This is a genomic window from Candidatus Pelagadaptatus aseana, assembly GCF_040362265.1.
GTDB classification, from domain to species: Bacteria; Pseudomonadota; Gammaproteobacteria; order Pseudomonadales; family Cellvibrionaceae; genus Pelagadaptatus; species Pelagadaptatus aseana.
The window spans coordinates 1-56495 of sequence record NZ_BAABNJ010000003.1; the positions used below are offsets into that span (position 1 = coordinate 1).

The 56495-nt window shown below is 51.6% G+C and carries 58 protein-coding genes and 2 tRNA genes (1 of these 60 running past the window's edge); 24 read left to right on the forward strand and 36 right to left on the reverse strand.

What is annotated here, in order from left to right:
- Positions 1-136: 136 nt before the first annotated feature.
- The 4 genes from ACPXV9_RS04725 to ACPXV9_RS04740 form a co-directional block, all read right to left on the reverse strand.
- Positions 137-213 (reverse strand) — tRNA-Asp (locus ACPXV9_RS04725).
- Between the two features lie 44 nt (positions 214-257).
- Positions 258-333: transfer RNA gene (locus ACPXV9_RS04730), tRNA-Val, on the reverse strand.
- 478 nt (positions 334-811) lie between these two features.
- The gene (locus tag ACPXV9_RS04735) at positions 812-940 is read right to left on the reverse strand and encodes a hypothetical protein (RefSeq protein ID WP_423895043.1); all 129 of its coding nucleotides are present in this window, start codon (positions 938-940) and stop codon (positions 812-814) included.
- 106 nt (positions 941-1046) lie between these two features.
- Complete coding sequence (locus ACPXV9_RS04740) at positions 1047-1670, reverse strand: TetR/AcrR family transcriptional regulator (RefSeq protein ID WP_423895044.1); 624 nt, start codon at positions 1668-1670, stop codon at positions 1047-1049.
- A gap of 118 nt (positions 1671-1788) precedes the next feature.
- On the opposite strand from ACPXV9_RS04740, the gene ACPXV9_RS04745 reads away from it, so the two are divergent.
- Genes ACPXV9_RS04745 through ACPXV9_RS04755 form a run of 3 tightly spaced genes read left to right on the forward strand, consistent with a single transcriptional unit; the run spans position 1789 to position 5133 of the window.
- The gene (locus ACPXV9_RS04745) at positions 1789-2655 is read left to right on the forward strand and encodes a crotonase/enoyl-CoA hydratase family protein (protein WP_423895046.1); all 867 of its coding nucleotides are present in this window, start codon (positions 1789-1791) and stop codon (positions 2653-2655) included.
- A complete protein-coding gene (locus ACPXV9_RS04750) occupies positions 2656-3057 on the forward strand; it encodes a nuclear transport factor 2 family protein (protein ID WP_423895048.1) in 402 nt (133 codons plus the stop codon).
- Positions 3058-3108: 51 nt separating this feature from the next.
- A complete protein-coding gene (locus ACPXV9_RS04755) occupies positions 3109-5133 on the forward strand; it encodes an FAD-dependent oxidoreductase (protein ID WP_423895050.1) in 2025 nt (674 codons plus the stop codon).
- 75 nt (positions 5134-5208) lie between these two features.
- On the opposite strand, the gene trxA is transcribed toward ACPXV9_RS04755, so the two are convergent.
- Positions 5209-6093 (reverse strand): thioredoxin, encoded by an 885-nt coding sequence (gene trxA / locus ACPXV9_RS04760; RefSeq protein WP_423895051.1) that lies wholly within the window; start codon positions 6091-6093, stop codon positions 5209-5211.
- Positions 6094-6204: 111 nt separating this feature from the next.
- On the opposite strand from trxA, the gene ACPXV9_RS04765 reads away from it, so the two are divergent.
- Positions 6205-7575, forward strand: a complete 1371-nt coding sequence (locus ACPXV9_RS04765; RefSeq protein WP_423895053.1) for a DEAD/DEAH box helicase — start codon at positions 6205-6207, stop codon at positions 7573-7575.
- A gap of 26 nt (positions 7576-7601) precedes the next feature.
- Here the strand turns inward: ACPXV9_RS04765 and ACPXV9_RS04770 are convergent, their stop codons facing one another.
- From ACPXV9_RS04770 to purL, 6 genes are all read right to left on the reverse strand, one after another.
- Positions 7602-7925 (reverse strand): hypothetical protein, encoded by a 324-nt coding sequence (locus tag ACPXV9_RS04770; RefSeq protein WP_423895055.1) that lies wholly within the window; start codon positions 7923-7925, stop codon positions 7602-7604.
- Positions 7926-7943: 18 nt separating this feature from the next.
- Entirely contained in the window at positions 7944-9023 is a 1080-nt protein-coding gene (locus ACPXV9_RS04775) for a GGDEF domain-containing protein (protein ID WP_423895056.1), read from the reverse strand.
- Between the two features lie 92 nt (positions 9024-9115).
- The gene (locus ACPXV9_RS04780) at positions 9116-9553 is read right to left on the reverse strand and encodes a gamma-glutamylcyclotransferase family protein (RefSeq protein ID WP_423895058.1); all 438 of its coding nucleotides are present in this window, start codon (positions 9551-9553) and stop codon (positions 9116-9118) included.
- An 8-nt stretch (positions 9554-9561) separates the two neighbouring features.
- Positions 9562-10101, reverse strand: coding sequence for an isochorismatase family protein (locus ACPXV9_RS04785; protein WP_423895060.1), 540 nt, complete (start codon positions 10099-10101; stop codon positions 9562-9564).
- A 28-nt stretch (positions 10102-10129) separates the two neighbouring features.
- Positions 10130-10744: an FKBP-type peptidyl-prolyl cis-trans isomerase gene (locus ACPXV9_RS04790; protein ID WP_423895061.1), complete on the reverse strand. Its 615-nt coding sequence runs from the start codon at positions 10742-10744 to the stop codon at positions 10130-10132.
- Between the two features lie 140 nt (positions 10745-10884).
- Positions 10885-14763: a phosphoribosylformylglycinamidine synthase gene (gene purL, locus ACPXV9_RS04795; RefSeq protein WP_423895063.1), complete on the reverse strand. Its 3879-nt coding sequence runs from the start codon at positions 14761-14763 to the stop codon at positions 10885-10887.
- 308 nt (positions 14764-15071) lie between these two features.
- Here purL and mltF point away from each other — a divergent pair, with 308 nt between their 5' ends.
- Entirely contained in the window at positions 15072-16553 is a 1482-nt protein-coding gene (gene mltF, locus ACPXV9_RS04800; RefSeq protein WP_423895065.1) for a membrane-bound lytic murein transglycosylase MltF, read from the forward strand.
- Here mltF and tadA read toward each other — a convergent pair.
- From tadA to ACPXV9_RS04815, 3 genes are read right to left on the reverse strand one after another with little or no spacing between them, the layout of a single operon-like run.
- Positions 16550-17059 carry a tRNA adenosine(34) deaminase TadA gene (gene tadA, locus ACPXV9_RS04805; RefSeq protein ID WP_423895067.1) on the reverse strand — a complete coding sequence of 170 codons (510 nt, stop codon included), beginning with the start codon at positions 17057-17059 and terminating at the stop codon, positions 16550-16552. The two genes, mltF and tadA, sit on opposite strands and share 4 nt — an antisense overlap.
- A complete protein-coding gene (locus ACPXV9_RS04810; RefSeq protein WP_423895069.1) occupies positions 17052-17873 on the reverse strand; it encodes a putative RNA methyltransferase in 822 nt (273 codons plus the stop codon). Before ACPXV9_RS04810 ends, tadA begins: the two co-directional genes overlap by 8 nt.
- 27 nt (positions 17874-17900) lie before the next feature.
- Positions 17901-18113, reverse strand: coding sequence for a DUF1653 domain-containing protein (locus ACPXV9_RS04815; RefSeq protein WP_423895071.1), 213 nt, complete (start codon positions 18111-18113; stop codon positions 17901-17903).
- 169 nt (positions 18114-18282) lie between these two features.
- On the opposite strand from ACPXV9_RS04815, the gene ACPXV9_RS04820 reads away from it, so the two are divergent.
- From ACPXV9_RS04820 to ACPXV9_RS04830, 3 genes are all read left to right on the forward strand, one after another.
- Positions 18283-19080: a class II aldolase/adducin family protein gene (locus tag ACPXV9_RS04820; RefSeq protein ID WP_423895072.1), complete on the forward strand. Its 798-nt coding sequence runs from the start codon at positions 18283-18285 to the stop codon at positions 19078-19080.
- A 215-nt stretch (positions 19081-19295) separates the two neighbouring features.
- The gene (locus ACPXV9_RS04825) at positions 19296-19616 is read left to right on the forward strand and encodes a 2Fe-2S iron-sulfur cluster-binding protein (protein ID WP_423895073.1); all 321 of its coding nucleotides are present in this window, start codon (positions 19296-19298) and stop codon (positions 19614-19616) included.
- A gap of 104 nt (positions 19617-19720) precedes the next feature.
- Positions 19721-20482: a substrate-binding periplasmic protein gene (locus ACPXV9_RS04830; protein ID WP_423895074.1), complete on the forward strand. Its 762-nt coding sequence runs from the start codon at positions 19721-19723 to the stop codon at positions 20480-20482.
- Between the two features lie 6 nt (positions 20483-20488).
- On the opposite strand, the gene ACPXV9_RS04835 is transcribed toward ACPXV9_RS04830, so the two are convergent.
- From ACPXV9_RS04835 to ACPXV9_RS04855, 5 genes are all read right to left on the reverse strand, one after another.
- Entirely contained in the window at positions 20489-21385 is an 897-nt protein-coding gene (locus ACPXV9_RS04835) for a lysophospholipid acyltransferase family protein (RefSeq protein WP_423895076.1), read from the reverse strand.
- Positions 21386-21498: 113 nt separating this feature from the next.
- Complete coding sequence (locus tag ACPXV9_RS04840) at positions 21499-22188, reverse strand: SIMPL domain-containing protein (RefSeq protein WP_423895078.1); 690 nt, start codon at positions 22186-22188, stop codon at positions 21499-21501.
- 55 nt (positions 22189-22243) lie between these two features.
- Positions 22244-22762, reverse strand: a complete 519-nt coding sequence (locus ACPXV9_RS04845; RefSeq protein WP_423895080.1) for a YbaN family protein — start codon at positions 22760-22762, stop codon at positions 22244-22246.
- Positions 22763-22867: 105 nt separating this feature from the next.
- Positions 22868-23350: an FKBP-type peptidyl-prolyl cis-trans isomerase gene (locus ACPXV9_RS04850; RefSeq protein WP_423895081.1), complete on the reverse strand. Its 483-nt coding sequence runs from the start codon at positions 23348-23350 to the stop codon at positions 22868-22870.
- 4 nt (positions 23351-23354) lie between these two features.
- Positions 23355-24059 (reverse strand): IMPACT family protein, encoded by a 705-nt coding sequence (locus ACPXV9_RS04855; RefSeq protein WP_423895698.1) that lies wholly within the window; start codon positions 24057-24059, stop codon positions 23355-23357.
- 121 nt (positions 24060-24180) lie between these two features.
- Between ACPXV9_RS04855 and ylqF the strand changes: the two genes are divergently transcribed.
- From ylqF to ACPXV9_RS04870, 3 genes are all read left to right on the forward strand, one after another.
- On the forward strand, positions 24181-25182 hold the full coding sequence (gene ylqF, locus ACPXV9_RS04860) for a ribosome biogenesis GTPase YlqF (protein ID WP_423895083.1): 1002 nt from the start codon (positions 24181-24183) through the stop codon (positions 25180-25182).
- Between the two features lie 2 nt (positions 25183-25184).
- Positions 25185-25889, forward strand: a complete 705-nt coding sequence (locus ACPXV9_RS04865) for a hypothetical protein (protein WP_423895085.1) — start codon at positions 25185-25187, stop codon at positions 25887-25889.
- A 77-nt stretch (positions 25890-25966) separates the two neighbouring features.
- Positions 25967-26212, forward strand: coding sequence for a YdcH family protein (locus ACPXV9_RS04870; RefSeq protein WP_423895086.1), 246 nt, complete (start codon positions 25967-25969; stop codon positions 26210-26212).
- 69 nt (positions 26213-26281) lie between these two features.
- Here ACPXV9_RS04870 and ACPXV9_RS04875 read toward each other — a convergent pair whose 3' ends face one another.
- On the reverse strand, positions 26282-27490 hold the full coding sequence (locus ACPXV9_RS04875; protein ID WP_423895088.1) for an iron-containing alcohol dehydrogenase: 1209 nt from the start codon (positions 27488-27490) through the stop codon (positions 26282-26284).
- Positions 27491-27603: 113 nt separating this feature from the next.
- Here ACPXV9_RS04875 and ACPXV9_RS04880 point away from each other — a divergent pair, with 113 nt between their 5' ends.
- Positions 27604-27993, forward strand: a complete 390-nt coding sequence (locus ACPXV9_RS04880; protein WP_423895090.1) for a sirohydrochlorin chelatase — start codon at positions 27604-27606, stop codon at positions 27991-27993.
- A gap of 36 nt (positions 27994-28029) precedes the next feature.
- Here the strand turns inward: ACPXV9_RS04880 and ACPXV9_RS04885 are convergent, their stop codons facing one another.
- The gene (locus ACPXV9_RS04885) at positions 28030-29034 is read right to left on the reverse strand and encodes an AraC family transcriptional regulator ligand-binding domain-containing protein (RefSeq protein ID WP_423895092.1); all 1005 of its coding nucleotides are present in this window, start codon (positions 29032-29034) and stop codon (positions 28030-28032) included.
- 89 nt (positions 29035-29123) lie between these two features.
- Complete coding sequence (locus tag ACPXV9_RS04890) at positions 29124-30569, reverse strand: coniferyl aldehyde dehydrogenase (RefSeq protein ID WP_423895094.1); 1446 nt, start codon at positions 30567-30569, stop codon at positions 29124-29126.
- Positions 30570-30966: 397 nt separating this feature from the next.
- Here ACPXV9_RS04890 and ACPXV9_RS04895 point away from each other — a divergent pair, with 397 nt between their 5' ends.
- Positions 30967-32847: an acyl-CoA synthetase gene (locus ACPXV9_RS04895; protein ID WP_423895096.1), complete on the forward strand. Its 1881-nt coding sequence runs from the start codon at positions 30967-30969 to the stop codon at positions 32845-32847.
- A gap of 166 nt (positions 32848-33013) precedes the next feature.
- Here the strand turns inward: ACPXV9_RS04895 and ACPXV9_RS04900 are convergent, their stop codons facing one another.
- From ACPXV9_RS04900 to ACPXV9_RS04925, 6 genes are all read right to left on the reverse strand, one after another.
- Positions 33014-33271 carry a DUF4404 family protein gene (locus ACPXV9_RS04900; protein ID WP_423895098.1) on the reverse strand — a complete coding sequence of 86 codons (258 nt, stop codon included), beginning with the start codon at positions 33269-33271 and terminating at the stop codon, positions 33014-33016.
- A gap of 221 nt (positions 33272-33492) precedes the next feature.
- Positions 33493-33933: a hotdog fold domain-containing protein gene (locus ACPXV9_RS04905; RefSeq protein WP_423895100.1), complete on the reverse strand. Its 441-nt coding sequence runs from the start codon at positions 33931-33933 to the stop codon at positions 33493-33495.
- Positions 33934-33971: 38 nt separating this feature from the next.
- Positions 33972-34385 carry a MarR family winged helix-turn-helix transcriptional regulator gene (locus tag ACPXV9_RS04910; protein ID WP_423895102.1) on the reverse strand — a complete coding sequence of 138 codons (414 nt, stop codon included), beginning with the start codon at positions 34383-34385 and terminating at the stop codon, positions 33972-33974.
- A 109-nt stretch (positions 34386-34494) separates the two neighbouring features.
- On the reverse strand, positions 34495-37083 hold the full coding sequence (locus tag ACPXV9_RS04915; protein WP_423895104.1) for a DNA polymerase II: 2589 nt from the start codon (positions 37081-37083) through the stop codon (positions 34495-34497).
- 17 nt (positions 37084-37100) lie between these two features.
- Entirely contained in the window at positions 37101-37415 is a 315-nt protein-coding gene (locus ACPXV9_RS04920; protein WP_423895105.1) for a DUF4156 domain-containing protein, read from the reverse strand.
- A gap of 16 nt (positions 37416-37431) precedes the next feature.
- Positions 37432-39219 (reverse strand): ABCB family ABC transporter ATP-binding protein/permease, encoded by a 1788-nt coding sequence (locus ACPXV9_RS04925; protein WP_423895107.1) that lies wholly within the window; start codon positions 39217-39219, stop codon positions 37432-37434.
- A gap of 219 nt (positions 39220-39438) precedes the next feature.
- On the opposite strand from ACPXV9_RS04925, the gene ACPXV9_RS04930 reads away from it, so the two are divergent.
- From ACPXV9_RS04930 to ACPXV9_RS04945, 4 genes are all read left to right on the forward strand, one after another.
- Positions 39439-39852 carry a globin family protein gene (locus ACPXV9_RS04930; protein WP_423895109.1) on the forward strand — a complete coding sequence of 138 codons (414 nt, stop codon included), beginning with the start codon at positions 39439-39441 and terminating at the stop codon, positions 39850-39852.
- Positions 39853-39894: 42 nt separating this feature from the next.
- Positions 39895-40314 carry a hypothetical protein gene (locus tag ACPXV9_RS04935; protein ID WP_423895110.1) on the forward strand — a complete coding sequence of 140 codons (420 nt, stop codon included), beginning with the start codon at positions 39895-39897 and terminating at the stop codon, positions 40312-40314.
- Between the two features lie 166 nt (positions 40315-40480).
- Positions 40481-41422: a DMT family transporter gene (locus ACPXV9_RS04940; RefSeq protein WP_423895112.1), complete on the forward strand. Its 942-nt coding sequence runs from the start codon at positions 40481-40483 to the stop codon at positions 41420-41422.
- Positions 41423-41494: 72 nt separating this feature from the next.
- Positions 41495-41977 (forward strand): hypothetical protein, encoded by a 483-nt coding sequence (locus ACPXV9_RS04945; RefSeq protein ID WP_423895114.1) that lies wholly within the window; start codon positions 41495-41497, stop codon positions 41975-41977.
- On the opposite strand, the gene ACPXV9_RS04950 is transcribed toward ACPXV9_RS04945, so the two are convergent.
- Genes ACPXV9_RS04950 through ACPXV9_RS04960 form a run of 3 tightly spaced genes read right to left on the reverse strand, consistent with a single transcriptional unit; the run spans position 41978 to position 43899 of the window.
- Complete coding sequence (locus ACPXV9_RS04950) at positions 41978-42253, reverse strand: GNAT family N-acetyltransferase (protein ID WP_423895116.1); 276 nt, start codon at positions 42251-42253, stop codon at positions 41978-41980.
- Between the two features lies 1 nt (position 42254).
- Positions 42255-43073 carry a VOC family protein gene (locus ACPXV9_RS04955; RefSeq protein WP_423895117.1) on the reverse strand — a complete coding sequence of 273 codons (819 nt, stop codon included), beginning with the start codon at positions 43071-43073 and terminating at the stop codon, positions 42255-42257.
- 31 nt (positions 43074-43104) lie between these two features.
- On the reverse strand, positions 43105-43899 hold the full coding sequence (locus ACPXV9_RS04960) for a methyltransferase domain-containing protein (protein ID WP_423895119.1): 795 nt from the start codon (positions 43897-43899) through the stop codon (positions 43105-43107).
- A gap of 89 nt (positions 43900-43988) precedes the next feature.
- Between ACPXV9_RS04960 and ACPXV9_RS04965 the strand changes: the two genes are divergently transcribed.
- On the forward strand, positions 43989-44252 hold the full coding sequence (locus tag ACPXV9_RS04965; protein WP_423895121.1) for a GIY-YIG nuclease family protein: 264 nt from the start codon (positions 43989-43991) through the stop codon (positions 44250-44252).
- On the forward strand, positions 44249-44848 hold the full coding sequence (gene thpR / locus ACPXV9_RS04970) for an RNA 2',3'-cyclic phosphodiesterase (RefSeq protein ID WP_423895123.1): 600 nt from the start codon (positions 44249-44251) through the stop codon (positions 44846-44848). Before ACPXV9_RS04965 ends, thpR begins: the two co-directional genes overlap by 4 nt.
- Positions 44849-45050: 202 nt before the next feature.
- Here the strand turns inward: thpR and rlmKL are convergent, their stop codons facing one another.
- The gene (gene rlmKL, locus ACPXV9_RS04975; RefSeq protein ID WP_423895699.1) at positions 45051-47213 is read right to left on the reverse strand and encodes a bifunctional 23S rRNA (guanine(2069)-N(7))-methyltransferase RlmK/23S rRNA (guanine(2445)-N(2))-methyltransferase RlmL; all 2163 of its coding nucleotides are present in this window, start codon (positions 47211-47213) and stop codon (positions 45051-45053) included.
- Positions 47214-47557: 344 nt separating this feature from the next.
- Here rlmKL and rmf point away from each other — a divergent pair, with 344 nt between their 5' ends.
- The gene (gene rmf, locus ACPXV9_RS04980; protein ID WP_423895125.1) at positions 47558-47761 is read left to right on the forward strand and encodes a ribosome modulation factor; all 204 of its coding nucleotides are present in this window, start codon (positions 47558-47560) and stop codon (positions 47759-47761) included.
- A 172-nt stretch (positions 47762-47933) separates the two neighbouring features.
- On the opposite strand, the gene ACPXV9_RS04985 is transcribed toward rmf, so the two are convergent.
- Complete coding sequence (locus tag ACPXV9_RS04985; protein ID WP_423895127.1) at positions 47934-48956, reverse strand: quinone-dependent dihydroorotate dehydrogenase; 1023 nt, start codon at positions 48954-48956, stop codon at positions 47934-47936.
- Positions 48957-49201: 245 nt separating this feature from the next.
- Between ACPXV9_RS04985 and arsB the strand changes: the two genes are divergently transcribed.
- Positions 49202-50230: an ACR3 family arsenite efflux transporter gene (gene arsB / locus ACPXV9_RS04990; RefSeq protein ID WP_423895128.1), complete on the forward strand. Its 1029-nt coding sequence runs from the start codon at positions 49202-49204 to the stop codon at positions 50228-50230.
- 103 nt (positions 50231-50333) lie between these two features.
- Here the strand turns inward: arsB and ACPXV9_RS04995 are convergent, their stop codons facing one another.
- The 3 genes from ACPXV9_RS04995 to ACPXV9_RS05005 form a co-directional block, all read right to left on the reverse strand.
- Positions 50334-51923, reverse strand: a complete 1590-nt coding sequence (locus tag ACPXV9_RS04995; RefSeq protein ID WP_423895130.1) for a wax ester/triacylglycerol synthase family O-acyltransferase — start codon at positions 51921-51923, stop codon at positions 50334-50336.
- A gap of 141 nt (positions 51924-52064) precedes the next feature.
- A complete protein-coding gene (locus tag ACPXV9_RS05000; RefSeq protein ID WP_423895132.1) occupies positions 52065-53207 on the reverse strand; it encodes a patatin-like phospholipase family protein in 1143 nt (380 codons plus the stop codon).
- A gap of 160 nt (positions 53208-53367) precedes the next feature.
- Entirely contained in the window at positions 53368-54276 is a 909-nt protein-coding gene (locus ACPXV9_RS05005) for a LysR family transcriptional regulator (RefSeq protein WP_423895133.1), read from the reverse strand.
- Positions 54277-54419: 143 nt separating this feature from the next.
- Here ACPXV9_RS05005 and ACPXV9_RS05010 point away from each other — a divergent pair, with 143 nt between their 5' ends.
- The 3 genes in view from ACPXV9_RS05010 to ACPXV9_RS05020 are tightly spaced (at most 57 nt apart) and all read left to right on the forward strand, a layout consistent with a single transcriptional unit that may run on beyond the window.
- A complete protein-coding gene (locus ACPXV9_RS05010) occupies positions 54420-55097 on the forward strand; it encodes a histidine phosphatase family protein (RefSeq protein ID WP_423895134.1) in 678 nt (225 codons plus the stop codon).
- Between the two features lie 57 nt (positions 55098-55154).
- The gene (locus ACPXV9_RS05015; RefSeq protein WP_423895135.1) at positions 55155-56366 is read left to right on the forward strand and encodes an acyl-CoA dehydrogenase family protein; all 1212 of its coding nucleotides are present in this window, start codon (positions 55155-55157) and stop codon (positions 56364-56366) included.
- A 20-nt stretch (positions 56367-56386) separates the two neighbouring features.
- A protein-coding gene (locus tag ACPXV9_RS05020; RefSeq protein ID WP_423895137.1) for a phosphotransferase family protein crosses the window boundary here: on the forward strand, positions 56387-56495 show its start. 932 nt of this gene lie beyond the right edge of the window; 109 of the gene's 1041 nt are visible here — the first part of the coding sequence; its start codon is at positions 56387-56389; its stop codon lies beyond the right edge, outside the window.

Genomic DNA, 56495 nt, shown 5'->3' on the forward strand with positions numbered 1-56495 from the left:
CCGCGACCCCCGGCGTGACAGGCCGGTATTCTAACCAACTGAACTACCGGTCCGTTTTTTTGCAATCGGAACACATTGTAATCAGGCCAGTGACCCGAATAAAAAAGGCCGCTCAACGAGCAGCCTTTTGAAATAGTGGCGGACCGGACGGGACTCGAACCCGCGACCCCCGGCGTGACAGGCCGGTATTCTAACCAACTGAACTACCGGTCCGCATTCTGACGCACAGCCAAATTTCTATATCACGCTTAGAAAATTGGTGGGTGGTGAGGGGATCGAACCCCCGACCCTCGCCTTGTAAGGGCGATGCTCTCCCAGCTGAGCTAACCACCCGCGCTGTCAGTGGATGCGTATATTAATGATAAATTTTTTAGCGTCAACACATTTCTTCATAAATCTGAAAAACTGTATTTAAGCGTGGCAATACGCTGAAAAACCGGCCTAACTGGTTGTTTAGTAACGTAAATTAAGAAGTATTAGCGTTAAATTGCAATGCATAAGAGGCCCTGCTCCGGACATCGATGGGAGCGTGACAAATTAGGAACTGAAACGATCAGGGTAAACTCTTATTCAGGTGCTATTCTGCAGGACGCCGATATCTACATGAATGTAGTGCATGCAGATTTTACAGGAGCAAAAATCTGCCCAGTATGTCTAGTGCCCCAAAATTTACTTAGTCTTAACCCCACCAATCCTGAAAATTGCTCCTGCATTTCCAGGATACAGCCCATCCCTGGGCATAAAAAAGGCCCTAGGTCTTTCGACTTAGGGCCAATGCGATGTGAAATCTTTAAAGGCAGAGAATAATAACTTACTCTCCTGGGTGCTCTTTCATATCCTGCTTGATGTGCTTCCAACCGTAATAGGCGATGGCTCCGGTTGCAGCACAGGTTGCAGCAATAATGATAAGACCGGAAATAACGTACTGATCGATATACATTTTTAATACCCCGTTTGCATAATTCTATATGGGGTTAGATTACCCTCAGCAATAAAAAGGGTATTGATCTCAATCAAGATAACGACTGCTCTCGATTTCTTAATATTTAATGAATGTAAGCCAGCATCATATCCACAGCGGTTTCACACATGGCGTCCACCGCCGAAGAGTCAATATAGATCCCGTCGATCATCAAGCGGCTCATCCCATGCATGGTACTCCAACGCACCTGAGCAAATCGCAACGGATCCAAATCACTGCGAATAGCCCCTCTGTCCTGTAACTCTTTAACCATAACCACCGAATCCCTGAAGGTCGCAAACGACACCTTCTTTAATGACTCGGTCAAACTGGCTGACTTCCAGATCTGTCCACCAAACATCAGATCGTAGTATTCAGGGTTCTCGGTGGCGAATTTCACATAGGCTCGATTGAACTCCATGGCCCCTTCGCGTGAAGCCAGATCCAACCCCCTGTCTACGGCATCGCGGTGCAACTTTTGAAAGCGCTCAAATCCCTCCGCGGCTATGGCGCTCAACAAATCATCCTTATCTTTGAAGTGATGATAGGCCGCCGTTCTGGACACCCCGGCATTGATCGCAAGCTTGCGCATTGATAATCCAGCCAGCCCCTCCTCGCGAATCAACAGAACCGCTTCATTCAGCAGTTGCTGGCGCAGGTCACCGTGATGATAGGAGCTTTTTTTGGTTTTGTTGTTTTCTATATTCATGATTGGCAATTTATCAGACCATCTTGACACCGTCAAAATACAAGGTTAGATTCGGATCCAACAAACTTGACACTGTCTAGTTAAACTCAAAATGGAAAGCAACGGGAGCTCGATCAACATGACGGATTACCAATCTCTGGAAGTCACCATAGAGAACAAAATCGCTCATATTCGCCTGAACCAGCCGGACACATACAACACCTTCACCCCGGCGCTATGGGTCGAACTCCCGAAGGCCGTGAAAACCATCAGTGACGAAGCACAGGCAAGGGTCATTGTCCTGTCCTCTACTGGTAAACATTTTTGCGCAGGGATGGATTTAGCGGTTTTCACCAGCGGTGTCATTGATGTGGATTTTGAACTGGCCCGCAAACATGAAAATCTGCGCCGTCTGGTTTTGCAGCTGCAACAATGTTTTAACGAACTGGAAGAATCCCGCGTACCGGTTCTGGTGGCCACTCAGGGCGGTTGCATTGGCGCCGGTCTGGATATGATTTGTGCCGCCGACAGCCGCTACTGCACCAAAGACGCCTTCTTCTCTATTGAAGAGAGCAAGCTGGGTATGACTGCCGACGTGGGCACCCTGCAACGCCTGCCGAAATTGATCCCACAGGGTATTGTGCGTGAACTGGCCTTCACCGGCCGCCGTTTTATGGCCGACGAAGCACTGGAAGCCGGTCTGGTTAACAAGGTATTCGATACTCAGGAAGCCATGCTGGATTACGTCATGGGCGTGGCCCAGCAGATTGCAACTAACTCGCCCATGGCGATTACCGGTTGCAAAGCTATGCTCAATTACAGTCGCGATCACAGTGTGGCTGACAGCCTCAGTTATATGGCCACCTGGCAGAGCGGTATGTACCAGCCCCAGAACGATATGTTTGAGAGTTTTGCCGCCAAGGCAGAAAAGCGTGCACCCAACTTCCAGGAGATTCCACCTGTGGTGGAACTGGAAACCCTGTTTACCTCCAGCAAGGAGAAATAAATGGACACTCCAACATTTCTGGAACAATGGCACAAAGTGGTTTTCGAGCGGGATATGGAAACCCTCTCTGAACTACTGGCCGATGACGTGGAATTCCACTCACCTACCCTATGGAAGCCCAAGCAGGGTAAAGAGATCGCCCATTACATTTTGCAAATGATCATTCAGATTTTTGAAGATTTTGAATACCACCGTGAATTCCAGGATGGCGATAGTGTGGCCCTTGAATTCTCGGCAAAAGTCGAAGGCAACAACCTTAAAGGTATCGACCTGATTCGTCTCAACGATGAAGGCAAGATCGTGCACTTTGAGGTATTGATTCGCCCCTTAAACACCCTGCAGCTAATCTTTGAAAAGATGACTGCCGAATTACAAAAAGCCGGCTTTTTACCCAAAAGCTAAGACCAATTAATAACTATTAAAGATACAAAAAAAGCTATCAGGAGACAGATCATGTCCAACGCCAATTTTCCTAAAATGATGGAGCCCCTGGATCTGGGCTTCACCACCCTGCGCAACCGCGTCCTTATGGGCTCCATGCACACCGGTCTTGAAGAAGCCCCCAATGGCGCCGAGCGTATGGCCGCCTTTTTTGGCGAACGCGCCCGCGGTGGTGTGGGCTTGATCGTGACCGGTGGCTTCGGCCCCAACGCCCGCGGTGGCACCCACGAGCACCTGACCAAGTTCAATACCGATGAACACGCTGAAGAACATAAGGTCATTACCGACGCCGTTCACAAAGAAGGCGGCAAGATCTGTATGCAGATTCTGCACACCGGCCGCTACGCGTTCAACGAAAACCCCATCGCCCCTTCTGCCGTGCAGGCCCCCATCAACCCGTTCAAGCCGTCAGCAGCCACCGAAGAAGAAATCGAGCAGCAGATTGTCGACTTTGTAAACATCTGTGTTCTGGCCCAGAAAGCCAACTATGATGGCGTAGAGATCATGGGTTCCGAAGGTTACTTCCTCAACCAGTTTCTGGCTCAACGTACCAACAAGCGAGACGATGACTGGGGTGGCACCTATGAAAACCGCATGCGCTTACCTGTAGAAGTGGTTCGTCGCGTCCGTGAAGCCGTCGGCGAAAACTTCATTATTATCTACCGCCTGTCCATGCTGGATCTGGTTGAAGGCGGCAGCACCTACGAAGAAATCGTACAACTGGGTAAAGCCATTGATAAAGCCGGCGCCACCATCATCAACACCGGCATTGGCTGGCACGAAGCTCGTATTCCGACCATCGCCACCAAAGTGCCACGCGCCGCCTTTACCTGGGTTACCGCGCGCTTCAAAGAAGAATTGAGCATCCCGCTGGTAACCTCCAACCGCATCAACACCCCCGAAGTGGCCGAAGAAGTTCTGCAGCGTGGCGACGCCGACATGGTATCCATGGCCCGCCCTTTCCTGGCTGATCCCGAGTTTGTTAATAAAGCTGCCGAAGGCAAGAGCGATGAGATCAATACCTGCATCGGCTGTAACCAGGCCTGTCTGGATCATGTATTCAGCGGCATCATGACCAGCTGCCTGGTGAACCCTCGCGCCTGTCACGAAACTGAGCTGAACCTGATCCCCACCAGCAACAGTAAAAAACTGGCGGTGATCGGTGCAGGTCCTGCAGGTCTGGCCTTTGCCACCTCGGCTGCCAAGCGTGGTCACGAGGTCACTTTGTTTGATGCCGCCAGTGAAATCGGTGGTCAGTTCAATATCGCCAAACAGGTGCCGGGCAAAGAAGAATTCTATGAGACCCTGCGCTACTTCGGTGGTGAAATCGATCGCACCGGCGTAAAGCTGGAGCTCAACAGCCCAATGACCGCAGAACAACTGAACGCCAGTGACTTTGATGAAATCGTCATTGCGACTGGTATCAGCCCTCGTACTCCGGACATTGAAGGCGTCGATCACGACAAGGTTCTGTCTTATCTGGATGTATTGAAAGATAAGAAACCCGTGGGTAAAAGTGTGGCCGTAATCGGTGCTGGCGGTATTGGTTTCGACGTATCCGAATACCTCGCCCACTCCGGTGAAGCCACCAGCCAGAATATCGAAGCCTTTATGAAGGAATGGGGTGTGGACATGAGCCTGCAAGCCCGTGGCGGTATCGAAGGCGTTGAAGCTCAGGTGAAAGCCCCTGCCCGTGAAATCTACCTGCTGCAGCGCAAGCAATCCAAAGTTGGTGGCGGCCTGGGTAAAACCACCGGTTGGATCCACCGCACCGGCCTGATCAACAAAGGCATCAAAATGATTCCAGGCTGCAGCTACGACAAGATCGATGACGAAGGCCTGCACATTACCGTTAACGGCGAGAGCACCACTCTTCATGTCGATAACGTCATTCTCTGCGCCGGTCAGGAGCCGCTGCGAGAACTGGTTGACGGCCTGAACAAGCCCCATCACCTGATTGGTGGAGCCGATGTTGCAGCCGAGCTGGACGCCAAGCGCGCCATTGATCAGGGTACCCGTCTGGCAGCCGAGATCTGATCCCGGCTAACAGATTTGCACAATAAAAAAGGGCTGCCATGGCAGCCCTTTTTTTATGCAGACAACACTCAGCGGTTAATACAACAACGTAAACAGCTTTCGCTGATAACGGATGGCCAGCGGATCGCCCTTACCCAGGGTTGCCAAAACCTCAGTGTAGGTCTTCTTCGCCCCACCCTCTTCAAAATTCAAATCCTTGCGCAGAATCGCCAACAACAATTCCAACGACTGCTCCATTTTATCGCACTGGCTGTATTGCACGGCCAATTGGTGAGCCACAGCCAGATCGTCTGGATTGGCGCGATGCTTTTCTTCCAGAGCCGTTAACTCGGGCGACTGGGAAGCCTCCCGCTTTAACTGCAATTGAGCCATGGCTTGCTCATAATCGCCATACTGATCGGCCATGGGGATCGTTTGCAGAATCGCCTCTGCTTCGTCGCAGCGATTCAAATGCAAGAACACCTGAGCCAGACCTATGCCAATGGACGGCTGCTCACCCGAATCATTGTAAGCCTGACGCAGCAAGGTCAAGGCATCCTTGAAATTGTCATCTTGCATCAATTGATTGGCCTGATCAATCAACCCCTGCCAAGGCGCGGGCAAATACTTTTGCAGCATTTCACGAATTTCGGTTTCAGGCTTGGCGCCGGCAAAACCATCCACCGGCTGACCGTCCTTCATCACCATAACGGTCGGCAGGCTGCGCACCCCGAACTGCCCGGCCAACCCCTGCAGCTCATCGGCATTAACCTTGGCCAGCAAAAACTGACCCGCGTACTCATTGGCCAGTTTTTCCAGCAGCGGCATCAGGGTTTTACAAGGTTCACACCAGTCCGCCCAGAAATCGATAACAACCGGTCGCTGCTGAGACTCCTCAATCAGCACCTGCTGGGCATTTTCCATTGTTACATCGACGACAGTCATCGTACTGGTGTTGGCATCCACGTTAATCCGCTCCATAGCAATAAATCAGCGGGCTATTCTAGCGACAAGCTACACTGCAACAAAGCATTTATCGGTAACTACTGGTAAACTTGCCGCCTTTTTAAATCAGCCCTGCGAGACACCACCGTGAGCGAAGCCACCTTTTCCCAATACCCACTGCACGAGCGACTGCTGAAAGCACTGGATCATAATGGTTTTAAAACGCCCACCGAGGTGCAAAAAGTAACGGTAGAACCCGCTCTGGCCGGTAAGGACCTGCTGGTCAGCGCCGAGACCGGCAGTGGCAAAACCGCTGCCTTCCTGATCCCGACGCTGCACAAACTGATGTCAACGGACGCCCCCAAGGCGGGTACCCGCGCCCTGATCCTTACCCCGACTAGAGAATTGGCACGGCAGATCGTCAAACACTGCAAACAACTGGTCAGTTTCAGCCGCCTGCAGGTGGACACCATCACCGGCGGTGCCGATTTCAAATACCAGCGCTCGGTGTTTCGCAAAAACCCGGAAATCATTGTCGCCACCCCCGGACGCCTGATCGAACACATCGAACGCGGCTCCCCTGACTTTGCCGATCTTGAAGTACTGGTACTGGACGAAGCCGATCGCATGCTGGATATGGGCTTTGCCGAAGACGTTGAAACCATTGCCAAAACCTGTAATCCAGAGCGCCAGACTCTGCTGTTTTCCGCCACACTGGACAACCGCAAAGCGGCACACGTGATCACCGATCTGCTGAAAGAACCACAGGCCATTACCCTGGCAAGGCCACGACAGCTGAATGAAAATATCCAGCAGCAAAAAATTCTGGCTGACGACGAAAAATTCAAACGCAAGCAGCTGCAAAAAATTCTGGAAGTGGAAGAATTCCACAAGGCCCTGATTTTCACCAACACCAAGGCTCAAACCAGCAAGCTGGCCGGCTGGTTGAAATACCTCGACCACAACGTAGGCGTGCTTCATGGCGACATGGATCAGGACGCCCGTAACGATGAAATGAACCGCCTGCGCCGCGGCCGCGTCAATATTCTTGTGGCCACGGACGTGGCGGCCCGGGGTCTCGATATCAAAGGCATTGAGCTGGTGGTTCACTTTGAACTGGCCCGCAACAGCGAAGACTACATTCATCGCTCCGGTCGAACTGGCCGCTCTGGCGAGCAGGGTAAATCCATTGCCCTGATCGCTCCCTGGGAGTGGAATCTGTTGACCATGATCGAAAAACAAGTGGGCGAAGAATTTGAGCTGAGAAAACTGCCGGGGCTTGAATCCAAATTTAAAAAGCCGGCCAAAGCCAAGCCCACGAAAAAGCCGGTTAAAAAGAAAGCCGCCCTCAAGAAAAAGTCTGCACCGGGCAATAAGCCCGCCGATAAAGCCAAGCCGCCCAAGCAGCGCCACAGGGATCAGAAGAATAAAGGTAAGCGCCGCAGTCCTGCATCGGAAAACAAGGGCAACTCCATTTGGGGAGACGGTTTTGCCCCGGCCCCCGTCAAAAAGAAATAGGCAAGTCAGCCAGCAGCAGAGGTGTATTAAAGACTGTCCAGTTTTTCGCTGGCATCCGGGTGTGACAGGAGCAGGTAATCATCCCAGCTCTTGTCCCCTTCACAGACGATGATTGAAACCTTTTTTACCCAGGCGCCGAGTTCGTCATCCTGCAACAACCCCTGTTGTAACTCTCGCCATAACACCGGCAACTCTTCTGTGAAAAAGTTGAGATTCACAAAGCGCTGATCCTCTTCAATCAGATCGACTTCCGGAAACCTCCCCAGTGTTTTAACGCGATCAATCACCTCCTGTTCAGAGTGACTGTCATCCAGATCAGGCTGCATTTGAATGCTTAAACATTTGAGCATAATCCTTCCCCATGGCCCCTAGAGTTTTTCAGCATCAAGTTTGGGATCATAGACTTCGACCCGGTTGCGACCACTGCGCTTGGCCTGATAAAGCGCCAGATCGGCCTGGTGATACAGGGCATCATCACTGTCACCATTGACGTATTGAGCAACACCAAAACTGGCAGTGACCTGACCGTCTATGGAAAATTTATTATTAGCCACCTGTCCGCACATTTTTTCGGCCAGGCCAATAGCGGCAATCAGGTCGGCGCCAGAACAGATAATGGCAAATTCTTCACCGCCTAGGCGATAAAAATGATCCGTCTTGCGTCGCGAAGACTGCATTAACTTGGTGAAATCGATCAACACCTGATCACCGGCTTTATGACCATATTGATCGTTGATCTGTTTGAAGTGATCCAGGTCAATCAGAATCAGAGACAGACTGGCATTGTAGCGGTTACACCGCACCAGCTCCTCTTCCATAACCGTGTCGTACATCCGGCGATTGTACGCACCGGTCAGATGATCTCTGATGGTTTCCTGCTCCAGTTTTCTGGTCACATAAAAAATCAGAATAACGATCACCAGCACCACGATGGTCGCTACAGCAAAAAACATCAGGTACAGGGTCAGGCGAATGCTTCTTACCTTATGCTCGGAATGCTTCTGTACCAAGTGGACCAATTCAACAGCCGTACTCCAGCACACTTCACTTTGCTGAAGGATCAATTGCTGCTTATCCATGGTTGGAGCCTGCTTGTAATCTTCCAGGCTTTCCTTCAGTAGCCGCCACTTTAATTTGAGTTCACCAACACCCCGGTAATCCAGCGCCCCTTCCTTGCGGTAAACATACTGATCTTCAACATCGAGAAAATAATTCAGTCGGTCATCGATATTATCCATTTCACTCTGACTGACCAGATCAGGATTGATCATGATGATTTTGGTAATGCGCTGAATGCCGCCGCGAATCAAACCGGCCTGATTAATAATGCGCGCATCGTCTTGTAAATAACCTTCTGCTTTGTGAATCAGAAATACCGCAAACACACCGATCACCAGCGTCATGGCCGACATCAGGATCAAATAGAAAGAGGGCTTCCTGTTTAACATTCAGGTATCCGGTGAAATTACGCAGAGAGAGAATCCAACATAGCAGAAATGGCTATAGAGAGATACGAACACTGCGGGTTTGGTCATTTAAATTAATACTTTGCGTACTTTGGAATTAATTCAGTCAACACATACTCCATGTGCTGCTGATTAAAGTGATCCTGACACCAGTAATCACCCAAGTTATCTGCTAACAATGACGGTCCTTTCAGGTAAACGTCACTGGCCAGTTGCTCACCACCCTGCAATTCAGCCACTACCGAAACCCGTTGATAAATCCCCTGAGGGACACATTCAAAAACATCCATCTCAGCTGTTGCCCGTGGGGTAACATCGTGCAGGACCACGCCGTCTATCCACTTACCTTCTTCTACAACAGCTACGGCACAGGGTTCAAAATCCGGATGCACCATGGTGCGTCGAATATGACCATACAGTCGTGCGGGTGATTGCTTTGGCACGTAACCGATCAACGGTTTCAGTACCTCTGGGTGTTGCAATAATCCATAAACAAACAGGTTGGTTGTCATTACCGGCTCTACTTAACCACTTGTTGAATGGCCCGGAAGTCGGGATGCTCTGCTGTTTCCATCAATTCAAACAGTGCCATTTCCGTACTGGTTAAAGCAACGCCCCGAGACTTCATTTTCTTCAGACCGACGTCTTTATTGTGAGCAAACCGCGAGGACACCGCATCGGTAACCACCTCAACGTCATAACCCGCATCAACCAGACCCGTTGCCGTTTGATAAACACAGATATGCGCCTCAATACCCACCACCAGAACCTGATTGCATTGGGTGTCTTGCAGAGCCTGATTGAAGTCTTCACAACCGGCACAACTGAAACTCATTTTGCTGACAGGTTTGATATCGGCAAGATGTTGCGAGACTTCAGTTATGGTTGCACCCAATTTGGTGGGATTCTGCTCGGCCCAGACAATCGGGAGGCCCAGAATCCGAGCCCCCTTGACCATTCTTTCAAGGTTGGCAAACAGGGTTTCCTTATCCGACATCATCTGGGCAAGTTTGCCCTGCACATCGACAATGACCAGTGCGGTATTATCAATCTTCAGCATAAGAAAACTCCTGTCCGAATTGTTTTAATTACAGAATGTCCAACAGCTCAACGTCAAAAACCAGCGTCGAATAAGGGCCAATCGCACCACCAGCACCCTGCTCACCGTAAGCCAGGTTGTAGGGAATGGTCAGACGCCACTTGGAACCCACAGGCATCAATTGCAGGGCTTCAGTCCAACCGGCAATCACACCGTTAACCGGGAATTCGGCTGGTTGACCACGGTCGTAGGAGCTGTCGAACACCGTGCCATCAATCAGGGTACCGTGGTAGTGGGTACGAACAGTGGAAGTTGCCACAGGCTTTTCACCGGAACCTTCGGTGATGATTTCGTACTGCAGGCCAGAAGCCAGAACCGTCACTCCGTCTTTCTTGGCGTTTTCTTCCAGGAACTTCTCGCCTTCGGCACTCAGAGTCTTGGCTTTCTCAGCCTGCTCGGCTTGCAGACGACCCTGAATTTCCTGGAATGCAGCGTTGATGGCTGCTGGCTCAACTTGAGGAGCCACACCTTGCAGGGCATCGGTAAAACCGGCCAGAGCGGCGTCCTTGTCAAAACCACCGAAAGGTTCGTTGGCAAATTGCTCGCCCATCTGACGGCCGATGCCGTAACTGGCTTGCTGTTCTACAGAATCAAAATTAGACATAAATAGTTCCAAATTATATTGATAGATAATAATTAACTGTCATCCCGAGAAGCACGGCGCCGAGGGATCTCTGCCAAAGCCTTAAAAACACGGGGGATCCTTCGCCGCTTCGCGCCTCAGGATGACAAGGCGTTGCCTTGTCAATCCACAAACACTCGGGCATTGCGGAACAGACGCATCCAACCGCTGTCTTCCTGCCACTCATCCGGCGCCCAGGAATTGTTCACGGCGCGGAAGATACGCTCGGGGTGCGGCATCATAATGGTGGCGCGACCATCTTCGGAGGTCACACTGGTGATACCCAGCGGCGAACCATTGGGATTGGCCGGATAGGTTTCTGTCAGCTGCTTGTGATTATCCAGATAGCGCATGGATACCAAACCGCTGTGGTGACAATCATCCAGAGCCTCATCGGAGGCAAATTCCGCCCGACCCTCACCATGAGCCACGGCTACCGGCATATAAGTACCCGCCATACCTTTGAACAATACTGACGGTGATTCTTCGATGCCTACCAAGCTGAAGCGAGCTTCAAACTGCTCGGATTCATTGCGAACAAAGCGCGGCCAGTGATCGGCACCCGGGATCAATCCTTTCAGGTTGGACATCATCTGGCAGCCGTTACATACACCCAGACTGAAGGTGTCGTTGCGGTGGAAGAACGACTGGAACTGGTCGCGGACTTTCGGGTTAAACAGAACCGTCTTGGCCCAGCCCTCGCCGGCACCCAATACGTCTCCGTAGGAGAAGCCGCCACAGGCGACCAGTCCTTTAAACCCGCCGCGGGCGCTACCTTTAGTGTCATTAAGATTGACGCGGCCCGCCAGAATATCGCTCATATGCACATCAACCGCATCGAAACCGGCGCGGTCAAAGGCCGCGGCCATTTCCACATGGCCATTAACGCCCTGCTCGCGCAGCACGGCAATGGCCGGACGCGCGCCCTTATTAATGTAGGGTGCCGCGACATCTTCGTTAACATCAAAGCTCAGATTGACACCCAGGCCAGGATTCACCTGAGTAATTTGATCGAATTCTTCCTTGGCACACTCGGCATTGTCACGCAGCGCCGCCATGCGGTAACTGGTTTCACTCCACAGGCTTTGTAAGATGGCACGACCTTCTTCAAAGATCACCTCACCCATGGATTCAATGCGAATGCTGTCGTGAGTGTTCAGCCATCCCAGCTTAGAAGCGCGAATACCGGCACTGGCAAAGCGCTTGATAACCGCATCGGTGTCGTCGCGACGCACCTGCAGTACCGCACCCAATTCTTCATTAAACAGTGCGGCCACCGGGTCTGCGCCCAGTTCATCGATATTGATATCCACACCACAGTGACCGGCAAACGCCATCTCGGCGACGGTGGCAAACAGACCGCCATCGGAACGATCGTGGTAAGCGATAATCTGATCGGCTTCGAGGCTGTCCTGAATAACGTTAAAGAAGCCTTTCAGTTCAGTAGCACTGTCAACGTCAGCCACTTCATCGCCCATCTGGTTGTATACCTGGGCCAGAATCGAAGCGCCCAAACGGTTCTTGCCATTACCCAGATCGATCATCAACAGATCGGTATTACCCAGATCGGTACGCAGCTGTGGGGTTACGGTTTTGCGAACGTCAGTCACCGGTGCAAAGGCAGTAATCACCAGTGACAAAGGTGCGGTCACCGCCTTGTCTTCACCGTCTTCATTCCACGCAGTGCGCATGGACATGGAATCTTTACCCACCGGGATGGTAATGCCCAGCTCGGGACACAGCTCCATGCCCACCGCTTCTACGGTGCGGTAAAGTTTTTCGTCCTCACCGGGAGAACCGGCAGCACACATCCAGTTGGCCGACAGCTTAATGTCGGACATTTTCTCAATACGGGTGGCAGCAATATTGGTTACGGCTTCACCGATGGCCATACGACCGGAAGCCGGGCCATCCAACAGCGCTGACGGTGTACGCTCGCCCATACTCATGGCCTCACCGGCGTAGGTGTCATAAGCCTGAGTGGTGACCGCGCAATCGGCCACAGGCACCTGCCAGGGGCCCACAAACTGATCACGCACCACCTGACCGGTTACCGAGCGATCGCCAATGGTGATCAGGAAGCTCTTGCTCGCGACCGTTGGGTGCTGGATAACCCGTTCGGCGGCCTCGTAAATATTGATACCAGACGTATCAAACGCTTGAGTCTCATAATTGCGGGTTTCAGCGGTGCGATGCATCTTCGGTGGCTTACCGAACAGCACGGACATGGGCATATCGACCGGTTTGGTATCAAAGTGCTTATCATTGAGCACTATGTGCTGCTCGTTGACCGACTCACCGACTACGGCGTATGGGCAACGCTCGCGCTCACAGATGGCCTCAAAGCGCGCCAGATCGTCTGGCATAATCGCCATAACGTAACGTTCCTGGGCCTCGTTACACCAGATTTCCATGGGGCTCATGCCCGGCTCATCGTTGTTGATATTGCGCAGCTCGAAGTTGGCGCCGCAGCCGCCATCTTTAGCCAGCTCAGGGAAGGCATTGGAGAAACCACCGGCACCGACATCGTGAATAAAGGCAATGGGGTTTTGCTCACCCAATTGCCAGCACTGGTCGATTACTTCCTGACAGCGACGCTCAATCTCAGGGTTCTGACGCTGCACCGAGGCAAAATCCAGATCTTCAGAGGATGAACCTGAGGTCATGGAGGACGCAGCACCGCCACCCAGCCCAATCAACATGGCCGGACCACCCAGGGCCACAAGTTTGGCGCCTGCACCAAACTCTTCCTGATCCACATGTTCGCCTTTGATGTTGCCGTAACCACCGGCCAACATAATGGGTTTGTGGTAACCGCGACGCTCGCCGTCAAAATTCTCTTCAAAGGTCCGGAAATAACCGCAAATATTAGGACGACCAAATTCGTTGTTAAACGCCGCACCACCGATAGGGCCTTCAATCATGATGTCGCGTGCAGTAACGATGCGGTTGGGTTTACCGTAGTCCTGCTCCCAAGGCTGGATATAACCCGGGATCTGCAGGTTGGACACGGTAAAACCGGTCAGGCCCACTTTAGGCTTTGAGCCTTTGCCCACCGCACCCTCATCGCGAATTTCACCACCGGAACCGGTACCCGCACCCGGGAATGGTGCGATGGCGGTCGGATGGTTATGGGTTTCCACCTTCATCAGGATATGGATATCTTCCTGGTTGTAACCGTAGGATTTGGTTTCAGGATCCGGGTAGAAGCGACCGGCTTTGGCACCGGCGATAACAGAGGCGTTATCGGCGTAAGCAGAAAGAACGTCTTCACCGCCCTTCTCATAGGTATTTTTGATCATGCCAAACAGGGAGTTGGGCATCTCTTCGCCATCCAGAGTCCAGCTGGCGTTGAAAATCTTGTGCCGACAATGCTCGGAGTTGGCCTGAGCGAACATCATCAGTTCCACATCCACCGGATTGCGGCCCAGTTCGGTAAAGCTGTCGACCAGATAATCAATCTCGTCTTCAGCCAGTGCCAGCCCCAGAGCTACATTGGCGTCTTCCAGCGCCTTGCGGCCACCACCGAGAATATCCACCGACGTCTGTGGTTTGGGCTCTTCGTGACGGAACAATTGCCCTGCATCTTCGAGCTCAGGAAAAACAGCTTCAACCATGCGATCGTGTAATTGTGCAGCGATCACGTTGCGATCACCGCCTGCAACGTAATACACCACTCCGCGCTCAACCCGATTGACCATCTTCAGACCGGCGTTGTGAACAATATCAGTCGCCTTGGAAGACCAGGGGGAAATGGTTCCAGGACGTGGCACCACCACATATTGCTCGCCATTAGTGGGCTGAACGGCAACCGTTGGGCCATAGTGCAACAACTGGGCAAGTACATTCAGCTGCTTTTCATCCAGAGATTCACTGCTGTCCACAAAGTGAACAAATTCAGCGTATACCGAAGTAACGGCAGGGTCCGCCTGCTTCAGAGCGCTTAATAGTTTCTGGGAACGGAATTCGGAAAGAGCCGGTGCGCCACGCAAAGTCAGCATAGTTAAGATAGACCTTTTCAGTTCTGATTGGGCCGGCTGGGAAAACTCCAAACCGGATAGGGCAATTCAGGGACAAAGCCTTCTGACTCGGGCCCCGTTTTAAGAGGCGCACATTGTACTGGATTAGCGCGCAACTGGCAGCCCTTGAGGCAAGATCTTGCGAATATCACTGATAACATGATCCCGATGGCGACAAAGAACGTCTGGCTAAGACATCAGAGCAAGGCAAATTTATTCCACCCTCAGGGGTAGAAGACGCTACAATCAAAACTCCATTGTCAAAAAAGGTCTGCATCCTTTCCTCCACCATGGCAGAAAACAGCACTTCTACCAGCCGATCACCGACTTATCTGGCTATACAGTTTGTGGCCGTAATCGTCCTGTTTGTGATCACCCCGTTGATATTACAACCGGGATCGAAGCTGACCCAACTGGAAAAAGTGCAAAATTCAGGCGAATTAAAAGTTATCTCCCGCAATGGCCCAACCACTTACTATGAAGGCTCCCAAGGCCTGGACGGTTTTGAATATCGGCTGACCAAAGCCTTTGCCGACAGCCTCGGTGTACGCCTGAAAATTGTCGAAGAAGAAGATCTCTCCCGCGTTATAAAAGACATCGGCAGCGAACGTGGCCATATGGCCGCAGCAGGACTGACCGTCACCCGAGAAAGACGCAAACTGATTCGCTTTACCCAACCCTATCTGGAAATTACACAACAACTGCTGTACCGCGAAGGCAACAAAAAGCCCAAAAATGTTGAAGATCTGTACGGCACCAACCTGTTGGTTATCAAAGGCAGCGCCCACGCGGAAAAGCTGCAGGACTTGCGCAAAGAACATCCACAGCTGGCCTGGAAAGAACGTCCGGACATCGAGATGATCGATTTAATGGAAATGGTGCACAACGGCATTATTGATCACGCCATAGTCGACTCCAACGCCTTTGATATCAACCGGGCGGTTTACCCTCTGGCGCAGGTGGCCTTTGATATTTCCGAACCCCAGTATCTGGCCTGGGCCTTCCCCCAATCGGCCGATGACAGCCTCTATGATCTGGCGGACACCTTTATCATTGAATCGGTAGGCAATGGCTCCATTGAAGAGCTCACAGAGTGGTATTACGGCCACGTCAACGAGGTAAATACCTTTGGCGCCCTGACTTTTTCAAACCGGATTCAAACCCGGCTGCCCCGCTGGGAAAGCTATATGAAACAGGCCGCCGAGGAAAACGACCTTGACTGGCGTCTACTGGCGGCCATCAGTTATCAGGAATCCCACTGGAACCCCAAGGCCAGATCCTATACCGGGGTTCGAGGCTTGATGATGCTCACCAAGGTAACGGCCAAAGAAGTTGGCGTCACTGACCGGGTCGACCCCCAGCAGAGCATTGAAGGGGGCGCCCGCTACTTCAAGAGCATTTATGACCGCATTCCCGAAGATATTGAAGACCCGGATCGCACCTGGTTTTCACTGGCGGCCTACAATGTCGGTTTCGGCCATTTAGAAGACGCCCGGGTACTGACCGAGCGCCACGGGGACGACCCCGATAAATGGACCGATGTCATGAAATATCTGCCATTACTGGCTAAGCGAAAATACTACCGCACCGTAAAACACGGATACGCCCGAGGCTGGGAACCGGTGAAATATGTACAAAACATTCGCAGTTTTTACAGCATTCTGGCCTGGCATGAAAAAAGTGAATTCCGGGAAATTTCACTGTCGAGCAGCGTCAACGCAGAGGAACTCTCCTACGACGTAGAAGAGATTCATGCAGAAAATACCCTCTAACCATTTTCATCTTCAGAACTGCGCAAAGCCTTTCGGGCCGCTTTTTGCTCGGCGCGGCGGCGCTTGAAAAACGCCTGAATCATGGCAGTGGCGGCTTCGGCACAAACGCCCCCCTGATACGCCACCCGATGATTCAATTCCTCACCGTCAAACACGCGATTATTACTGATAACAGCCCCTGCCTTGGGCTCGGTCGCAGCAAACACCACCCGGGAGATACGACTGTGGACAATAGCACCGGCGCACATGGTGCAAGGTTCTATCGACACATACAGAGTGGCACCCGGTAAACGATAATTTTCAGCCTGCTTGCCGGCCGCGCGGATAGCCATAATTTCGGCATGGGCAGTGGGATCATGGGCAGTGATCGGCTGATTCCAACCTTCTGCCAGCAACTGATTATCGCGAACCACCACCGCACCTACCGGGACTTCGCCCAGTGCCTCGGCCTTTTTGGCACAACGCAGCGCCTGCTGCATCCAGTACTCATCGGTTTGCTCAGTCATTGTCGCTGGCCACCCGGTAACGCTGCACCCAAAAATCCGCTGTAACAGACAACTCATTGAGTCCGAGTACAGCTTGCTGCCGGGCTTTTGCCGCCTGCCAGACAAAAGGCGTCATGGTTAATAACTGCTGGACCGACTCATTGCTACTCAGCTCACAATTCATGGTAACCCGCTCTTGTTGTAATAATTCAAAACCCGAAGGTGCCGGTGGTTCTGTGTGAGCCTGAACCTTATCATAGAGGCGCTGTTTTAATTCACTGAGGTGATTATCCGCCGGAGCCACTCGCCAAAGCTCACCCGATTCACGCAAAACCCGACGAGCTTCAAGGTCACATCCCGGTGCAAACACCCGCAACAGAATATCCACAGAATCACTCTTCACCGGCAAGCGGAAACTACTGGCTACAACCCACTGACTGTCGGGCTGCGATCTGGCCGCCAGTTTGATGGCCTCCTTGGAAATATCCAGCCCGTGGGCCTGTATCATCTTGTCGCCAGCGTTCCGGCTCAACTGCTGCAGGTAATAGCCTTCACCACAGCCACTGTCGAGCATACTGAGCTCCTGAGAAGGATGCTCTGCCAGCCAATGGCTGAGCAAATCCACCAGAGGCTGGTAAAACCCCTGCCGCAGAAAATCTCTTCTGGCCAGCATCATCTCTCGGGTATCACCGGGATCGCGACTGCCCTTTCGATTGGCCTGCATCAGATTAAAGTAACCCTGCCTGGCCTGATCGAAACGATGATTGTTACTGCAGATCAACTGGCGTTGTTGTAACAGCAATGGCTCACTGCATACCGGACAAGCCCAAATCATAGGGAGTTGCCCCTATTCAACCGAATGTCACTCGCCGACATAGGCAAACCGCGGAACCTGCTGGCTATCGACAACCACCGTCTCGGTAAACATAGCCAAAGGTCTGGCCCACCAGCTGTAATCGCCATAGAGGCATTGATAAATTACCAGCTCCTCTTCCGTTTCGCTGTGTCTGACCACATTAACCACCTGATATTCAGGGCCTTTGTAATGCCGGTAACGGCCCGGTTTTACTGACATAAACTGCTCACTCAAATCCTGCGTAAGGTAACTAACAGACTGCTATTTTGTCCGTATTTGCTCTGCGACAGTCTACCATTAACTCATAGAATTTATTCCGAGAATTGATTGTGGCTGACCTTTTGGACAGGCCTGCTCAACAGATAAAAATCAACAAGTGGGAGACATCATGACTGAAGCACTGAATGACATTGTAATGAACCAGAGCGACGACACCGTGGCTCAAATGAATCCGGCCGGCCGCACCCCTGAAGAAGAACGCCTGCATCGCAAACAACGCCTGACCGCAGCTTTCCGACTGTTCGGAAAATTCGGTTTTGATGAAGGTGTCGCTGGCCACATCACCGTGCGCGACCCCATCAAAGAGGATTGCTTCTGGGTCAACCCCATGGGCGTTTCCTTTAAGCAGATGAAAATGTCCCAGCTGCTACTGGTGGACCACGATGGCAATGTTGTGGAAGGCAATGGTTTGCTCAACGGCGCCGCCTTTACCATTCACTCCCACGTTCACAAAGCACGCCCGGACATCATTGCCGCGGCCCATGCTCATTCGGTCTACGGTAAAGCCTGGTCTTCACTGGGCAGAAAGCTGGACCCTCTGACTCAGGATGCCTGCGCCTTCTACGAAGATCATGTGGTCTATGACGACTTTGGTGGTGTGGTACTGGAAATGAACGAAGGCGAGCGCATTGCCAATGCTCTGGGTGACAACAAAGCAGCCATTCTGCAAAACCATGGCTTAATTACCGTAGGCGAAACGGTGGAAGCCGCAGCCTGGTGGTATATCACCATGGAGCGCAGCTGTCAGGCCCAACTGTTGGCAGAAGCCGCGGGCAATCCCATTGCTATTCGCCCGGAAGTTGCCAAGGTAACCTACGAAACCGTCGGCAACCCACTGGCCGGACAATTCCAATTCCAGCCACTGTACGATGTAATAGTGGCCGAAGCCCCGGACATGTTTGAGTAACACCGGCAGAAACCAATGCAGAGCCCGCTTTGATAGCGGGCTTTTTTATACCACCGCTGTTATCGCCTTGCGAGTCGATCCGCAACAGTCATCCAGACAGGCTCCAGCCCAATTAACCAATAGGGCAGTCATTTTGACCATTTGGGTTTGGACAAAAGAGCATTTAATCGGCACAATCCGGGCCGTTTAAACAAAACGTATTTTGAGGTTACTTCATGCCATTGATTAATTACATTGATGCCCAAGGCAACAAATTTGAAGCCGATGTCGCCGTAGGCGAAAACATTATGCAGGGTGCCGTAGACAACATGATCGATGGCATTCTTGGAGAATGTGGCGGCGCTTGTGCCTGCGCCACCTGCCATTGCTATATTGATGATGCCTTTATCAGCAAGGTGCCAGAAGCCGATGCCGCAGAAAAAGATCTGTTAACGGCTGTGGTAGACCCGAAAGAAAACAGCCGCCTGAGCTGCCAGATTGAAGTCACTGCTGACATGGAAGGCTTTACCGTACATCTTCCCGAAAGCCAGTACTGAGCCTGCCAGCACAGTAATTTCTGTCGGGCCCGCTTTTATAATCGACATTTTTGTTGTACAAACTAAAGGCAGTTTGGATTTAACTAAAAGCGGGCTCACGCCATATGATCAAAACCCTCTGGTTTGCAGTGTTTTATGCTGTTATCGGTTTATCACAGAAAACCGTAGCCAGTGCGCCCGATCCCTTTGTCATCTACACCTACCACGATAAACCCCCCTATTACTCAAGAACCCCTGTAACCAGCGGATCCGCCTCGGAATATACTGTTGAAGGGCTGTATCCGGATTTTATTGGGCGCCTGTCCGAGCTGCTGCAACGCCCGATTGAGATACAGTATTTACCCCGCCGGAGGCTGGAACAAAGGCTCAAAGCCCATATTCTCGATGGCGCCGTGATCGGTGTTAACCCGGTATGGTTTAAAGATAAAGACAGAAAGACTTTTCTTTGGACAGAGGCCTTTATGCAGGATAGGGATGTTGTGGCGGTTCGTCATGACGACGATTTAAGCTATAACCACCCCAATGATCTGATAGCAAGAACAGTTACCGTACCCCGTGGCTACTACCTCTGGGGTGTCAGTGAAAACATAAAAAGCAAAAAGCAGAGAGCCATCCTGACATCATCAGAGTTGCAGAGCCTGAAGCTGATTGCCACCAAACGGGCCGACGCGACCATCATCAGTGAAAAAACCCTGCAACACATGATCGAAACCACATTTAGACCGGGGATGTTCAAAGTCCTGCCGGTTGCCCACGACAGTTTTGATCGCCACTTCCTGTTTCCCAAACAGTACAGGGACGATTACGAGCTATTCAATAGTGCTATCCAGAAGCTTATTAACAGCCCGCCTGAGCCAACAAACTAATCGCGATTAGAGGTTGCGATAATGCTTCTCTGGGTTTTTCTTGAAGCGCTTGTAGCTCCACTGATATTGCTCGGTGCCATCGGCATCGATTTTCTTTTCAAAACTCTGATTCATGGCATCAGTGGAAGCCTGCAAATCGTCATCAAAGATGCCCGCTTCAGGCTCTGAAAAGCGAATTTCAAAACCGCTTTCAATCCGTTTGACATGGGTGACCAAAACCACCCCCTCAGGGTTTTTCTTGATCAGATAGTGAACAAACTTTGTAGTAATTGCCGGGATACCAAAAAAAGAACTCCAGACACCGGATTTTTCTGACACCTGCTGATCAGGAAGGATGATGCAAGTCTGCCCCTGACGGTAGGCTTTCATAAAATCGATCACCCCTTTGCGACCAGCCGCCAGCAGTTTAAAACCGGACAGCTCCCTGGACTCACGCATGCGCTGATCCAACAGTGGCATCTTCGCCGATTTGTACATTGCCACACCCACACCAATACGCCTCGGTATATAACTGGCAAACAGCTCCCAGTTGCCATAATGAGGCATCAACAGCAACACACCCTTGCCTTTATCAAGGCCGGCAAACAGCAGCTCTTCATTGATAACATTGGTGATCAACTTATCGTTGGCCTGCAATTGGCGCTCGGATGCCGCCCAGGCAATACCAGCTTCGGCGGCAGTACAACCGGCATGAAACAGAGCGCCCCTGACGATTTTCTCGCGCTCCACTTCTGGCAAACTGGGATAACAAAGTTCAATATTTTTGCGCGTAACTTTATAGGTTTGACTGTTGGTTACTCTGAGCAGCCAGCCAATGAAAGCACCAAAGCGACGCGCACCACCAAGGGTCAGAAAACTAAGGAGCCACAATACGGACAGTACAATACGTGATTTGATATCCATCTCTATAAAATTTCCGCAATTAAACCAGACCAAATACGGCCAGAAGATTGGCGCACATTGTACTCAAACAAGGTCATGCAGGCGAAGACTATCAATCCAGAAAACTGTATTACTCAGTCAATAGCAAAAGTGGCGGTGACCGAAGCACTGATTTTATGTTTGCCCACATTGATTTCAGGCGCTGACTCGAGCTTGGCATCCATCGCCATGGCTCTCTGCCCCATCAACATCGGTGGTTGTTGCCAGTTGGTATTGATCTGAAGATTAATCACTTCACCGAGTTGCTCATCGAGCGCCATAACCGAAGCCTGTGCCCTTGCCCGGGCCTTTTCAGTGGCCTTGGCAATTGCCTGCAGCTCAAGACTCTCCCGCTGACTGAATTTATAACGGGTTTGATCAAGGTTGTTGGCTCCCGAATCGGGCAAGCCACTGTAAAGCTCACCCAGGCGGTCCATATCCCTCAGGGTTACTGTGAACGGGGCACTGGCCTGATACCCGGTAATTTCACGTGGTTTATTGCGCGGATAGTGCCAGGTTGGATGAACCCGGACACTGGCGGCATTGAGATCATCGTTGGCGACATCAAGACTTCGAACGAACTGAATAACCCGCTCCAACTGCTTCTGGGCTTGCCGGGTTGCCTCCTTGGCCGTCTTGGCCTCCACAGACACCCTGCCGGAAACCACCGCAATATCCGGTACCGCCATAACTTCACCATTGGCACTACTGGTAACTTGGCGCTCATCGGCGTGGACATGGGTAACAACAAATAAAGAAACAACAACACACAAAAGATATTTCATAGAAAACCCTTTCCTTTTGATCAACATGACAGCCCTGAGACCCATCGCAGCAGATTTAATTCCCTGACTCGCTTTTTTCTGTATTGGCATCAGACTGGGTTGATTCATCGCTAAACAGAGGATCAGGCAGGCTTCCCAATTTATGATCGGGTGTCTCAACCATAATGGGCAGCCGAAACAGATAAGTAGTGACACCGGCCCCGATCAACATCATAGCCAGAGCCACGTACCACTTGCCAATAATCAACGAAGAGGAAATCATACTGATCCACAACAGGGCGACCACGCGATTGCGTACTTTGCGCGGTATGCCCTCACCACTCTCCCACGCCTGCACAATCAGACCCAGTTTGGGGTGATTCCAGAGCCAGAGATGAAAGCGTTTACTGGAACGGGCAAAGCACCAAGCTGCCAGCAAGATAAACGGGGTAGTAGGCAGAATTGGCAAAAAAATACCGATCACGCCCAACACAATCGACGTCCAGCCAACCGTTATCAGTAACAACTTTTTCAAAGTCCATGGATGATTGTCCATGAGCGGCTTCACCTCACCAATACCTTGCGATGCATTCATAATTGTCACCTGAAATACGGATTATTACAGGCTATCGGCCAAAATGAGGTTGCCTGCAGCCGGATCAATGGGCTGTGCTTATAAACCCCGGGTTTGACCAACCGATCAGTGCTGATGACCACCTACACCGTGGGCGTGACCATGATCCAGTTCTTCCGCTGTAGCATCGCGTACCTCAACTACCTCGATATTAAACACCAAAGTTTTACCCGCCAGCGGGTGATTGGCGTCGATGTCGACATTCTTAAGACCCACCTTAACCACCATCGCATCCTGCGGACCATGCTCAGTGTTGACTTCGACAATCATCCCCGGAGCCAGCTTGCCCTTGGTCAACAAGTGCTTTTTAGGCACCCGCTGTATGGCGCCTTCCTTGCGCTGACCATAAGCTTTTTCCGGCGCCAGAGTCACTTCTACCAAATCACCGGCTGATTTTCCGGCCACGGCCTCTTCCAGACCCGGCAACATGGAACCATGGCCGTGCAGGTAGAGAACCGGAGTCGAATCTTTTGAGTTCTCAAAGATCTCGCCACCGGGCTCATTCAGGGTGTAGTGGAACGACACCACCTTGTCTTTTTCAATGTTCATGATGTTAATTATCCTCATTCAGAAAACGGGCTTTTTTGCCCGCCAGAAACGCTTGCAGTTCAGGTAACTGAGCATGTGGCAATGCCAGCGTTAGAATTACCTGTTCGTGATATTCGTGCTCTGTCACATCACCTTTGTGCCCTGACAACCAATGGCGCAGCGACTGCTCCAACGCAAAGTCGATGGCTACGCGACAGGTTATTCTGGGCTCAAACAGTGTTTTGGGTAGTGCCTCCATGGCCATTTGTGCCGCCTGACTGTAGGCCCTGACCAAACCGCCGGCTCCCAGTTTGATTCCACCAAAATAACGAATCACCACCAACATCACGTTGCCAACCCCCTTGTGCTCAAGCACGTTCAGGATCGGCTTACCCGCTGTACCCGATGGTTCGCCGTCATCAGAGCTGGCCACGGTGGATGGTGACAGAGGTGGTCCCACCAGATAGGCCCAGCAATGATGCCGGGCATCGGGATAATCGATACGGGCTTGCTCCAGTAGATCCATCGCCTCCTCTCGGCTACAAGCCTCTGCTACCCGGGCAATAAAGCGGCTTTTCTTGATTTCGTATTCAACCTCTACGGCTTGTGCCGGGGTGAAATAAGACACGGGGGCAGACACAGACAGACTCGGTGGGATCAATTCAACAGGAGCCGCATCATACCATTGAGTACCGGCGTTTTCCGATCTACGGTTAAAAACAATTGCCACCAAGAACAATCATCTCTAAAAACTACGGTCTCTAAATTCAATCACCACTGAACTTTAAACCTATAGCCGGAGGGCAGAATCCGTTAGAATTCCGGTTTTTGTTGCAGCAAGGCGAAACACCATGGCGATTCAATGGTACCCGGGGCACATGCACAAGGCCCAAAAACAGATCAAGGAAGTTCTGCCACAGGTGGATCTGTTGATCGAAGTCCTTGATGCCCGCATTCCCTTCAGCAGTGAAAATCCAGCGATTGCGACCCTTCGAGGTGACAAGCCCTGCATCAAAGTACTCAGTAAGACCGATCTGGCCGACCCGGAAATGACACGCCAGTGGCAGGAGTATCTGGAGCAGCAAAAAAACGTCAAAACCCTGGGCATCACCACCGAGGAGCCTGGCAAGATGAAGGGCCTGATCGATCTGTGCCGCAAAATGCTGCCGGAAAAAGATCAGGGCTACAGCACCATCCACACCATGATCGTGGGCATCCCCAACGTCGGCAAATCCACCCTGATCAATACATTGGCCGGTAAAACCATTGCCAAAACCGGCAACGAACCTGCCGTCACCAAGGGCCAGCAACGAATCAATCTGGGTAATGGCATCATGCTTCTAGATACCCCGGGAATTCTCTGGCCCAAAGTAGAAAATGACAAGAGCAGCTACCGTCTCGCCGCCAGTGGCGCGATCAAAGACACCGCCATGGAATACGATGACGTTGCCTTCTTTCTCGCTGACTTCCTGTTGCAATACTACCCCGAGCTTCTCAAACAACGCTTTGAGCTATCCGAACTGCCAGCAACCGAGCTCGAATTTCTGGAGCTGGCCGCCGCCCGAAGAGGCTGTCTGCGCCCCGGTGGTCGCACCGATCTGCACAAGATTTCGGAAATCCTGATCAATGAATTGCGCTCCGGCACTTTGGGAAGAATCACCCTAGAAACACCAGAGATGGCCATCGAAGAAGTGCGTCAGGTTGAGGCAGAAAAGGCTCGCAAAGCCGAAGAAGACCGTGCGCGCAAGGAGGCTTTCAAACAACGCCAGCGCGGTGGCCACGCCGAACAGGGCGAACAGCCATTGAAAAAATCCGGAAACCGATCCAAAAACCGCAATCGTAAAAGACGTTAATCATGACCAAACGCTTAATCTCTCTCAGCCTTTTTACACTTGTCTGCCTGCTGGCCTATTTCCTGTTAAAACCAGACCCCAATCAGCAGGTGATGCGATTCAGCCTGCCTTGGGAAATCACCGTCAATGACGACGGAACCAGCGAGGTATTTGGTCTGACTCTGGAACAAACCAATCTGGCACAGGCCATAGCGCATCTGGGCATGGATTATAAACTGGCCATCATCGCCAATCAGGACAATTATGCCGCCCTCGAAGCCTATTACAGCCATTTTTCCAGTGGCCCGATCCGTGGCAAACTGATTCTGGTAGTTGATGCCCCCCAACAGGCACTGGCGGATATTCAGGACAACCCGGCAGCCTCCAAGTATATGGCCTCGGGTGCCCGTCAATTTTTGCTCAACCCCGACGACAAACAACGAGCGGAGCAATGGCCAATCAAAAGTCTGAGTTTTATTCCCGCGGTCAACCTCGAACAGGACTTGATCGAACAGCGCTTTGGCAAGCCGCAGTCAATCATTGCTGAAACTGAAACCACCCGTCACCTGCTCTACCCGAAACTGGGGCTGGATGCAGTGATCAGTGATGAGGCAAAGGAACAGCTGCTCTATGTGGCCCCCAGATCTTTCAGCAGTCTGGAACAACCCCTGCAAACACTCGACAGCGACAATAAGTCAGGGAATGAAATTTCAAACGGTGGCCTTTGATTCATATCAACACAGCACATCGCTCCCAACCTAAAATAAAGACAACAAAGAAATTATTGACCCATCAGGAGATAACCATGGCTGTTGAACATCACGATCTGGCACACGAATTCCCAGAACTGAAAGAGCAAATTCACACTCTGAAAACCACGAACAACCACTTCCGCCGCCTGTTCGACGAGTACCATGAATTGACTATCGAAGTAGAAAAAATGGAAAACGAAGTGGTACCTGCCACTACGGCTCGTGAAGAAGAAGCCAAGAAGCAACGGCTGCACCTTAAAGATGAACTCTATAAGATGCTGACCGCGCAGCCAGCCTAAGCGGCACGTTTCTCAGGCAAAAAAAATCCCGGATATCCGGGATTTTTTTTGCCTGAAGGAAAATGCCAATCAGGAAGGCAGCATCTTCATCAGAATCGCTTCGCACTGCTGACGATCCATATAGCGAGGCACCGGGAAGGTGTAATGGGCTTCAGCCAAAGCGCCTTTGGTGATCAGAGGAATGTCCTCGCTTTTCAATGCGTCCAGCGACTTGGGCACGCCCATGTGCTCACTGATTTCCCAAACCTTATCGATAAATTTGCCGGCCAGCACCCAATCGCTTTCTGAACGGTCACCCAGTTCACATTCAATCGCCAGTTGCGCCAGTCGATGGGCCACAGCAGGTTTGGAGAATTCCAGAATGTGCGGCAATGCAATGGCATTCGCCAGCCCATGAGGTGTGTGGTACTTGGCACCAAATTGATGGGCAATGGCATGCACATAACCGACAAAGGCCTTGGTAAACGCCAGTCCCGCATAGAAAGAGGCCTTGGCCATCCCCTCGCGCGCTTTTAAATTGCTGCCATCATCATAGGAGGCAGTAAGGTTCTTGATGATCAGACGTATTGCGGCAACCGCATAAGCATCGGTCTTGGGGGCAGCAAACTTGGAGATATAAGCCTCGACCGCATGGGTCAGAGCATCCATACCCGTAGCGGCCGTGATTGGCGCCGGCATGCCTTTCATCAATTCCGGATCCAGTGCCGCAGCAATCGGAACCAGTTTGGGATCGATTACGACGCGCTTCTGATCCTCTTCTTTATCCGTTATCACGGCAGCCACAGTAACTTCAGAACCGGTACCCGCTGTGGTCGGTATGGCAAACAGGGGAATGGCCTGATTGCGGGCCTTCAATTTGCCTTCCAGCTGTTTCGGGGTTTTGTCGTTATTGGCCGCCAGCGCCATAACCTTGGCCGCATCGATGGATGAGCCACCGCCGACAGCCAGAACGCTGTCGCAGTCATTTTGCTTCAGCATCTCCAGACCCGCCTCAACCACACCGAATGAAGGGTCTGGCTCAACACCATCAAAGATCACCACATTCACACCCTCTTGTTCGAGACTGTCGGCAATGGGTTTGATCAGACCAAGCTCATTCAGGATTTTATCGGTGACCAGCAATACTTTTTTGGCACCCAGTTGGGCCATAGCCTGGGTCAACTGTAAAGACGAACCGGCACCACTGAATAAGGTGGGTTTATTTTCAGGTAGAACCGCGATCAAAAATCGATTGATCAGCATTAGAAATTTGTAGAACAACACTTGCAGTTGAAACATCTCTCCCCCAGTTATTTTTTTATATGGATTTTGACGGTTTTCTTCAAAGGGCCCGTATAACCTGTTGTGTTAATATACTACCCACCCTCCAATAAAGTTTGACATTTTACGACATGACATCACCCACTTTATCTCAAACCGCTCTGGTGGTTATTGCCCATGGCAGCCGCCGTGACAGTGCCAATCAGGAATTTATGCAACTGGTTGAAAATCTCGCGACCGATAAAGCCGCACAGTTCGCCCGCGTTGCTCCGGCATTCCTCGAGCAAACATCGCCAACTCTGTTGCAAGCCTGCGAAACTGTAATCAAAGACGGTATGAAAAAGATTTACGTGTACCCATTGTTTTTTAACAATGGCCGGCACGTTGGCAAGGACATTCCGGCACAGGTAGTAGAGGCCATGGAGGCGTTTCCCGGTGTCGAGATTGAGCTGATGGATTATTTTGGTCTGGCCCCAGAACTTGGCAGCACCATTGGCAACCACATCACCGACCAGCTCTGAAGTCTCTTGCCAATATTGGATTGTTGACGGTGTCTGCTATTTGCCCGTCTTGCGATAATCCATCGGTGAACAGCCCTGTTGACTGCGAAAGAATCGCGAAAAAGCACTGAGTTCAGAATAACCTAGGTAGGAAGCCATATTGGTCAGGGAAATTTTGGTCTCGAGCAGATACTGCCGGGCCAGATCCATTCGAATACTGTTCAAGATGGTTTTATAGGATGTGTCCTCGTCCAGTAAGCGACGCTGCAAGGTGCGCTTATTCATCTGTAACAGCTTTGCCACATTGTCTTCACTGCAACCACCGTTGGGCAGCAAAACGTGTATCAGATAACCCACCAGATTGGCGTACTTCTCGTTAGCCGAAACCTGTTGCTGCATCTGCTCCAGATGCTGCAACAGACTGACTCGTTTACTTTTATCCGCTTTAGGCTGAACCGCCTGCAACGCCATATTCTCAATGGCTACCCCGTAAAACTCCTGATTAAAGTACAGTGGGCAGCGAAAAATCTCACTGAATGATTCGAGATTCTCCGGTTCCTTGTGGACAAAATAAACCGCCATGGGATTCCAGCCTTCACCAAGACTCTCTCTCGCCAGTTTGGTGGCAAACCCCATGGCAAAATCGCAAATCTGCGGATCACGGGTAAATCGCGGTGCAATATCGTCGTAGGTGAGCAACACCTTATCACTGTACTGCTGGACAGTGACAATGGAACTGGAGTTATGCAAACGCAAGAAGCGGCCAATGGTATCCACACTGCCCCCCAGCAAATCCTCTGCCTCTGCCAACAGACCCACGGCGCCAAGCATATCCACACTCTGACGGGTTGAGAGCAACAAACCAAAATCGCTGTGCCCGGTTGTCGCTGAAGCCAGACGCAAGCAGTGAATATACTGCTCGGTAGGAATCAGATTGTCTTTGCCTTCCAGTAGCCGGGTATCGAAACCAGATTGTGTCCAGATCCAATCAATATCCCCGTTCAGTTCCTCAACCAACTCCGGAAAATACTGAAAAGCACCAGTGCGTATTTGGGGGTACATGTCACCTGACTCGGGATTTTCTGCTGCTCAAAATAGAAAAGGCCTTGTCCATAATGCTGGACAAGGCCTTCTTTTAAAAGCGTTGAAGCTTAGACTCTTGATTTCAACTTCATCAACAGGTTGTAAACGCGAGTGGCGAAGTTACCGTAAGGAGGCGCCAGAAACTTCAGGAAAGAGAAACTGGCCTGATAGAATACCGGACGCATCTTCGACAGAGCAATAAACCCTTCATAGCCGTGATAATGACCCATACCACTTGGACCCACACCGCCAAAAGGCATATCGTGCTGTGCCACGTGTAACAGGGCATCGTTCACACACACACCACCGGACATGATGCGGTCGATGTATCTATCTGCCAATTTCTTATCGTTGGTGAATGGATACATGGCCAGTGGACGGTCGCGCTCGCCCACGTATTCGATTACCTCGCTGGAGTTTTTGTAGGTACGCAGACCAATCAGAGGACCAAAGGTTTCGCGCGTGGCAATGGTCATATCTTCGGTCATATCGGTAATCAGGGTCACCGGGAACTTGCGGGTTTCTTCGTTGAGTTCCTGATTACACAGGTTAACCACACGGGCGCCCTTCTCTTTGGCGTCATCTACGGTGGCCTTCAGGCGCTGCACAGAACGGTCGTCAATAATGGAGGTGTAGTCAACACTCTCAATATCAGGCACGTGTTTCTGAACCCAGGCTTTGGCCGCCTCAATAAAGGCTTCTTTCTGGCTCTCATGGACAAACACATAATCGACGTTGACACAGATCTGGCCCGCGTTGAATTGTTTCACGAACATGATGCGCTCAACGGCTTTCTCCAGAGGGAAATCAGGATCAATAATCGCCGGCGCCTTGCCACCCAGCTCCAGAATAACCGGAGTCAGATTCTTGGCCGCCGAGGCCATAACCGCACGGCCGGTCTGACCGGAACCGGTGAAGAAAATCAGATCAAATGGGATTTGTGAAAACTCGATACCCACACCACCGGTTTCTTCAAAGAAAGCCAGCTTTTCTTCCGGGAAATAGTTACCTACCACGTCTTGCAACAAACGAGACAGAGCCACAGAGTTCTCCGACATTTTCACCATGGCACGGTTACCGGCGGAGAACGCGGAAATCAGGGGTCCAAAACTCAGGTTAACCGGGAAGTTCCAGGGAACAATAATACCCACCACACCCAGTGGCTGAGGAATAACGCGGTTTTTGGCGCCGAAGAACATGGTGATATCAACGTGACGCTTTTGCACCTTCATCCATTTTTTCAGGCGCTTTCTGGCGTCATCAATGCTATCAAGGGTAGCGATAAACTCGGCGAACAGACTCTCATGAGTAGAGCGATTACCGTAGTCTTGACTGATCGCCTGAATGATTTTGTCCTGTTGATCCACCAGCATGCGCTTGAGGTTTTTCAGGTCCTCAATACGCTGTTTGTATTCGGGGGTGGGATTAGCCAGATAGGCACTGCGCTGCTTTTGAAAGGTCGCATTGAGCATATTGGCGATATCAGGTGTCAGATTTTCGTTAACCGCGTTCATCGACTGGTTCCTTTATTAAAATTATCGTATTTGTTTTTTGTTGCCCGGCAGATTGGTAATCAACTTACGGGCCTTTTCCGGGAAAATACTTGCAAAAGTATTCACCGGGCTCTCATCATCGCTTTTGATTCTTTTTCGACCTATTGAATCGATTTTAGCCCAACACCCTGACGGCAATTTGACATTACACGACAGCCAGTAAAGCAAATTCAGAGTAGCAAAAAGCCAAACGACAGTTCTGCCATCTTTACAATAGTTGTCACGAATATTGGAAATACGTCAGCTATTCTACTCTCTATAACAGTGATTTCCTGTCATTTGAAGCCACATCAGAGTCTCTGCATGACGTAAAATGACAAATCAGGGATAAATACAAAAATAAAACAGGAGTGGATGCATGAACCCCTACTTTTCCAAAGCCGGCCATAAGATCACAGACATTAACGATATTCGGGAAATCGAAAGCATTGCACTGGAAGATCTGCCACTGCCAGCCAGTAGCTACCAGCTGTTGAAAGAGTCTGCCGCCAATTTCAGTGACCAAATTGCCCTGCGCTTTCTGCCTTTTGCGACACTGGACGAAGAAAGTATCACCCTGACCTATCAGCAGCTGTTTGCCAGAATCACTCAAACCGCCAACGGCTTGCACTCACTGGGCGTCACCAAAGATGACGTGGTTTCGATGATGCTACCCAATCTGCCCCAGACGCACTTCACCATCTGGGGAGCCGAAGCGGCCGGTATTTTCAACCCGATCAACCCGCTGTTGGACGTTGAGCACATTGCCGCCATCATCAACGAGGCCAAATCCAAGGTTCTGGTTACTCTGGCCCCCACTCCCGGCAGCGATCTGTGGGAGAAAGCCCAGCAGGTGAAAGCTTTGGCGCCGGATCTGCAATATGTTGTTGCGATCAACCTGTTCAACACCCCGGAACAGATGGCGGACTACCTGAGTGCCAGCGTTCTGGATTTCGATGCCCTGATTAACGATAAACCAGCCGGCCATCTGGTCAGTGGCCGCGTCATTGCCAGTACCGACATTGCCTCTTATTTTCACACCGGCGGCACCACCGGAACCCCCAAGCTGGCGCCTCACACCCACGCCAATGAAATCATCAACTGTTATCAGATGTGCAGCTGCCTGGAAATGAACGCCGGTAGCCGTGCCCTCTGCGGCCTGCCGCTGTTCCATGTCAACGGCGTCTTTGTTACCGGGCTGGCGCCCTGGATGACCGGTGCCGAAGTGATTCTGGCCACCGCCGCCGGCTACCGCACACCCGAAGTCATCAGCAATTTCTGGGGGCTGGTTGAAAAGTATCAGATCAGCCTGTTCAGTTGTGTCCCCACGATCCTCAGCACCCTGTTGGAAATTCCATCAGAAGACTATGATCTGTCCAGTCTGGATACCGCACTGTGCGGAGCCGCCCCTCTGGCCACCGAGCTGTTCCGCAAATTCGAAGACAAAACCGGAATCACTCTGGTGGAAGGCTACGGTCAAACAGAAGGCACCTGTTGCACCTCCGCCAACCCCAAGTTCGGAGATCGTCGGATTGGCTCAGTGGGCTTACCCGTACCCTACCTGCAAGTTCGCATCGTTGAAGTGGACGAAAATGGCCTCTGGGTTCGCGATTGCGACACCAATGAATCCGGTGAAATTGTCATCAAGGGACCGAACGTTTTCAGCGGTTATAAGCAACCGTCACAGAATGAGGGCCAGTGGCCACTGGAAGGCTGGTTCAATACCGGTGATCTGGGTCGCCTCGACGAAGACGGCTATCTGTGGCTCACCGGACGCAGCAAGGATTTGATCATTCGCGGCGGCCACAACATCGATCCGCAAATGATCGAAGAAGCCTATTACAAACGCGACGATATCGCTGAAGCGGTAGCCATCGGTAAACCCGACAAGCGGGTCGGAGAATTACCGGTGCTGTTTGTGCAAATGAAACAGGGTTGTGAAGTCAGTGCCGAAGAACTGATCAATTATGGAAATGAGACCATTCATGAGCGAGCGGCCGTCCCCAAGGAGGTTTATTTCGTTGATGCCATGCCGGTAACCGCCGTTGGTAAAATTTTCAAACCCACCCTGCGCAATGATCTGGTAAAACAAATGGTTAGCGAAACATTGCAGGAAAATTTGTCTGAAGGTTTTTCGGTTGAAGTCGTGACCGACAAGAAGTTCGGGCAGTGTGTCACGGTAACCTGTGACGAGGAAGAGAGGGTAACTGAACTACTCGGTGATTACGCGTTTAAATTAAACGTCAGCTCAGTGGCTTAAGCCATAGTATTGCCAGTTTGAATACCGTGATTCAATCTAAAAGCTGTTGTTAAGGCCTGAGCCCAAGACCGATTGCCGCATGGTTGCGGCAATCGAGTTTACAACGAAGCATTCACAGCAAGCTTTAGGCAGATTACAGCAGTAACTTGCTACTCGCTTAAAAAGCTCAAACGCCCATCTTATTTAAAGAATCACCCACTTCCCTTAATGCTCTGGCCAGTTGCGGGTGATCCATTTCAAAATCCACCGCCGCAGAATCAATCTGCTGGACCAATGTATCATGCTCGTCAGGCACCACCGGCTCTGGTTTATCCAACATGGTACTGAGCAGATCTCCCAACAAATCACGCTCTTTACTGGCGAGCGCCGTTTCCATAATGGTTCTGATTTCAGCAATGTTGGCTTTAAGGGCATCGTTGGTCATGATGGGATCTCCTGACTGCATAGAGGTCGGTTAGATAAAGAGCTGATGGACAAGGGCCTGTTGGATAAGGACCTGATGGACAAAGGCCCGATCAACAGAAGCTCACACACTCATTTAAGTATAGCCAATCAACTTCAAAGCGACACAGGATCATGCCAACAAAAAAAGCCCCCTCTGATGATCATCATCGGGGGCAAAAAGGTTGTAATGAACCGAATCTATCAGGCGTGTTTCACGTTCATGCTGATGTCAGCGGTAAAGCACTTGGTACCGGCATCGTCGTAAGCGGCTACCGGGACCACAATTTCACCGGGTTTGGAGAAATCAACGTCGCTGGCATCACAGACCACTTTCAAATCGGTTTTGGCTTTCGCCAGATAGGCCACCGTCATGCCCTGGGGGATCCAGATGGCTCCGGCGGGAATGGAAACATCCGTGGTCATACCACCTACCAGCTCTGCCGCGTTACACATGGCAATGGCGTGTACCGTACCCAAATGGTTATGAACCTTCTTCTGATTCTTTAAACGCATCTCGGCATAGCCCGGTTTCAGCTCCACCATTTCCGGATCGATACTGGCAAAGTATGGTGCGATCTGGCTAACGGCCTGGGAAAAGGCCTCGGGGCCCATTTGATTGTAAAGTTCGAGATTCTGACTCATGGGATCTTCCTCATGCTCTGGTCGGTCCCGGCAAACGCCTAAAAGGTTTCAATCACCTTATTGAGAAAGCGCATCACAACCGCTATTTCATCATCGCTGAAATCAGCGGCAAGTAATTCATTGAGTTGCGCAATCAAGGGAAAAACCTGCGGGAGTGTCTCCCGACCTCGCTCGGCAAGGTATAAGCGGGTTGCCCGACCATCAATATTGCAGGGCTGGCGCTGAATCAACGCTCTCGCTTCCATCCGCTTGGCCAATCCGGTAACAGCGGAGTTATTCAGGCCCAGGGCCTGCGATAAATCCTTCTGTAAACAACCCTCGTTCTTTGCCACATACAACATGGCAGCAACCTGGCTGACCGGAATATCCAACAGCTCAACACTCTTGTTATCGGCGAACCGAAACACCCGATGCTGAGCCATATTCATCAGAAAAAAGAGACGCTTATCCAACGCTTGCTCCTATTTACACCGTCTTGCAACGGCAACTTGTTCACATGTGAAGTATTTAGTTTATATATAAACAATATTAACAGAATAACCAAAACAGCCCAATTTGATATCAAAACAAACCAAGTTGCTGATCCACTATGGACTCAAAAGATTTGCCTTCGAAGTGGAGAATGCCATCCACAATGGGGGCAATCTGACGCTCGATAAACTCTTCGTAATCAAAAGGCGAAACCCGATGTTCCATAGGTTCGGGACCATGGGTGGTCAGAGCGTATTGCACCCAGCCTCCTCGCTGATAGCGTGCCGGCATGCCCTGAGACTCCAGCCATTCATCGGCTTTGCGAGCGGCCTGTACATGAGGCGGTACGTTTTTCTTATAATCGTCCAGTCGCCTGCGAATGCGCTTGCGATACCACAGATCGCGGTCGTGCTCACCCGCCTTAATTGCTTCCACCGTCTCGCGAATAAAAGCTTCAACGGCCTCACCGGCAAACACCTTGCCATAGAGATCGCGTTGAAACTGGCGCGCCATTGGTGTCCAGTCGGTGCGCACGGCCTCCAATCCTTTAAACACCATCTCGGGTTCACGGCCAGCTTTTTCCACCAGACCGGCGTAGCGCTTTTTACTGCCGGTATCGGAGCCCCGAATGGTGGGCATAACAAATCGGCTGTAGTGGGTTTCGTATTCGATCTCCAGGCGGCTCTCCAGATGATAGTGATCCTGAAGATAACTCTGCCAATAGCGATTGAGAGAATCGGCCAGTTGGTGCCCCAACTGATCCACCTCTTGCAGCGAGGCATTCTGCGGCAGTGTTGCCAGGTGCACAAACACCGAGTCGGTATCGCCATAAATCACGCGATGCCCCTGCTCTTCAATCAGCTCCCTTGAGCGGGTCAGAATCTGATGGCCGCGCAAGGTAATGGAGCTTGGCAAGCGGTAGTCGAAAAAGCGACAACCGGGAGTGCCCAACACCCCATAAAAAGAATTCATAATAATTTTGATTGCCTGAGACAAGGCTGCGTTCTGCTGTCGCTTGGCCTGATCACGGGCCATCCACAGCTCGCCAATAATATCCGGCAGCAAGGCCGTTTGTTTCAGGAACACAGCACCGTTAAATCCGGGAACCAGTAACTCGCGATCGACCTCTTCGGTTTCCTGGCGGTCCCATTGCGCTTCGCGCTTGTGACCAAAGGCCTGCTCATGAAATTGACCGGTCACCCGAGCCAGAGGATCGATATGAAAGGTGCGCATGATACTGGGGTACAGGGATTTAAAATCCAGCACCAGCACGTGTTGATAAACGCCGGGAATGGAATCCATCACATAGCCCCCGGGGCTACCAACGCCCACAGGGTTGTCCACCAGTGCCGGGCCAACAAAACCCGAACGATGCAATCTGGGTAGATAGCGATTATCGAATGCCGCGACAGAACCGCCAAAACGATCGAATGTGAGCCCCGTCAGATTAGCCCTCTCAATGGCGAATTCAAACAATCCCAGGCTCTGAAAAATATCCCAAACCAGCTGGCAGTCTTCGAGGTTATAGCGTGCCAGCGCCACCTTATCACTGTGGAACTGTTCGGTAATTTTCTCCGCTCGATTATCAACATCGTCAACCAGCTTGCCACGCTGCAGTACTTCCCCGGCAACATAATCCAGTGAAAAACTTTCAAACTGATAGGTAGCCGACTTTAACGTGTCGATGCCATCGAGAACTGGCCGCCCCGGAATCACCAAGGTGTAATGTTCATCGTCGCTTCTGGACTGACGCCAATCCAGCAGCCTGGCGTTACGCCCGAGGCTCAGCCGGACTCGCCACTGCTCGGCCTTTTTTTGCAGGAAGCGCAAATCAAAATTAATGACATTCCAGCCAATGACAATATCCGGATCCTGCTCGGTAAACCATTGCACAAAGGTTTCCAGCAGGTTTTTTTCATCCGGACAATAGTGCAAATAGTCCGGCCGGGCATCACCATCGTCGCGATCAGACTGAGGGTCAGCCACCATAAAAACCCGCCGCATCGGATCGGCATCCGCGGCGTCAGCCAGTGCCGTCCGATGCAGAGTCACGCCAATGCAATACAGGTAATCCCCGGCAAGATCGGTTTCGATGTCCAGTGACACCACCGTAAAGGCAGGATTGACCGGCGCCGGCTGCCAGCGGGGGTTGATCATTTCCCGATAGCCGTCCCGCTGCCTGATCTCGCCCTTGAGACTAACCCCCGCGGTGACAAAGCGCTCCATCAGAAAGCGATCACTGGGGTGGACATCCGCTTCCAACGGTTCCATCCCGGATTTTTTCAGCGCTTCGCGAGCGCGATACAACACACGCTGCTCGCGGAAGTAGATACCCACCACCCGGCGATTGCGAAAGTCGCGGAGGTTCAGTGGCTTGATCTCCCAGGCGGGTAATACCGAGGGGTGACTTGCCGAGACACCCAACACGCGCAACAGGGTATTGTGCGCTTTGTCTTCATCCTCGGCAGCGAGGAAAAAAACCGCAGGCTGATCATCGACGCGAACCCGAACCGGTCCTTGGGCGGAGGTTAACCAATAATCCAGCGTCAGCTGTTTGAGGCGAAACAGGTTACTGCCCGTAGCGTCATCCCACTGCCGAGTCAGCAGAAAACCGTCTATCTGTTGCTCAGGGACTTTCTGTTGCTTAGAGACTTTCTGTTGCTCAGAAGCTCGGCTCATGATTCAAACAACAGTACTCAGGGACAACGGTAAATGATGAATTGTTGCTGCCCGTCGGTCGCCTCCTGTTCGGGCACCAATGCATTGCCGCCCATGGCGGCCGCTTCGTTGCGGGCCAGAGCCACCAATTCGTTGCGAACGGTTTGCTGATCGCGCTCATACAGCCACAGCTTGTCCTTGGTTTGCGTGCTGGTGGTCCCCAGACGCTGGCAGGATTCAGCCTGAAAACGATCCAGCATAACCACCTGTTCGGAACCGGGCTTGCTATCAACCCAGGCGCAGGCGCTGACAAGGGCTGTCAGGCCAAGGGTATAAATCGTTTTAATCGACATGGTGTTTAACTCCAGATTAGTCACTTTCAATTTTGTCCTGTTGCTGCAGATTCCACATATTGGCGTAGTAGCCGCCAAGAGCCAGCAGCTGGTCGTGATTGCCCTGCTCGACAACCTCGCCTTGATGCACCACCACAATGCTGTCGGCGTCGACGATGGTGGATAGACGATGGGCAATCACCACCGCGGTATGCTCCTGTGAAATTTCCTGAATGGCTTTGAGTATCAACTTCTCGGAGCGGCTATCCAGCGATGAGGTTGCCTCGTCAAAGGCAATAATGGGTGGCCGCTTGAGGATACAGCGTGCAATGGAAACCCTCTGCTTTTCACCGCCGGATAATTTCAGACCCCGCTCGCCCACCAAAGTTTGTTCACGGTTGGGCAGGCGCTGAATAAAATCATCCAGATGGGCCAGACGAATGGCCTGCCACACCTCATCATCAGTGGCCTCCACCCGTCCGTAGCGGATGTTTTCAAAGATTGAACAATTGAACAGCACAGTATCCTGAGGCACGACCCCTATTTGTGAGCGCAGTGACTGCTGGGTGACATCACGAATATCCTGACCATCGATCAACACCTGACCGTTATCGGTGTCGTAAAATCGCAGCAGCAATTTAAGCAACGTGGATTTGCCCGAACCGCTGCTGCCGACAATCGCCACCTTGTTGCGAGCAGGGATGCTGAAGCTGACCTTGTTCAGGATCTGGCGTTCTGGCTGGTAGCCAAAATTTATCTGGCGAAATTCGATCGCTCCCTGATCCACCTTCAATTCACGGGCCTCGGGCTTGTCGGACACCTTGGCCTCCTGCTTCAGCAGGCCAAACATATTTTCGATATTGGCCATGGAGCCTTTCATTTCCCGGTAGACAAAACCCAGAAAGTTGAGCGGCATAAAAATCTGCATCATAAAGGCATTGATCAGGACAAAATCACCCAGCGTCATTTCTCCCCGGGTCACATCATGGGCTGCCAGAATCATCGCCGCTGTCAGGGACGCTGCAATCACAAACGCCTGACCACCATTGAGAGCAAACAGTGACAGACGATTCTGACGTCGGGCCTTCTCCCACTGCGCCAGATCCTGATCGTAGTGGCGGGCTTCGTATTCCTCGTTGGTGAAATAGCGCACCGTTTCATAATTGAGCAAGCTGTCGATGGCCCGGGTACTCGATTGGGATTCAGCCTGATTGGCAGCCCGGACAAAGCGCGTGCGCCACTCTGTGGCAACAAACGAATAACTGGCGTAACAGACCACGGCCACCAGCACGATAACGCCATACCAGAAGCTGTAATTCCACCACAGCAAGCCCACCACCATGCAAATTTCCAGGAGTGTCGGGACAATGTTGAACACCATAAAGCGCAACAGGAAACTGATGCCGTTGGTGCCCCGCTCAATGTCCCGTGAAAGCCCGCCGGTTTTTCGATTGAGATGAAAATCGATATCCAGAGCATGCAAATGCTTGAATACTTTCAAACCAATCCGGCGCATGGCGCGCTCGGTCACCCGACCAAACAGCGTGTCTCGCAACTCGCCAAACATCACATTGGCAAAACGCACCGCGCCATAGGCCAGCAACAATCCGAGAGGCAGGGCCAACATCGGCCCCACATCGGCGTCAAGATCATCAACAATGTGCTTAAGAATAAAAGGCATACCGACACTGGCCAGCTTGGCCATAATCAGGCACAACAGCGCCAGTCCAATCCGGGTTTTAAATTCCAGCAAATAGGGCCAGAGTTGTTTCAGGGTTGACCAGTTGACGTCACCAATGGCGACATCTGTTCTCATACTGCGCATATAGGAGAAGCCACATTCAAAAATCGGGGGGTACACCCAAAAAGGAGGGCGATTCAGGGTGATAAAACCACAGTGCTTAAGAATACCGAAAAACGACCGACAATTTCATGGTATGGGGCCAGTTTTTTTGTACTAAGTTGTTAAGGCTGGCCACCACCGATTCAAGGCGTAAGCCACCCACAGCCAAACCACCATTGAGAGCCAATTGAGAGCCGACTAATGACCATCACACCCCGCCAGATTCAGCTGATACAGGAAAGCTTCAAACAGGTTGAACCCATCGCCGATCAGGCCGCAGAAATTTTCTACAACAAGTTGTTTGAATACGATCCGGCCCTGCGTCCCCTGTTCAAATCCGACCTCAAGGATCAGGGACGTAAACTGATGACCACGTTAAAAGTTGCTGTTAATGGTCTAAATGATCTGGATAAACTGGTGGTGGTTCTGCAACAATTGGCGGAACGCCATGTCGGCTATGGGGTCAAACCGGAAGATTACACTCCAGTGGGCAACGCTCTGCTGTTTACACTTAAAACCGGGTTGGGGCCGTCCTGGAATCCGGAATTGCGTCAAGCCTGGGTGGATGTATTCCGGCTGATGGCAACCGTGATGAAAAAACACGCCTATCAATAACTTAGAATTCTAAAACCACAAGTAAGGAAACAGACCAAACTCATGAAATTACGCTACCTATCCCGTGCATTGCTGCCGTTCATGCTGGCCGCCACCCTTCCCGTTTCGGCTCTGGCCGCCGAGCCTCTGAAAACTCAAACCATCAAACCCACAGCGGGTCATCAGGGCATTTCCGGTGTCAAGGTGGTGTCCGTCACGCCAGAAAATGACCAATGGGTAAAAGTTGAACTCAGCCTGCCAGAAGATTCAGAAAATGAAGCGGTGATTGAAGAAATCATCGTAGTCGGTCACCCCGATAGCGCCGAAGTCAAACAGGTCAAACCCTATGAAGTGATTAACGATCCGGAGTCCGGCCGCAGCGGCATTGTGATCTATATGGACAAAATGCAGGACTTTGCCCTGACCATTAACTACTCCGAACCCCAACCAGACGTAGTGCCTGATCGCAATACCGAGCGATAACAGACGTGAACTGTAACCGGCTGGACCTCAGCCGGTTGCTTCCCTGCCAAAACCCCGTTCATCGTTTGACAACCAAACATTCATTTATTGGTAGCGAAGACCAGCCAGGGATTGGCTAAACTGGCCGCCTGATCCTATCTCTTTTACATTGCAGGCCCGATAATCCATGGTATTGAAATCTCCTCGCTCCGCCATTGCCCTGTTGCTGTTTGTCTCGTTTGTCTGGGGCGCTGAATTTGCGCTGGTGGACCTCGCCATTGAGAAGGTGCCCACCCACGCCTTTAATGCCTTGCGTTTTGCTCTGGCGGGGCTGTGCCTGCTACCGCTGTTAAAACTCGAAGCGCCTCAACCGCAACACACAAAAAGAACCACTATTACCGGCCTGCTACTGGGTTTTTTACTGTTTGTCGGCTTTGCCACCCAAACCGAAGGTCTGCACTACACCAGTGTCTCCAATGCCGGTTTTATCACCGGGCTCAATGTCCCCTTTGTGCCCCTGCTGGGCTTTTTGCTGTTTCGCAGCCACGTATCCCTGAGTGCCTGGGGCGGTGTTGTAGCCGCTACCGTGGGTCTCTACTTTTTGACCATTGGCGATAAATTAAGCTTTAACTATGGCGATGTTCTGGTGCTCATCTGCGCCGTCGCCTTTGCGGCCCATATTGTTATGACCGGCCACTTCGCTGGAGCGCTTCCGGCCATCCGTCTCAGTGTGATACAGATGTTCGCCGTCGCTGGTTACAGTGCTCTGGCCTCAGTCAGTCTGGAGCTGAACCATGATTTCTATCAGGCCCCACTGGCCACTCTGTCAGACCCATGGGTGCTGTCGGCCATTTTAACGGCCGCCATTCTGGGCAGTGCGCTGGCATATTGGGCACAGACCGCTTCACAAAAGATCCTGCAACCCCATCAGGTGGCGTTGATTTTCGCTACGGAACCCCTGTTTGCTCACGGTACTGCCGCCATCTTCCTCGGTGAGACTCTGGGAATGCAAGGTTGGCTCGGAGCCGGTTTGATTGTGGCAGGAATGCTGATTTCAGAATTGGGGGACAAAAAGCACCCAGCCGAAATCCACGCCATTGACCACAGCGCAGCCCCCAGAGATTATTGATTTCGAAAGCGGCAGCTTGAACGGCTATACTGCCGCTTACAACTTATCCCGGCATCACTAAGGTAAGCCTGCGTGGCAAACAAAAAAACAAACAAGCCCAACACATCCCGCAAGAGAAAGCGTGACAATCCGATCTTTGTTATCTGCATGATGATTGCCGCTGTGATTTCAGCGGTGGTGGTCACTGTGACCGTGGTATCCGATCAACAGGCCAAGCCTGCCACCTCCGGCCACAGCGAATTATCCAGAGTTACCGATCCGGAATACGCCTTTACTCAGGCTGAGACCCAGTGTCTGGCTTCAGCCAGACGTTCATTTGAGCACCCCAACGCACTCTATATCGATGGCCGCTCAACCCAGGATCTGGGCGAAGGACAGTTTCGGGTGTTTTTGCGAGTAGATCCCTCGGTTTCAATGGGATCCGAATCCATCCTGGTCTGTGAAGCCGGGATTGATGATGGCTATATGCGAGTTACAGGCATGAAAGAGCAGAAACCCGGCGAGGCCCAGAATATCGGCATTAAAAAATTGCTGGAGGCCTTCAAAACCAACTGATCAGGACTGTCTGTCGGCCTGATACTGTTCAACAAACCAGCAACAGGTGCTGTGCTGCAGCCCGGATTGACTGGCCCAGTTCAGGCCAGCCTCTACCAACCGTTCTGCCAGGCCCTGACCGCGCATGCGCAAAGGCACATAGGTGCGAATAAAATTAATCGATTTCTGATCAAGCCACTCGTAGGTCAGCTCCGCCTCTCCGGTCGGGCCCGCAATCACAAATCGATTGTTCTGCTGCTCGTGAATCACTTCAGCCTCGCTAATCACTTGAGCCACGCTAATCACCTGTACTCATAACCTGTGGCTCAATCAGCAAGGTGGGCACACCCAGATCACAGCTTTTCACAGTTGCCACCCGGGTTCCGGGCTTGCGCCCCTCACGACTTTCAGACATGGCGACACCCGCCTCATCAAGTCGCTTCAGACAGCCATCAAGCAATCCGGTCTGATAGGCAATGCCCCAGAAAAAATCCGGTCGACTCATGCTTTCATTGGGCACAATCACCTCGAGGGTCAACTTGCCGGTACGGAAAAACAGCATCCGACCGCCCCACTCCGGTACGGTTTTATCCAGCGCCAGGCGTAAACCCATGCCCGTTTCGCCAAAGCGTTCAATACAGGCATCACCATCGCGACTGTAGAGCACCAGATGATCCACCCGGGCAATATCACCGGTTTTCAGGGCAGCGTCATCGTGGCCCTCACCTGCCACCAGAGACACTTCAAAAGCTTCATGTTCTGTGGGCACACACAGCAATCGATCTTCAACGCACGAACTGTTGCTGTCGCTGTAGTGACACTGGGTCGCAATCATATCTTCCGCTTTGTTCACGGTCGATAAATCGTCTACCGCCAACACCACGCCGGAGATGCCTTGGCCAGCATTTTCTCTGGAGCTGTCGTAGAGTTCAATGCGGGTGTTTTCCAGATAAAACCAGGCAACGGCACCGTAATCCAATAACCGGCCGGAATCCTCGAGCCAGCGGTACTGACCACTCCAGTAAGGCGCAACGCCTAACAAGCGGGTGTAATCGTTGATCGCCTGAAACAGATCTTCACAACAGATGCGGATGCGGGCAAAGCCGGTTACTGTCATTGCTGAATTCCTTTTTTATACTGCCATTGTTCTATTCTGAGCCGCGGCTCAATACATGGATGTAGCGCCCCAGTGACCGCCAGGGTTCTTCACGCGAAAGAGCCAACTCCAGCGCCAATTGCTGTTCGGGCTCACTGACTAGGACCTCTGGATCCAGAATATAATCGTGAAAGCAGCGGATACCACTGCGACACAAAACTGTCTGATGGCGATCCAGCAGCCACTGCAATACCCGTTCAGGTTCACGGGGATATGTGGGTGTCAGACTGCCGCGATAACCCCGAAAATCATTATCGAGAACTTTCTGGAAATTACCGCGCAGCAGGTTTTTCAGCAAGGTGCCATTCACATTGTAAAAGGTCAGGGACAAAATCCCGTCCGGCGACATCATACTGACCAGCGCATCCAGCAACACTTTGGGATCGGATACCCACTCCAATACCGCATGACACAGAACCAGATCGTAGCCGGCTGAATTTTCGCACGCCAGTGACTGAATCGAACCGAGGTGAAAATTGATTTGATCCTCAAGCCCCAGCTCGCAGGCGTTGTCTCTGGCCAGCGCCAACATATTTTCTGAAATATCGCACAGGGTCAGATAATGGCCCTGTTGTGCCAGCGACAAAGAAAACTGCCCCTGGCCACCACCGGCATCGAGAATTCTCAAAGGTTTGAAGTCCAGGTGTTCCGGATACAGTCCCGGCATAAATTCACTCAGATCCCGGGTCAAAACCTCTAGACGCACTTCGCCTTTCAAACCATCATAGACATTGCGTTTAAAGCGGTGAGCCAGGTCATCAAAATTGCGATCAGCAGGCCAGCTCATAGAGGACATCCAAACCAGTGGTACAGGTGGTTATTATTTCAAGTTCAACATCGAATACAAGCACGAACTCCGGTGACTGGGTGGTTTATATGATCGAGAGCAGTGACCACAGACTCTATACCGGCATCACCAATAATCTGCCCAAGCGCTGGAAGGCTCATACTGAAGGTAAAACCGGAGCCAAATTCTTTCGGGGCCGCAGTCCTTCGCAATTACTCTATGTCGAGACCAACCACGATCGCTCTTCTGCCAGCAAGCGCGAAGCCGCCATCAAGCAATTGAAGCGATCTGAAAAATTATTACTTGTGGCAGAACAACGCGATCAAGACTGGCATCAGGTTTATTCCCTGTGAAGCCACAAGTCTATCGATCGTTTATCGGCATTCCTGTCTGCGGCAAGGTCCATCAGGCACTCGATCAATGGCTAAACCTGCGCCAACAATTGTGCCAGAAGCATGACATCCCTCCCCCCATAAAAGAGCGGCAGATACCGGCTGAGAACCGGCACCTTACCCTGCATTTTCTTGGCGACTTAACCCACCAACAACGGCAAACATTGCATCTGAATTTGCAGCAACATGTGACAACACAGCAGGCGTTTGATCTGGAGCTAAACCAGCTCTGTCATTTCCCCGATGCAAAATCTCCGATACTGGCTGCCACATGTGAAACGACACCTGAGCTGAAGAAGCTTTATTCAGCTACTACTTATGCCATTCAGAAAGCGGGGTTAAGTAGGTTAATGGGCAGCAAAGCATATCGTCCCCATATCACGCTGATCAGGGCCAAAGGAAAAGCCCTACCGGACGAAAATACGCTATTGGAAACAATGGAAAAGTCCGGTATTTGCATGCCCTGCAATAAAGTCGTGCTCTATCAAAGTACAGTAACCTCAACGGGAAGCATTTATAACGAGATAAAGCACTATTGTTTAAAATCGAGACTTTGATCAGTTCTGATTACTTGCACGAGTCGGCTACAGGGCGCCACCTGGCATTGTGCAAACTTGAACCTGGCACAATCGAGTATGGGTGCCGGGGATAGGGGTTTTAGACCCTTACAGACAAGGATGTCTGTAAGGAGCCCCCATGGATGGGTTTACGGCGTGTCTACAACCCCTATCTCCGGTGGCCATACGGCATAAAATAAACTTAGGGATGACGAATCAACCAACACTGATGAATCCGTTTGTTACGCTGAAAATCCGGATCCAGTGTCTTGTGGGTAATGTCTTCAATTTGATAATCGGCCAAGGCGGTCTCATCCAGCTTGAAACTGCGCAGATTATTGGAAAACACCAGAGTGCCTCCGGGCAGCAGCAAATCCATGCAACGCTTGATCATGGCGACGTGATCGCGCTGAACGTCCAACACCCCTTCCATTCGCTTGGAATTGGAAAAGCTGGGCGGGTCGAGCATGATCACATCAAAACCTTCACGACACTCTTTGAGCCACGTCAGGCAATCACTCTGAACCAGACGGTGCTGGGTGGTGGCAATATTATTGGCCTGAAAATTCTTTTCCGCCCAGCGCAGGTAAGTCTTGGACATATCCACACTGACACTGCTGGCAGCGCCACCAAGAGCCGCATGCACGGTCGCTGTAGCGGTGTAACAGAACAGATTGAGAAAGCGTTTACCGCGCACCATCGAGCCAATCATTTTGCGCACCGGACGATGGTCGAGAAACAATCCCGTATCCAGGTATTCCCACAAATTCACCATTAAGGTGGCCGGCCCTTCTTTGACCGCTACCAGCGGATATTTCTGCTCGGCCTGACGCTCATACTGATCACGCCCACGGTTGCGGCGACGCTGTTTAAAACTGATCCGCTCTTCGTCCACCTCCAGGGCCTCGGGTACGGCTGCAACGATTTCGTCAAAGCGTCTGGCCGCTTTATCTTCATCAATGCTTTTGGGGGCCGCGTATTCCTGTACATGGACATAACCGCCATCGGCCGGATCACCATAGAGGTCGATGGCCGCGGCATACTCAGGCATATCGGCATCGTAGAGACGGTAGCAATGAATGTCTTCGCGCTTGACCCATTTCGCCAACTGTTTGCGATTCTTGCGCAGACGATTGGCCAGCATCTGACCACCTTCTGAGAGCTTGGGCTGCTGCTTGGGCTCTGGTGGTGGCGCATCCACAAACTGCTCACTGCGGACATCAATCAATAACAGTTCACTGGGCAAGGGGCCATTAAACAACTTGTACTTTTTACGGGCACGCAGCCCCATATGCTTGCCAAGCTCCGGATTGCCGGTAAACACAGCCGCCTGCCATCCCTCCAGCTCCTCGCGGCACTTGTCACCCAACAGCCGGTAGAGGGATTTCAATTCTTCCACCTCACCAAGGCGCTCACCGTAGGGCGGATTGGTGATCATCAAGCCCGGCTTGAGCACCTTATGGGTTGGCTTAACAAAGGCCTTCAGTGGCTTACAGGTAACCCGCACCAGATCATCAAAACCCGACTGGGTAATATTCGATTGCGCCGCCTGAATCACTCGTGGATCCTGATCGTATCCACGGATCTCGGGAATGTCGCGCGTTAGGCCATCGCGGTAACGCTGCAGGGCCTCATCACGCAGCTCCAACCAGATATCGTTGCGGTGATTAAGCCAGCGCTCAAAGCCGAACTCGGCGCGGTCCACCCCCGGAGCGCAATCAGTAGCCATCATCGCCGCTTCGACCAAAATGGTTCCCGAACCGCACATGGGGTCGATCAGGGCACCGCCCTGCTCTGCAATGTGAGGCCAGCCGGCACGCAGCAGTATGGCCGCGGCCAGATTTTCTTTTAAGGGTGCCGCACCCTGTCGGGTACGGTACCCTCGGCGATGCAAGCTGTCGCCACTGAGGTCAATGCTGATGACCACCTTACCGCGACTGAGTCGGGCATTGATCCGTAAATCCGGGTTGCGCTTGGCCACACTGGGGCGCTGCCCCCAGCTGTCGCGCATAAAGTCGACCACCGCATCCTTAACCCGCACAGCACCGAATTGGGTATTGCGAATAGCGCCACTGGTGCCAGTAAAATCCACCAGCAAAGTGCCCGTGGGGCTGAGGTGATCATCCCAATCGATACTTCGAGCGGCCTCATAGAGTGCGTCTGCCGAGTCGACCGGGAAACTGCCCAAAGGCAGAAATACCTTATTGGCAAGACGCGACCAGAGGCAGGCACGATAGGCGCCACGCTGATCTGTGGTGAAATAGACGCCAGCAACGGTTTCTCGAACCTCGGCAAATCCCAGCTGCTCCATCTCCGTTTTGAGCAAACCTTCCATGCCTTTGGGGCAGGTGGCGAAAAACTGCATCTCTTTCACAGATAACCTCAAGTTAATCAAATAGTTGGAGGGTATTATCCAAGTAAATTGTCCTCGATTATACCCTGCACATATAACATCACTGTCTTATATGCTTAATAATTCGTTCACAAACCGTTCCGGTTTTTGCTCTACTGAGCTTCCACTGCAGGCTTTACCCAAGTCTCAGAAGCTTAGACAACTGCCCAAAAAGCAAAAATAAAAAACCCATATTTTCGGCAATTAAAACAAGGAACTATCCAGTAACACCCTGACCAAAACCACACTTTCACCTAATAGCTACCCATACAACTTGTACAGCTATAATTACAGCAACCAAAGAGGTGCTCTATCTGATGAAACGGCAAAAACGCAATCAAATCGAACGCGCTTTCAGCAAAGGTTATCAAGTAGGTATTGAAGGTCGTTCAAGAAATCTTTGCCCACACGAAAATGCAACCATCCGACAGAACTGGATCAATGGCTGGCGAGAAGGCCGGGAAGACCATTGGAATGGCTTTAACCGGGCCGCTCAAGCGCAAAAGATGACCAACTTTTAGTAGAACAGAATTTTTCCCGGTTAATTTTAATCAACTGAATACATCGATGATCGGTCATCAGCCGATTTAGGGGGCGTCCAGCCCCCTTTTTATTGCCTGAGTTTTGTATCAGGGCTTTAACACTGGCTTTAATAGCCTCACTCAAGATAGCTACCCATTAATGTGCTGAAGTCTATCCGTTAATATGCTGAAGGCTCCTGGCCATATCCACAATCAAATCCGGGCCGTGATAGATAAAGCCGCTGTAGATCTGCACCAGGCTGGCTCCTGCGTCAATTTTTTCCAGTGCATCGGCACCAGAACAGATACCCCCCACACCAATGATGGGCAGCTTGCCCTGCAGATTTTCAGCGAGCAGCTTGATCATGGTGGTGGAGCGATCTTTCACCGGAGCACCACTGAGGCCGCCGGCCTCTCCCGCCAGCGGATGGCCTGCCACCTCTTCCCGTGAAATGGTGGTGTTGGTGGCAATCACACCATCGAGACCGGATTCCAGCAGGATTGTGCAAAATTCTGCGGCACCCTCGGCGTCCATATCCGGCGCAATTTTTACGGCAACCGGAACATAGCGTCCGGTTTTCTCATGCAGCTCGGTTTGCTTGGCCTTGATGGTGCCCAGCAGATTTTTCAAGCTGTCGCCAAACTGCAGGTCTCTCAACCCCGGCGTATTCGGAGAAGAGACGTTCACCGCAATGTAATCGGCATAGGGATAAACTGCGTCCATGCAAATCGCGTAGTCTTCGTCGGCACGCTCCACCGGAGTATCGAAGTTCTTTCCGATATTAATGCCCAGAACGCCATTAAAATTGCGTTTTTTAACCCGCTCAACCAGATGCTCAACACCCTTATTGTTGAAGCCCATCCGGTTAATGATGCCCTCGTGCTCTGGCAAGCGGAACAGCCGTGGCTTGGGGTTGCCGGGCTGGGGTCGAGGTGTGATGGTGCCGATTTCCACATGGCCAAAACCCAATTGGCCCAGCGCATTAAAGCAGTCACCGTTCTTATCAAGACCCGCGGCTAATCCGACCGGATTGGGAAACGTGAGTCCCATCACCTCAACCGGGTTATTCGGAATATTTTTGGCAAACGGCCCTACCAGCCCAAGTCGGCCAGCCGCCCCCATCATATCGATGGTCAGTTCGTGAGCGGTTTCAGGGTCCAGACAGAACAGGGCTTTACGAATCAATTTGTACATGGGCGTGGCCTTTTCATGAGCAGAAAATCGGGGCAAGGATACTGTAAAGGTATTCTTGAGTCGACTGAATAGGAGTCCAGATAGCGCCATAGGTTCAATCCTTCCCCATTTTCACGGCTCACTCACATAGATCGACGCCCATCACACTGACGGCTTACGCTTCTTAATCAATAATTTCTTTGTGGACATTTATAATATACGTATTTTCATATATTATATAAATCTTATATTAGGAGTATCTCTACATGGGACTATTTGAACGCTACCTGTCGGTATGGGTCACCCTCTGCATTGTTGTCGGAGTGGTTCTGGGCAATGTTTTCCCCGGCCTGTTCGAAACCATCGCCTCACTGGAATTTGCTCACGTCAATCTGGTGGTGGCAGTGCTTATCTGGGTAATGATTTACCCGATGATGGTTCAAATCGACTTTTCTTCCATTAAAGACGTGGGAAGAAAACCCAAGGGATTGATCCTGACACTGGTGATCAACTGGCTGGTTAAACCCTTCAGTATGGCCTTTATGGGGTGGCTATTTTTTAAAGTTTTGTTTGCCCCATTAGTCGATCCACAAACCGCCAACGAATACATTGCCGGCATGATTCTGCTAGGCGTAGCCCCCTGCACTGCCATGGTGTTTGTCTGGAGCCAGCTCACCAAAGGCGATCCCAATTACACCCTGGTGCAGGTGTCGGTCAACGACATCATCATGGTGTTTGCCTTTGCCCCCATTGCCGGTTTCCTGCTGGGCATCAGCGACATTCAGGTGCCGTGGGAAACCCTGTTGTGGTCCGTGGTGCTTTATGTGCTTTTGCCTTTGATAGCAGGCGCGATAACTCGCCACTACCTGCAGAACAATCACAGTGAAGTTCGTCTCCAGTCGTTTCTTGACAGTGCCAAACCCTGGTCGGTGGTGGGATTGCTGGGAACCGTGATTCTTTTGTTTGGCTTTCAGGCTCAAACCATCATCGCTCAACCGCAGACCATCGTTTTGATCGCCATTCCCTTGCTGATCCAAACCTATGGCATATTTGCAATTACCTATGGCGCGGCCAAGGCCATGAAACTGCCCCACAATATTGCCGCGCCTGCCAGCATGATTGGCACATCCAACTTCTTTGAACTGGCTGTCGCTGTGGCAATCTCTCTATTCGGACTTCACTCCGGCGCCGCTCTGGCGACGGTTGTCGGCGTACTGGTGGAAGTGCCGGTGATGCTCAGTCTGGTTCGTTTTGCCAACAAGACACGGCACTGGTTTCCGGAAGATAATCGATGATTGCTAGCCGTGACACCCTGCCCAAATAAAAAAGCCCCGCCATTGCATCAATGACGGGGCTTTTTATCAGATCAGGCCTTTTGATCAGACCCACTCTCTGCCATTAGCTGCTGATAGCCGTAACACTCGCTTTACTCTTGGCAGGCTGTTTCTTCGCCGCTGGTTTTTTAGCCGCAGGCTTTTTGGCTGCCGCTTTCTTGGCTCGACCAGTAGGCGACTTGCCTTTGACCTGCTGACCATGTTCTCGGGCCGCAGCCAGCAGCGCATCAAACTCTTCATTGATGCAGGTGCTGAAAAATGCCGGATCCGGCATCATGGCTCGACAACAGGTGACCGTAATCCACAGGGTACCATCGTAGCTGAAACCGGTAACATTCAATCCCGAACCGTCGAATGCCACAGAAACCGGCATAAACATCTGCATTTTGGCGCCCGCCAGATACAGAGGCACATTGGGTCCACGCACATTGGAAACAGTGACGTTACTGGTGTGACCAATGGTGTAGAACAGGGCCTTTTCCACCAGTGCGCCGGGCAATACGTTCAGCAACTGCGAGGGTAACTCGGCACCCACAGAACTGCTGACCTTTTTGGTGGCTTTGGACTTGGCACCCACACGCATCAGGCGTTGAATCGGATTTTCAACGTCGGTAGCCAGAGAGGTGATAGCCAGACCAATTTGATTACCCACATCCTGACCTTTACCGGTACGGGTACTGATAGGCATCATTGCTGACATGCTGGCCTCAGGCAGCTCACCTTTGGCATCCAGATAGCGGCGCATGGCACCACCGGCAACCGTCAGGAAGATATCGTTGATGGTTACCGCCTCAACGTTCTGACGGATTTCCTGACAGGCGTCGAGGGAGACACCGGTTGCATCCACCACCCGGTGTGGCGATACCCGCTGATTAAAACGGGTTTTGGGAATGCCATTTTTGGCATGCTCAGATTCGGTCGTGCTTTTCTCCTGGGCACCCAGCGAACGGGAAAGATATTGTTCCCCTGCTTCCAGAACTTTTGGACCATATTCTTTACCCAAGTCCACGGCCTTTCTACTGATGTTGACCGCCAGTTTGGATGCCGTTACCAGTTGATCGGCGCGATGGCCCACGGCGCGGGTTGCCAGCTCCAGAAAATTGGGCTCACGGTCGGTGATGATGGTGTGACCTTCCATGCCGGCGGATTCAAATTCTGCCTGCAGAGAGTGAATGGCTTCAATCAGTTCAGCCCCCATCTGCCCGTCAATGGCCGCGTGGTGAAACTTGATGTACAGGGCAAAACTGCCCGGGGCAATACCGGGAATATTATCCAGACGCTCAATGATGTAGGCCTCCCAAAGGGGCTTGGTCATATCCAGCGGACGCGAGTGAATTCGGGCAATCTGAATCATCAGCTGGCGCCAATCCCCCGGATGGGGCAGACCAATGTGGCGCACGTGGTACTCGATATCGATTTTCCCACCTTCAATCCAGTAAGGACGATCCATATAAAAAGGCGGCTTAACCAAACGACGGCTGAAAACTTTGGATTTGTGCAACCGACTGGTAAAGAAATCCAGCACTTGTTTGAATCGAACTTTACCGCCCGGCGCGGTGGAAGGATCGTAGATCCCCATGGCGGCAACGTGCATATACTGGTTGCGCTTTTCCTGATTAAGGAACAGGTTATCCATCCCGGATAATTGCTTCATGATAATTTTGCTCTCTATCTGTTGTTATAAATGACCTTCCCCGGTCTGACCATACTGTTGTGATTATTGTTGTGTGTACATAGCCGCCATTATACCTCCCAGGGGTAGATCTTAACAAATCTTAATGCGCCAAAATTTGATTCAGACACGAAAAAATTCTTGTACCCGATCTTTTTCCCACATGGTGTCCTGATACCCAAGATCAAACAATTTATCGATAAAGGGTTTTTCAAACAGCAAATAACTGCTGGTAGAAGAGCCTCCGCCACTGGCACTGCCACCGGTTGAGCGCATAAACACACGAATGGTTTTTGGCATATAGCGCACACAGCGACCGGCAATCCTGTCCACCGGTTTGGAAGGTGAAATAATCAGGGTTTCTACCGGCTTCAGTAAGCGACCGTTGTACTCTCGTTGGTCTTCCGGAATGCGCGCCAGCAATTCATTGATCCGCTCCAGATGCTCAATATCGCCTTCGAGACTGTCGATAAAGGCACTACTGAAGAGATGCCCGAACACCTGAGCAATAGAGGGTGAGTGACGGGCTGATACCAACCGCTTATTCCACTGCACCGGATTGCGGTTGTTACTGACACCGATCACAAACACCTTATCAGCCCCCATATGCAACGCCGGACTGATAGGTGCTACCTGACGCAATGCGCCATCGCCATAGTAATGCTCGCCAATTTTGCCAGCGGGGAAAATACCGGGAATGGCCGAAGAAGCCATCAGATGGTCCAGCGACAACTGCGCTTTTACACCCCGGCGACGATGGCGGTCCCACTCATTGATGGAGTCATTACCCTGAAAAAAACTGATCGACTCACCTGAGGTGTAATTCATGGCAGAAATACTGACGCCTTTGAGGTCACCGGCATCAATGCCCGTCTGCAATCGTTTGAAATCAATGTGCTCGGCCAGAAACTCCCGCAAAGGACTGTTATCGAGCAGCGCGATGGATTTCTTGCGGGCAACCCCCTGATTGAACAGGGATAGAAACAGACGCCCGGCCCCTGCCAATAATGAAGCGACATCGGTTCTGAAAACATGGCTGGTGTTGAGATCCTTCCAGAGCTTGTTGAGATCCTCCACCGCCTCGTAAAAATGTCCCGAATGGGTCGCAAGAGCCAGAGCATTGAGGGCCCCGGCCGAGGTACCACAGATAATTGGAAAGGGATTGTGGGTGGATTTGGGCAAAAGCTCATTGAGCGCGGTCAGTACTCCGACTTGGTAGGCGGCCCGGGCGCCACCACCGGATAGAATCAAAGCGTTGTTGGCCATAGCCGAATCAGTTGCTGCGTTTGCATCAACGTCTGCATCACGGGTATTGATAACGGCAACAGCCTCCTGCCTGATTGGGTATTATTTTTTCCTGTCGGATCATCTATGACCGATCATTCACAAATGTATCGTGAGACGATTGCGGCTTCAACAGCCTGAATCAATTAATGTCTCCCTGTTGCTGCCCCACTACCTGTTGAATCTGATTGCGAATCCACAAATTGGTCTGATCCTGTTCAGCGCTCTTGTGCCAATAGATGTTCCAGTCGATCGCCGCCAGCGAAAAAGGTAATTCCAGCACCTTCAGATTGTGCTGTTGCGCCAGCTTTTTCGGCACCGTCAGGACCATGTCGCTATTGAGTATCAATTGTGGGGCCACCTGAAAATGAGGCACCCGAACCTTGACCCGCCGCTGCCGTCCCAGGCGCTGCAGGGCGACATCTTCAAACCCGGCCCCGGTGCGTCGGCTGGAGACCTGCACATGATCAAATTTGAGGTACTGATCAAGAGTAATGGTTTCGCCAATATCCGGATGATCGGGTCTGACCGCGCAAATATAGCGTTCTTTCATCAGCGGTTGCATGCGGGTCTGAGGACCAAGCACCGTGGTGACATCCAAAGCCAGATCAATGGCCCCGGATGCCAACTCTTTCTCCAGCTGATCGCGGGCAATGTAATAACACTCCAGCCCCACATTGGGCGCCTGATCGTTAATCTGTGACAACAACTCCGGCAGCAACATGGATTGCGCCAGATCACTCATGCTCAGGCGAAATACCTTATTACTGCTTTTCGGATCAAACACCACGCCTTCGGTAACGCTGGCATCGAGCAGTTTCAGAGCCTCCTGAACCTGATCGATGATGTTTTCTGCCATCGGCGTGGGGCTTACCCCGCCTGGAGAACGCACAAACAACTTGTCATTGAGGCTCGAGCGCAAGCGATTAAGGGCGTTACTGACCGCTGGCTGGGACATAAACAGAACTTCCGCAGCCCGAGTCAGGTTACGCTGCTGATAGATGGCATCGAACACCAGAAACAGATTGAGATCGACCTTATTAAGTGACATGGATCATTTCCCCCTGAACGCCACCATTAAAGACATATTATTCATAAAACAAATAATACACCATCACAATAATAAATTTTTAAAATATCAGAAAGCTGCCTATGCTGATTCGATCAACCTAACAGCAAGGCGAGCAATCGGTAATGGCAGAGATTTATATGGTTCGGCACGGTCAGGCCTCTTTTGGTGCTGACAACTACGACCAACTCTCGCAACTGGGGCATCAACAGGCCCAATGGCTGGGCGAGTATTTCAACAGCCTCGGGCTGCAGTTCGATCACATCTATCAGGGTGACCTGGTGCGTCATACCGAAACCACAGCGGGCATTGCCAAAGGTCTGACAACCGAGTTCAGCCGGGTAAATGTCATGCCGGAGCTCAACGAATTCGACTTCAAGGCACTGGTCAATGTTTATCTGCAACAACACCCGGAACTGAGTCTGCCATCAAAGCCTTCCGTCAAAGAATTCTTCCACCTGCTCAAACAAGCCATGATCGACTGGTGTCACGGCACTCTGGTATCGGATCAGCTACCGGAAACCTGGAAGGGCTTTCACGACCGGGTGGCTCAGGCCTACAACCACATCCAGCAACATTGCAGCGGCAAGGTTCTGGTCGTCAGCTCCGGCGGCACCAACGCCCAATTTATTTCTCAGGTTTTGAGAACACCGGCGGAAACCGTGGTTGATCTCAACCTGCAATCGCGTAACACCGGCGTCAGCCATTTTTATTTCAATCAGCACGCTGTGCGTTTGACCAGCTTCAACACCACACCGCATCTGGACAGCGCCGAGCGACAGCAATACATCACTCACGGTTAAGTACCGTATTACTTATTTACACACTGTCAGTCATTCACAACAACAAGGTCAGAGACTATGGATTTCGAATACAGCGACAAGGTCAAAACACTGCTCGAACAGGTTAAAGCGTTTATGGACGAGCACGTCTACCCCAATGAAGATCGAATGCACGAGCAACTGCACGACGACCCATGGTCTACCCCGCCCCTGATGGAAGAGCTGAAAGCCAAAGCCAAGGCACAGGGCCTTTGGAATTTTTTCCTGCCAAAAGAATACGGCCACTACAGTGCCGGCCTGACCAATCTGGAATACGCCCCTCTGGCCGAAGAAATGGGTAAAGTCGGCTGGGCTTCCGAGGTCTTCAACTGTGCCGCTCCCGACACGGGCAATATGGAAGTGCTGGCCAAGTACGGCAATGAAGAACAGAAGAAGCAATGGCTTGAGCCCCTGCTGGAAGGCAAAATCCGCTCGGCCTTTGCCATGACCGAACCGGAAGTTGCCTCCTCTGACGCCACCAACATCGATACCCGCATCGAGCGCGATGGTGACGAGTACGTCATCAACGGCAGAAAGTTTTACATCTCTGGCGCCTGTCGCAAGCAGTGCGAAATCATGATCGTGATGGGCAAGACCGATCCGGACAATCCCAATCGCTACATTCAGCAATCCCAGATTCTGGTGCCAACCAATACACCCGGTGTCAAAGTGATTCGCCCAATGACCGTTATGGGTTATGACGACGCCCCGGAAGGTCACGCCGAGATTATTTTTGAAAACGTGCGCGTCCCCGCCAGCAACCTGATTCTGGGTGAGGGTCGCGGTTTTGAAATCGCTCAGGGTCGCCTTGGCCCAGGCCGTATTCACCACTGCATGCGCAGCATCGGTATTGCTCAGCGTGCCATGGAAGCCATGTGCCATCGCGCCAGTAATCGCATTGTGTTTGGTCAGCCAATGGCCAAGCAGCAATCGGTTCGTGAAGACATTGCCAAATCCGCCTGTGAGATTGAACAAGCGCGTCTGATGACTTTAAAAGCCGCTCAGAAGATGGACACCGACGGCAACAAAGCCGCGAAAGATCTGATTGCCATGATCAAGATCGTTGCCCCGAATATGGCACTGGCAGTGATTGATCGCGCCATTCAGATTCATGGTGCCATGGGACTGAGTCAGGATTCCTTCCTGCCACAGGCCTTTGCCTGGCAGCGCTGCCTGCGTCTGGCCGACGGCCCGGATCAGGTGCATATGATGCAGCTGGGTCGCGATCTGGCCAAGCGCTTCGCGGACTGATTAAGCGAGGAATTACCACCATGTCACAAGTTGATCAGTTGAATGAAACCGCTCTGGCTTCCTATCTGGAAGCCAATATCGACGGTTTCAAAGGCCCATTGACGGCCACCAAGTTCGCCGGTGGCCAGT

What these genes read in the sequence shown, in the direction of transcription:
- ACPXV9_RS04905 (WP_423895100.1), bottom strand. Translation starts at nt 33,933, where the DNA reads ATGAGTCAGAATCTCGAACTTTACAATCAAATGGGCCCCGAGGCCTTT.
- ACPXV9_RS05015 (WP_423895135.1), top strand. Translation starts at nt 55,155, where the DNA reads ATGGATTTCGAATACAGCGACAAGGTCAAAACACTGCTCGAACAGGTT.
- ACPXV9_RS05000 (WP_423895132.1), bottom strand. Translation starts at nt 53,207, where the DNA reads ATGGCCAACAACGCTTTGATTCTATCCGGTGGTGGCGCCCGGGCCGCC.
- ACPXV9_RS04735 (WP_423895043.1), bottom strand. Translation starts at nt 940, where the DNA reads ATGTATATCGATCAGTACGTTATTTCCGGTCTTATCATTATTGCTGCA.
- ACPXV9_RS04745 (WP_423895046.1), top strand. Translation starts at nt 1,789, where the DNA reads ATGACGGATTACCAATCTCTGGAAGTCACCATAGAGAACAAAATCGCT.
- purL (WP_423895063.1), bottom strand. Translation starts at nt 14,763, where the DNA reads ATGCTGACTTTGCGTGGCGCACCGGCTCTTTCCGAATTCCGTTCCCAG.
- rmf (WP_423895125.1), top strand. Translation starts at nt 47,558, where the DNA reads ATGAAACGGCAAAAACGCAATCAAATCGAACGCGCTTTCAGCAAAGGT.
- tadA (WP_423895067.1), bottom strand. Translation starts at nt 17,059, where the DNA reads ATGACTGAGCAAACCGATGAGTACTGGATGCAGCAGGCGCTGCGTTGT.
- ACPXV9_RS04815 (WP_423895071.1), bottom strand. Translation starts at nt 18,113, where the DNA reads ATGTCAGTAAAACCGGGCCGTTACCGGCATTACAAAGGCCCTGAATAT.
- ACPXV9_RS04770 (WP_423895055.1), bottom strand. Translation starts at nt 7,925, where the DNA reads ATGCTCAAATGTTTAAGCATTCAAATGCAGCCTGATCTGGATGACAGT.
- ACPXV9_RS04780 (WP_423895058.1), bottom strand. Translation starts at nt 9,553, where the DNA reads ATGACAACCAACCTGTTTGTTTATGGATTATTGCAACACCCAGAGGTA.
- ACPXV9_RS04820 (WP_423895072.1), top strand. Translation starts at nt 18,283, where the DNA reads ATGACTGAAGCACTGAATGACATTGTAATGAACCAGAGCGACGACACC.
- ACPXV9_RS04900 (WP_423895098.1), bottom strand. Translation starts at nt 33,271, where the DNA reads ATGACCAACGATGCCCTTAAAGCCAACATTGCTGAAATCAGAACCATT.
- ylqF (WP_423895083.1), top strand. Translation starts at nt 24,181, where the DNA reads ATGGCGATTCAATGGTACCCGGGGCACATGCACAAGGCCCAAAAACAG.
- ACPXV9_RS04930 (WP_423895109.1), top strand. Translation starts at nt 39,439, where the DNA reads ATGACCATCACACCCCGCCAGATTCAGCTGATACAGGAAAGCTTCAAA.
- ACPXV9_RS05005 (WP_423895133.1), bottom strand. Translation starts at nt 54,276, where the DNA reads ATGTCACTTAATAAGGTCGATCTCAATCTGTTTCTGGTGTTCGATGCC.
- ACPXV9_RS04885 (WP_423895092.1), bottom strand. Translation starts at nt 29,034, where the DNA reads ATGTACCCCCAAATACGCACTGGTGCTTTTCAGTATTTTCCGGAGTTG.
- ACPXV9_RS04890 (WP_423895094.1), bottom strand. Translation starts at nt 30,569, where the DNA reads ATGAACGCGGTTAACGAAAATCTGACACCTGATATCGCCAATATGCTC.
- ACPXV9_RS04830 (WP_423895074.1), top strand. Translation starts at nt 19,721, where the DNA reads ATGATCAAAACCCTCTGGTTTGCAGTGTTTTATGCTGTTATCGGTTTA.
- trxA (WP_423895051.1), bottom strand. Translation starts at nt 6,093, where the DNA reads ATGGAGCGGATTAACGTGGATGCCAACACCAGTACGATGACTGTCGTC.
- ACPXV9_RS04955 (WP_423895117.1), bottom strand. Translation starts at nt 43,073, where the DNA reads ATGACAGTAACCGGCTTTGCCCGCATCCGCATCTGTTGTGAAGATCTG.
- ACPXV9_RS05010 (WP_423895134.1), top strand. Translation starts at nt 54,420, where the DNA reads ATGGCAGAGATTTATATGGTTCGGCACGGTCAGGCCTCTTTTGGTGCT.
- ACPXV9_RS04785 (WP_423895060.1), bottom strand. Translation starts at nt 10,101, where the DNA reads ATGCTGAAGATTGATAATACCGCACTGGTCATTGTCGATGTGCAGGGC.
- ACPXV9_RS04825 (WP_423895073.1), top strand. Translation starts at nt 19,296, where the DNA reads ATGCCATTGATTAATTACATTGATGCCCAAGGCAACAAATTTGAAGCC.
- ACPXV9_RS04835 (WP_423895076.1), bottom strand. Translation starts at nt 21,385, where the DNA reads ATGGATATCAAATCACGTATTGTACTGTCCGTATTGTGGCTCCTTAGT.
- ACPXV9_RS04850 (WP_423895081.1), bottom strand. Translation starts at nt 23,350, where the DNA reads ATGAACATTGAAAAAGACAAGGTGGTGTCGTTCCACTACACCCTGAAT.
- ACPXV9_RS04960 (WP_423895119.1), bottom strand. Translation starts at nt 43,899, where the DNA reads ATGAGCTGGCCTGCTGATCGCAATTTTGATGACCTGGCTCACCGCTTT.
- ACPXV9_RS04810 (WP_423895069.1), bottom strand. Translation starts at nt 17,873, where the DNA reads ATGATTTGGGCTTGTCCGGTATGCAGTGAGCCATTGCTGTTACAACAA.
- ACPXV9_RS04875 (WP_423895088.1), bottom strand. Translation starts at nt 27,490, where the DNA reads ATGTTTCAACTGCAAGTGTTGTTCTACAAATTTCTAATGCTGATCAAT.
- ACPXV9_RS04790 (WP_423895061.1), bottom strand. Translation starts at nt 10,744, where the DNA reads ATGTCTAATTTTGATTCTGTAGAACAGCAAGCCAGTTACGGCATCGGC.
- ACPXV9_RS04940 (WP_423895112.1), top strand. Translation starts at nt 40,481, where the DNA reads ATGGTATTGAAATCTCCTCGCTCCGCCATTGCCCTGTTGCTGTTTGTC.
- ACPXV9_RS04985 (WP_423895127.1), bottom strand. Translation starts at nt 48,956, where the DNA reads ATGTACAAATTGATTCGTAAAGCCCTGTTCTGTCTGGACCCTGAAACC.
- ACPXV9_RS04845 (WP_423895080.1), bottom strand. Translation starts at nt 22,762, where the DNA reads ATGAATGCATCGCAAGGTATTGGTGAGGTGAAGCCGCTCATGGACAAT.
- mltF (WP_423895065.1), top strand. Translation starts at nt 15,072, where the DNA reads ATGGCAGAAAACAGCACTTCTACCAGCCGATCACCGACTTATCTGGCT.
- ACPXV9_RS04755 (WP_423895050.1), top strand. Translation starts at nt 3,109, where the DNA reads ATGTCCAACGCCAATTTTCCTAAAATGATGGAGCCCCTGGATCTGGGC.
- ACPXV9_RS04750 (WP_423895048.1), top strand. Translation starts at nt 2,656, where the DNA reads ATGGACACTCCAACATTTCTGGAACAATGGCACAAAGTGGTTTTCGAG.
- ACPXV9_RS04915 (WP_423895104.1), bottom strand. Translation starts at nt 37,083, where the DNA reads ATGAGCCGAGCTTCTGAGCAACAGAAAGTCTCTAAGCAACAGAAAGTC.
- ACPXV9_RS04935 (WP_423895110.1), top strand. Translation starts at nt 39,895, where the DNA reads ATGAAATTACGCTACCTATCCCGTGCATTGCTGCCGTTCATGCTGGCC.
- ACPXV9_RS04920 (WP_423895105.1), bottom strand. Translation starts at nt 37,415, where the DNA reads ATGTCGATTAAAACGATTTATACCCTTGGCCTGACAGCCCTTGTCAGC.
- ACPXV9_RS04775 (WP_423895056.1), bottom strand. Translation starts at nt 9,023, where the DNA reads ATGTTAAACAGGAAGCCCTCTTTCTATTTGATCCTGATGTCGGCCATG.
- arsB (WP_423895128.1), top strand. Translation starts at nt 49,202, where the DNA reads ATGGGACTATTTGAACGCTACCTGTCGGTATGGGTCACCCTCTGCATT.
- ACPXV9_RS04965 (WP_423895121.1), top strand. Translation starts at nt 43,989, where the DNA reads ATGATCGAGAGCAGTGACCACAGACTCTATACCGGCATCACCAATAAT.
- rlmKL (WP_423895699.1), bottom strand. Translation starts at nt 47,213, where the DNA reads ATGCAGTTTTTCGCCACCTGCCCCAAAGGCATGGAAGGTTTGCTCAAA.
- ACPXV9_RS04925 (WP_423895107.1), bottom strand. Translation starts at nt 39,219, where the DNA reads ATGCGCAGTATGAGAACAGATGTCGCCATTGGTGACGTCAACTGGTCA.
- ACPXV9_RS04870 (WP_423895086.1), top strand. Translation starts at nt 25,967, where the DNA reads ATGGCTGTTGAACATCACGATCTGGCACACGAATTCCCAGAACTGAAA.
- ACPXV9_RS04995 (WP_423895130.1), bottom strand. Translation starts at nt 51,923, where the DNA reads ATGAAGCAATTATCCGGGATGGATAACCTGTTCCTTAATCAGGAAAAG.
- ACPXV9_RS04895 (WP_423895096.1), top strand. Translation starts at nt 30,967, where the DNA reads ATGAACCCCTACTTTTCCAAAGCCGGCCATAAGATCACAGACATTAAC.
- ACPXV9_RS04840 (WP_423895078.1), bottom strand. Translation starts at nt 22,188, where the DNA reads ATGAAATATCTTTTGTGTGTTGTTGTTTCTTTATTTGTTGTTACCCAT.
- ACPXV9_RS04880 (WP_423895090.1), top strand. Translation starts at nt 27,604, where the DNA reads ATGACATCACCCACTTTATCTCAAACCGCTCTGGTGGTTATTGCCCAT.
- ACPXV9_RS04740 (WP_423895044.1), bottom strand. Translation starts at nt 1,670, where the DNA reads ATGAATATAGAAAACAACAAAACCAAAAAAAGCTCCTATCATCACGGT.
- ACPXV9_RS04865 (WP_423895085.1), top strand. Translation starts at nt 25,185, where the DNA reads ATGACCAAACGCTTAATCTCTCTCAGCCTTTTTACACTTGTCTGCCTG.